Origin of the sequence: Enterobacter cloacae complex sp. IR5402 (genome assembly GCF_049238125.1) — a bacterium.
Lineage (GTDB): Bacteria > Pseudomonadota > Gammaproteobacteria > Enterobacterales > Enterobacteriaceae > Enterobacter > Enterobacter hormaechei_C.
Genome location: NZ_JBMKHO010000016.1, coordinates 1 through 57,671 on the forward strand (window position 1 = coordinate 1; position 57,671 = coordinate 57,671).

The 57,671-nt window shown below is 55.6% G+C and carries 51 protein-coding genes and 1 rRNA gene (1 of these 52 running past the window's edge); 37 read left to right on the forward strand and 15 right to left on the reverse strand.

What is annotated here, in order from left to right:
- The 5 genes from rrf to aceK all read left to right on the forward strand — a co-directional run.
- A 5S ribosomal RNA gene (rrf, locus tag ACOTXL_RS20010) occupies positions 1–83 on the forward strand; the annotation flags it as partial.
- A gap of 224 nt (positions 84–307) precedes the next feature.
- Positions 308–1,237 carry a homoserine O-acetyltransferase MetA gene (gene metA / locus ACOTXL_RS20015; protein ID WP_003860360.1) on the forward strand — a complete coding sequence of 310 codons (930 nt, stop codon included), beginning with the start codon at positions 308–310 and terminating at the stop codon, positions 1,235–1,237.
- A gap of 269 nt (positions 1,238–1,506) precedes the next feature.
- Positions 1,507–3,108 (forward strand): malate synthase A, encoded by a 1,602-nt coding sequence (aceB, locus tag ACOTXL_RS20020; RefSeq protein ID WP_045350771.1) that lies wholly within the window; start codon positions 1,507–1,509, stop codon positions 3,106–3,108.
- 31 nt (positions 3,109–3,139) lie between these two features.
- Positions 3,140–4,444: an isocitrate lyase gene (gene aceA, locus ACOTXL_RS20025; protein ID WP_045350770.1), complete on the forward strand. Its 1,305-nt coding sequence runs from the start codon at positions 3,140–3,142 to the stop codon at positions 4,442–4,444.
- A gap of 51 nt (positions 4,445–4,495) precedes the next feature.
- Positions 4,496–6,247, forward strand: a complete 1,752-nt coding sequence (gene aceK, locus ACOTXL_RS20030) for a bifunctional isocitrate dehydrogenase kinase/phosphatase (protein WP_045350769.1) — start codon at positions 4,496–4,498, stop codon at positions 6,245–6,247.
- A 23-nt stretch (positions 6,248–6,270) separates the two neighbouring features.
- Here aceK and iclR read toward each other — a convergent pair whose 3' ends face one another.
- A complete protein-coding gene (gene iclR / locus ACOTXL_RS20035) occupies positions 6,271–7,098 on the reverse strand; it encodes a glyoxylate bypass operon transcriptional repressor IclR (RefSeq protein WP_003860353.1) in 828 nt (275 codons plus the stop codon).
- 193 nt (positions 7,099–7,291) lie between these two features.
- Here iclR and metH point away from each other — a divergent pair, with 193 nt between their 5' ends.
- Both metH and ACOTXL_RS20045 read left to right on the forward strand, forming a co-directional pair.
- On the forward strand, positions 7,292–10,975 hold the full coding sequence (gene metH, locus ACOTXL_RS20040; RefSeq protein ID WP_045350768.1) for a methionine synthase: 3,684 nt from the start codon (positions 7,292–7,294) through the stop codon (positions 10,973–10,975).
- 116 nt (positions 10,976–11,091) lie between these two features.
- Complete coding sequence (locus ACOTXL_RS20045; protein WP_003860350.1) at positions 11,092–12,723, forward strand: Na/Pi cotransporter family protein; 1,632 nt, start codon at positions 11,092–11,094, stop codon at positions 12,721–12,723.
- Here ACOTXL_RS20045 and ACOTXL_RS20050 read toward each other — a convergent pair.
- Together ACOTXL_RS20050 and ACOTXL_RS20055 are read right to left on the reverse strand one after the other, a co-directional pair.
- Positions 12,720–13,007 carry an addiction module antidote protein gene (locus ACOTXL_RS20050; RefSeq protein ID WP_032610152.1) on the reverse strand — a complete coding sequence of 96 codons (288 nt, stop codon included), beginning with the start codon at positions 13,005–13,007 and terminating at the stop codon, positions 12,720–12,722. The two genes, ACOTXL_RS20045 and ACOTXL_RS20050, sit on opposite strands and share 4 nt — an antisense overlap.
- A gap of 6 nt (positions 13,008–13,013) precedes the next feature.
- Entirely contained in the window at positions 13,014–13,316 is a 303-nt protein-coding gene (locus ACOTXL_RS20055) for a type II toxin-antitoxin system RelE/ParE family toxin (RefSeq protein ID WP_045350767.1), read from the reverse strand.
- A gap of 197 nt (positions 13,317–13,513) precedes the next feature.
- On the opposite strand from ACOTXL_RS20055, the gene rluF reads away from it, so the two are divergent.
- Positions 13,514–14,386: a 23S rRNA pseudouridine(2604) synthase RluF gene (rluF, locus tag ACOTXL_RS20060; protein WP_045346556.1), complete on the forward strand. Its 873-nt coding sequence runs from the start codon at positions 13,514–13,516 to the stop codon at positions 14,384–14,386.
- Here the strand turns inward: rluF and ACOTXL_RS20065 are convergent, their stop codons facing one another.
- The 3 genes from ACOTXL_RS20065 to lysC all read right to left on the reverse strand — a co-directional run bounded on the left by ACOTXL_RS20065 (position 14,387) and on the right by lysC (position 17,097).
- Positions 14,387–14,659: a DUF3811 domain-containing protein gene (locus ACOTXL_RS20065; protein WP_003860346.1), complete on the reverse strand. Its 273-nt coding sequence runs from the start codon at positions 14,657–14,659 to the stop codon at positions 14,387–14,389. It abuts the gene before it with no gap.
- Positions 14,660–14,709: 50 nt separating this feature from the next.
- Positions 14,710–15,654: a ketopantoate/pantoate/pantothenate transporter PanS gene (panS, locus tag ACOTXL_RS20070; protein WP_045350764.1), complete on the reverse strand. Its 945-nt coding sequence runs from the start codon at positions 15,652–15,654 to the stop codon at positions 14,710–14,712.
- Between the two features lie 93 nt (positions 15,655–15,747).
- Positions 15,748–17,097 (reverse strand): lysine-sensitive aspartokinase 3, encoded by a 1,350-nt coding sequence (lysC, locus tag ACOTXL_RS20075; RefSeq protein ID WP_045337031.1) that lies wholly within the window; start codon positions 17,095–17,097, stop codon positions 15,748–15,750.
- A 374-nt stretch (positions 17,098–17,471) separates the two neighbouring features.
- On the opposite strand from lysC, the gene pgi reads away from it, so the two are divergent.
- From pgi to psiE, 6 genes are all read left to right on the forward strand, one after another.
- Positions 17,472–19,121 carry a glucose-6-phosphate isomerase gene (gene pgi / locus ACOTXL_RS20080; protein WP_003860343.1) on the forward strand — a complete coding sequence of 550 codons (1,650 nt, stop codon included), beginning with the start codon at positions 17,472–17,474 and terminating at the stop codon, positions 19,119–19,121.
- Positions 19,122–19,487: 366 nt separating this feature from the next.
- Positions 19,488–19,730, forward strand: a complete 243-nt coding sequence (gene yjbE, locus ACOTXL_RS20085; RefSeq protein ID WP_003860341.1) for an exopolysaccharide production protein YjbE — start codon at positions 19,488–19,490, stop codon at positions 19,728–19,730.
- Positions 19,731–19,793: 63 nt separating this feature from the next.
- Entirely contained in the window at positions 19,794–20,432 is a 639-nt protein-coding gene (locus ACOTXL_RS20090; RefSeq protein ID WP_003860339.1) for a YjbF family lipoprotein, read from the forward strand.
- Entirely contained in the window at positions 20,429–21,166 is a 738-nt protein-coding gene (locus tag ACOTXL_RS20095) for a capsule biosynthesis GfcC D2 domain-containing protein (protein ID WP_045350762.1), read from the forward strand. Before ACOTXL_RS20090 ends, ACOTXL_RS20095 begins: the two co-directional genes overlap by 4 nt.
- A complete protein-coding gene (locus tag ACOTXL_RS20100; RefSeq protein WP_003860333.1) occupies positions 21,166–23,262 on the forward strand; it encodes a YjbH domain-containing protein in 2,097 nt (698 codons plus the stop codon). The genes ACOTXL_RS20095 and ACOTXL_RS20100 overlap by 1 nt, the downstream gene beginning before the upstream one ends.
- Positions 23,263–23,424: 162 nt before the next feature.
- Positions 23,425–23,835: a phosphate-starvation-inducible protein PsiE gene (gene psiE / locus ACOTXL_RS20105; RefSeq protein ID WP_000202963.1), complete on the forward strand. Its 411-nt coding sequence runs from the start codon at positions 23,425–23,427 to the stop codon at positions 23,833–23,835.
- Between the two features lie 96 nt (positions 23,836–23,931).
- On the opposite strand, the gene malG is transcribed toward psiE, so the two are convergent.
- The 3 genes from malG to malE all read right to left on the reverse strand — a co-directional run bounded on the left by malG (position 23,932) and on the right by malE (position 27,693).
- Positions 23,932–24,822 (reverse strand): maltose ABC transporter permease MalG, encoded by an 891-nt coding sequence (malG, locus tag ACOTXL_RS20110; RefSeq protein ID WP_023324006.1) that lies wholly within the window; start codon positions 24,820–24,822, stop codon positions 23,932–23,934.
- A gap of 14 nt (positions 24,823–24,836) precedes the next feature.
- Positions 24,837–26,381: a maltose ABC transporter permease MalF gene (malF, locus tag ACOTXL_RS20115; RefSeq protein WP_003860331.1), complete on the reverse strand. Its 1,545-nt coding sequence runs from the start codon at positions 26,379–26,381 to the stop codon at positions 24,837–24,839.
- A gap of 121 nt (positions 26,382–26,502) precedes the next feature.
- Entirely contained in the window at positions 26,503–27,693 is a 1,191-nt protein-coding gene (malE, locus tag ACOTXL_RS20120) for a maltose/maltodextrin ABC transporter substrate-binding protein MalE (RefSeq protein ID WP_003860330.1), read from the reverse strand.
- A gap of 371 nt (positions 27,694–28,064) precedes the next feature.
- Between malE and malK the strand changes: the two genes are divergently transcribed.
- The 5 genes from malK (at position 28,065) to ubiA (ending at position 33,132) form a co-directional block, all read left to right on the forward strand.
- On the forward strand, positions 28,065–29,174 hold the full coding sequence (gene malK, locus ACOTXL_RS20125) for a maltose/maltodextrin ABC transporter ATP-binding protein MalK (RefSeq protein WP_023324007.1): 1,110 nt from the start codon (positions 28,065–28,067) through the stop codon (positions 29,172–29,174).
- 42 nt (positions 29,175–29,216) lie between these two features.
- The gene (locus ACOTXL_RS20130; RefSeq protein ID WP_026080558.1) at positions 29,217–30,527 is read left to right on the forward strand and encodes a maltoporin; all 1,311 of its coding nucleotides are present in this window, start codon (positions 29,217–29,219) and stop codon (positions 30,525–30,527) included.
- Positions 30,528–30,641: 114 nt separating this feature from the next.
- On the forward strand, positions 30,642–31,580 hold the full coding sequence (gene malM / locus ACOTXL_RS20135) for a maltose operon protein MalM (RefSeq protein WP_045350761.1): 939 nt from the start codon (positions 30,642–30,644) through the stop codon (positions 31,578–31,580).
- A gap of 172 nt (positions 31,581–31,752) precedes the next feature.
- A complete protein-coding gene (gene ubiC / locus ACOTXL_RS20140) occupies positions 31,753–32,250 on the forward strand; it encodes a chorismate lyase (protein WP_022646736.1) in 498 nt (165 codons plus the stop codon).
- A gap of 12 nt (positions 32,251–32,262) precedes the next feature.
- Positions 32,263–33,132, forward strand: coding sequence for a 4-hydroxybenzoate octaprenyltransferase (gene ubiA / locus ACOTXL_RS20145; protein WP_023315219.1), 870 nt, complete (start codon positions 32,263–32,265; stop codon positions 33,130–33,132).
- A gap of 89 nt (positions 33,133–33,221) precedes the next feature.
- Here the strand turns inward: ubiA and plsB are convergent, their stop codons facing one another.
- A complete protein-coding gene (plsB, locus tag ACOTXL_RS20150) occupies positions 33,222–35,642 on the reverse strand; it encodes a glycerol-3-phosphate 1-O-acyltransferase PlsB (protein WP_003860322.1) in 2,421 nt (806 codons plus the stop codon).
- Positions 35,643–35,796: 154 nt separating this feature from the next.
- Between plsB and ACOTXL_RS20155 the strand changes: the two genes are divergently transcribed.
- The 4 genes from ACOTXL_RS20155 to ACOTXL_RS20170 all read left to right on the forward strand — a co-directional run bounded on the left by ACOTXL_RS20155 (position 35,797) and on the right by ACOTXL_RS20170 (position 38,612).
- Positions 35,797–36,165, forward strand: coding sequence for a diacylglycerol kinase (locus tag ACOTXL_RS20155; protein WP_003860321.1), 369 nt, complete (start codon positions 35,797–35,799; stop codon positions 36,163–36,165).
- 108 nt (positions 36,166–36,273) lie between these two features.
- A complete protein-coding gene (gene lexA, locus ACOTXL_RS20160) occupies positions 36,274–36,882 on the forward strand; it encodes a transcriptional repressor LexA (RefSeq protein WP_003860318.1) in 609 nt (202 codons plus the stop codon).
- 63 nt (positions 36,883–36,945) lie between these two features.
- The gene (gene dinF, locus ACOTXL_RS20165; protein WP_045350760.1) at positions 36,946–38,283 is read left to right on the forward strand and encodes an MATE family efflux transporter DinF; all 1,338 of its coding nucleotides are present in this window, start codon (positions 36,946–36,948) and stop codon (positions 38,281–38,283) included.
- A gap of 119 nt (positions 38,284–38,402) precedes the next feature.
- Complete coding sequence (locus ACOTXL_RS20170) at positions 38,403–38,612, forward strand: CsbD family protein (protein ID WP_003860314.1); 210 nt, start codon at positions 38,403–38,405, stop codon at positions 38,610–38,612.
- A 47-nt stretch (positions 38,613–38,659) separates the two neighbouring features.
- Here ACOTXL_RS20170 and zur read toward each other — a convergent pair whose 3' ends face one another.
- Positions 38,660–39,172: a zinc uptake transcriptional repressor Zur gene (gene zur / locus ACOTXL_RS20175; RefSeq protein WP_003860309.1), complete on the reverse strand. Its 513-nt coding sequence runs from the start codon at positions 39,170–39,172 to the stop codon at positions 38,660–38,662.
- Between the two features lie 117 nt (positions 39,173–39,289).
- Between zur and ACOTXL_RS20180 the strand changes: the two genes are divergently transcribed.
- The 4 genes from ACOTXL_RS20180 to pspG all read left to right on the forward strand — a co-directional run bounded on the left by ACOTXL_RS20180 (position 39,290) and on the right by pspG (position 42,714).
- Positions 39,290–39,778 (forward strand): cupin domain-containing protein, encoded by a 489-nt coding sequence (locus tag ACOTXL_RS20180; RefSeq protein WP_045350759.1) that lies wholly within the window; start codon positions 39,290–39,292, stop codon positions 39,776–39,778.
- Between the two features lie 192 nt (positions 39,779–39,970).
- Complete coding sequence (traF, locus tag ACOTXL_RS20185) at positions 39,971–41,257, forward strand: conjugal transfer protein TraF (RefSeq protein ID WP_421625857.1); 1,287 nt, start codon at positions 39,971–39,973, stop codon at positions 41,255–41,257.
- A gap of 82 nt (positions 41,258–41,339) precedes the next feature.
- Positions 41,340–42,335, forward strand: a complete 996-nt coding sequence (dusA, locus tag ACOTXL_RS20190; protein WP_045350758.1) for a tRNA dihydrouridine(20/20a) synthase DusA — start codon at positions 41,340–41,342, stop codon at positions 42,333–42,335.
- A 136-nt stretch (positions 42,336–42,471) separates the two neighbouring features.
- Entirely contained in the window at positions 42,472–42,714 is a 243-nt protein-coding gene (pspG, locus tag ACOTXL_RS20195) for an envelope stress response protein PspG (protein ID WP_045350757.1), read from the forward strand.
- A gap of 184 nt (positions 42,715–42,898) precedes the next feature.
- Here pspG and ACOTXL_RS20200 read toward each other — a convergent pair whose 3' ends face one another.
- Positions 42,899–43,882, reverse strand: coding sequence for a quinone oxidoreductase (locus ACOTXL_RS20200; protein ID WP_003860300.1), 984 nt, complete (start codon positions 43,880–43,882; stop codon positions 42,899–42,901).
- 60 nt (positions 43,883–43,942) lie between these two features.
- Between ACOTXL_RS20200 and dnaB the strand changes: the two genes are divergently transcribed.
- The 6 genes from dnaB (at position 43,943) to ACOTXL_RS20230 (ending at position 49,612) form a co-directional block, all read left to right on the forward strand.
- Positions 43,943–45,355, forward strand: a complete 1,413-nt coding sequence (gene dnaB, locus ACOTXL_RS20205; protein WP_003860298.1) for a replicative DNA helicase — start codon at positions 43,943–43,945, stop codon at positions 45,353–45,355.
- A 16-nt stretch (positions 45,356–45,371) separates the two neighbouring features.
- Positions 45,372–46,451 (forward strand): alanine racemase, encoded by a 1,080-nt coding sequence (alr, locus tag ACOTXL_RS20210; RefSeq protein WP_003860296.1) that lies wholly within the window; start codon positions 45,372–45,374, stop codon positions 46,449–46,451.
- A gap of 109 nt (positions 46,452–46,560) precedes the next feature.
- Complete coding sequence (gene tyrB / locus ACOTXL_RS20215; protein WP_045346550.1) at positions 46,561–47,754, forward strand: aromatic amino acid transaminase; 1,194 nt, start codon at positions 46,561–46,563, stop codon at positions 47,752–47,754.
- Between the two features lie 259 nt (positions 47,755–48,013).
- Positions 48,014–48,727 carry an acid phosphatase AphA gene (gene aphA / locus ACOTXL_RS20220; RefSeq protein ID WP_045350756.1) on the forward strand — a complete coding sequence of 238 codons (714 nt, stop codon included), beginning with the start codon at positions 48,014–48,016 and terminating at the stop codon, positions 48,725–48,727.
- Between the two features lie 112 nt (positions 48,728–48,839).
- Positions 48,840–49,256 carry a secondary thiamine-phosphate synthase enzyme YjbQ gene (locus tag ACOTXL_RS20225; protein ID WP_022650227.1) on the forward strand — a complete coding sequence of 139 codons (417 nt, stop codon included), beginning with the start codon at positions 48,840–48,842 and terminating at the stop codon, positions 49,254–49,256.
- Between the two features lie 2 nt (positions 49,257–49,258).
- Entirely contained in the window at positions 49,259–49,612 is a 354-nt protein-coding gene (locus ACOTXL_RS20230) for an MmcQ/YjbR family DNA-binding protein (RefSeq protein ID WP_003860288.1), read from the forward strand.
- 3 nt (positions 49,613–49,615) lie between these two features.
- On the opposite strand, the gene uvrA is transcribed toward ACOTXL_RS20230, so the two are convergent.
- A complete protein-coding gene (gene uvrA, locus ACOTXL_RS20235; protein ID WP_003860287.1) occupies positions 49,616–52,438 on the reverse strand; it encodes an excinuclease ABC subunit UvrA in 2,823 nt (940 codons plus the stop codon).
- A gap of 251 nt (positions 52,439–52,689) precedes the next feature.
- On the opposite strand from uvrA, the gene ssb1 reads away from it, so the two are divergent.
- Positions 52,690–53,214, forward strand: coding sequence for a single-stranded DNA-binding protein SSB1 (gene ssb1, locus ACOTXL_RS20240; protein ID WP_003860284.1), 525 nt, complete (start codon positions 52,690–52,692; stop codon positions 53,212–53,214).
- Between the two features lie 61 nt (positions 53,215–53,275).
- Here ssb1 and ACOTXL_RS20245 read toward each other — a convergent pair whose 3' ends face one another.
- Positions 53,276–53,557: a YjcB family protein gene (locus ACOTXL_RS20245; protein WP_003860282.1), complete on the reverse strand. Its 282-nt coding sequence runs from the start codon at positions 53,555–53,557 to the stop codon at positions 53,276–53,278.
- Between the two features lie 443 nt (positions 53,558–54,000).
- On the opposite strand from ACOTXL_RS20245, the gene ACOTXL_RS20250 reads away from it, so the two are divergent.
- Together ACOTXL_RS20250 and ACOTXL_RS20255 are read left to right on the forward strand one after the other, a co-directional pair.
- Positions 54,001–55,401 (forward strand): sensor domain-containing diguanylate cyclase, encoded by a 1,401-nt coding sequence (locus ACOTXL_RS20250; RefSeq protein ID WP_003860281.1) that lies wholly within the window; start codon positions 54,001–54,003, stop codon positions 55,399–55,401.
- A gap of 265 nt (positions 55,402–55,666) precedes the next feature.
- Positions 55,667–57,232, forward strand: a complete 1,566-nt coding sequence (locus tag ACOTXL_RS20255; protein ID WP_003860279.1) for an EAL domain-containing protein — start codon at positions 55,667–55,669, stop codon at positions 57,230–57,232.
- A 6-nt stretch (positions 57,233–57,238) separates the two neighbouring features.
- On the opposite strand, the gene soxS is transcribed toward ACOTXL_RS20255, so the two are convergent.
- Positions 57,239–57,565 (reverse strand): superoxide response transcriptional regulator SoxS, encoded by a 327-nt coding sequence (gene soxS / locus ACOTXL_RS20260; RefSeq protein ID WP_003860277.1) that lies wholly within the window; start codon positions 57,563–57,565, stop codon positions 57,239–57,241.
- A 98-nt stretch (positions 57,566–57,663) separates the two neighbouring features.
- Here soxS and soxR point away from each other — a divergent pair, with 98 nt between their 5' ends.
- Positions 57,664–57,671, forward strand: the beginning of a protein-coding gene (soxR, locus tag ACOTXL_RS20265; protein WP_003860275.1) for a redox-sensitive transcriptional activator SoxR. It continues 451 nt past the right edge of the window; the window shows 8 of its 459 coding nt (coding positions 1–8); the start codon lies at positions 57,664–57,666; its stop codon lies off the right edge, out of view.

A 57,671-nucleotide genomic window follows, 5' to 3' on the forward strand; every position in this document is an offset into this window, starting at 1 on the left:
CCCATGCCGAACTCAGAAGTGAAACGCCGTAGCGCCGATGGTAGTGTGGGGTCTCCCCATGTGAGAGTAGGGAACTGCCAGGCATCAAACAAGAAGAACCCCGTACCGTAAGGTGCGGGGTTTTTTGCTTTTGTTTTTCTCCCTCTCCCTGTGGGAGAGGGCCGGGGTGAGGGCACCAAACCGCACCATCCCCTCCTTGAAACTTTCTCACCTTACGCTTGCAGGCTCGACATTAACCCCGTTTCTGGGTATCGTTAGCTGTCTGGATGTCTAAACGTTTATACGTATGCTGTGAGGATTTAAGGTTATGCCGATTCGGGTGCAGGACGAGCTACCAGCCGTCAATTTCTTGCGTGAAGAGAATGTCTTCGTAATGACAACTTCGCGTGCTTCTGGTCAGGAAATTCGCCCGCTGAAGGTGCTGATCCTTAATTTGATGCCAAAGAAGATCGAAACAGAGAACCAGTTCTTGCGTTTGCTCTCCAACTCTCCGCTTCAGGTTGATATCCAGTTGCTGCGCATTGACGCGCGTGAGTCACGCAACACGCCTGCTGAGCATCTGAATAACTTCTACTGTAATTTTGAAGATATTCGCGATGAGAACTTCGATGGATTGATCGTCACCGGCGCACCGCTGGGTCTGGTGGAATTTAATGACGTTGCCTACTGGCCACAGATCAGGCAGGTGCTGGAGTGGGCAAAAGATCACGTCACGTCCACCTTGTTTGTCTGTTGGGCGGTACAGGCCGCATTGAATATCCTGTATGGTATTCCCAAGCAAACCCGCAGCGACAAACTTTCTGGCGTATACGAACACCACATCCTTCACCCGCATGCGCTGCTGACGCGTGGTTTCGATGACACTTTCCTGGCCCCGCATTCTCGCTACGCCGATTTTCCGGCACAGCTGATCCGAGATTACACCGACCTGGAAATCCTGGCCGAAACGGAAGACGGCGATGCCTACCTGTTCGCCAGTAAAGACAAACGCATCGCGTTCGTTACCGGCCATCCTGAGTACGATCCGCATACCCTCGCGGCAGAGTATTTTCGTGACGTTGAAGCGGGTCTGAATCCGGATGTCCCGTACAACTATTTCCCGAAAAACGATCCACAAAACACGCCTCGGGCAACCTGGCGTAGTCATGGAAATTTGCTGTTTACCAACTGGCTCAACTATTACGTCTACCAGATTACGCCGTACGATCTTCGCCACATGAATCCGACGCTGGAGTAATCGTCTGCATTAAACGATCCTAAAGCGTTTCAGCTATTCAGATCAGGCACCTTCGGGTGCCTTTTTTATTTCCGAAATCCTGTTCAACATACCAGGAAACTTTAACTCTATAGTAATCATGAAGTTGCGTTGCAATTAAAATTAAAATGGAAATTGTTTTTGATTTTGGAAAAATTATAGATAGTCTTAATTCTGCTGAGCGAAAACTACACAACGATCTTTCGCTCGCGTCGGGGGCGTGATTTGGATCTTTGATGAGGAGCAGAACGATGACTCAACAGGCAACAACGGTCGATGAACTGACCTTTACCCAGCCGAATGGTGAGCAAGAACAGCAAGTTTTGACGGCAGAAGCGGTAGAGTTTCTGACTGAACTGGTGACTCGCTTTACGCCACAGCGTAATAAACTGCTGGCGGCGCGCATTCACCAACAGCAGGGGATCGATAACGGCAAGTTGCCAGGATTTATTTCGGAAACTGCTTCCATTCGTCATGGTGATTGGAAAATCCGCGGAATCCCTGAAGATTTACAGGATCGTCGTGTGGAGATCACCGGCCCGGTAGAGCGCAAAATGGTGATCAACGCCATGAATGCCAACGTCAAAGTCTTTATGGCCGATTTTGAAGACTCGCTGGCACCGGACTGGCAGAAAGTTATCGACGGGCAGATCAACCTGCGCGACGCCGTCAATGGCACCATCAGCTATACCAACGAAGCCGGTAAAATTTACCAGCTCAAACCGAATCCGGCGGTGCTGATCTGTCGCGTACGCGGTCTGCATTTGCCAGAAAAGCACGTCACCTGGCGCGGAGAAGCGATTCCGGGCAGCCTGTTCGACTTTGCGCTGTACTTCTTCCACAACCATAAAAACCTGCTGGCGAAAGGCAGCGGCCCCTATTTCTATCTGCCGAAAACCCAGTCCTGGCAGGAAGCGGCGTGGTGGAGTGAAGTTTTCAGCTACGCAGAAGACCGCTTCAGCCTGCCGCGCGGCACCATTAAAGCCACGCTGCTGATTGAAACCCTGCCTGCCGTATTCCAGATGCATGAGATCCTCCATGCGCTGCGTGACCATATTGTGGGCCTGAACTGCGGCCGCTGGGATTACATCTTCAGCTACATCAAAACGCTGAAAAACCATGCCGACCGGGTATTGCCGGATCGTCAGGTTGTGACTATGGATAAACCGTTCCTCAGCGCCTACTCGCGCCTGCTGATTAAGACCTGTCACAAACGCGGCGCCTTTGCGATGGGCGGCATGGCGGCCTTTATCCCGAGCAAAGATGCTGAGCGTAACAACCATGTGCTCAACAAGGTGAAAGCCGATAAAGAGCTGGAAGCCCGTAATGGCCACGACGGGACGTGGATTGCCCATCCCGGTCTGGCCGATACGGCGATGGAAGTCTTTAACCGCGTACTCGGCGACAACAAAAACCAGCTGTTTGTCACCCGTGAAGATGATGCGCCCATCGCAGAAGAACAGTTGCTCGCGCCGTGTGCGGGCGAGCGTACGGAAGAGGGCATGCGCGCCAATATTCGCGTCGCCGTGCAGTACATCGAGGCATGGATCTCCGGCAACGGCTGCGTGCCGATTTACGACCTGATGGAAGATGCCGCCACGGCGGAAATTTCACGTACCTCCATCTGGCAGTGGATCCACCATCAAAAAACGCTCAGCAACGGCAAACCGGTAACCAAAGCCCTGTTCCGTCAGATGCTGGCCGAAGAGATGCGGGTCATCCAGGACGAACTGGGCGAGCACCGCTTCAGCAGTGGGCGTTTTGACGATGCTGCACGTCTGATGGAGCAAATCACCACCTCTGATGACTTAATCGACTTCCTGACCCTGCCGGGCTACCGCTTCCTGGCGTAATTCACCACATAACAATATGGAGCATCTGCACATGAAAACCCGTACCCAACAGATCGAAGAGTTACAAAAAGAGTGGACCCAACCGCGCTGGGAAGGCATTCGCCGCCCGTACAGCGCAGAGGAAGTGGTGAAGTTACGTGGCTCGGTTAACCCGGAATGTACGCTGGCGCAGAACGGCGCGGCAAAAATGTGGGATCTGCTGCACGGGGGAGCTAAAAAAGGCTATATCAACAGCCTCGGCGCACTGACTGGCGGTCAGGCATTGCAGCAGGCGAAGGCCGGCATTGAAGCTATCTATCTTTCCGGCTGGCAGGTCGCGGCGGATGCTAACCTTGCCTCCAGCATGTATCCGGATCAATCTCTTTATCCGGCGAACTCGGTGCCGTCAGTGGTGGATCGGATCAACAATACCTTCCGCCGTGCGGATCAGATCCAGTGGGCCGCGGGTATCGAACCCCACGATCCGCGTTTTATAGACTATTTCCTGCCGATCGTCGCCGATGCGGAAGCCGGTTTCGGCGGCGTGCTGAACGCCTTTGAGCTGATGAAATCCATGATTGAGGCCGGTGCAGCGGCCGTTCACTTTGAAGATCAACTGGCGTCGGTCAAGAAGTGCGGGCATATGGGCGGGAAAGTGCTGGTACCAACCCAGGAAGCGATCAAAAAGCTGGTTGCCGCGCGTCTGGCTGCTGACGTGCTCGGCGTGCCGACGCTGGTGATTGCCCGTACCGATGCTGATGCGGCGGACCTGATCACCTCTGACTGCGATCCGTACGACAGCGAATTTATTACCGGCGAGCGCACCAGCGAGGGGTTCTATCGCACGCATGCCGGTATCGAACAGGCCATCAGCCGCGGTCTGGCCTATGCCCCTTACGCTGACCTGGTCTGGTGTGAAACCTCCACGCCGGATCTGGCGCTGGCGAAGCGTTTTGCCGATGCGATTCATGCGAAGTATCCGGGCAAGCTGCTGGCCTATAACTGTTCGCCGTCCTTCAACTGGCAAAAGAATCTGGACGATACCACCATCGCCAGCTTCCAGCAGCAGCTGTCGGATATGGGCTACAAGTACCAGTTCATCACCCTGGCGGGTATCCACAGCATGTGGTTCAACATGTTCGACCTGGCGCACGCCTACGCGCAGGGCGAAGGCATGAAGCACTATGTTGAGAAGGTGCAGCAGCCAGAATTTGCGGCAGGCAAAGAGGGATATACCTTCGTTTCGCACCAGCAGGAAGTGGGAACCGGCTACTTCGATAATGTGACCACGATTATTCAGGGCGGGGCCTCCTCCGTCACGGCATTAACGGGCTCAACGGAAGAAGCACAGTTCTAATCTTTTCCCCCTCTCCCCCCTCGGGGAGAGGGTTGGGGTGAGGGGGAATATATGTCGCGTGGTCTGGAATTACTGATTGCCCAAACTATTTTGCAGGGCTTCGATGCCCAATATGGCCGCTTTCTGGAAGTCACCTCCGGCGCGCAACAGCGTTTTGAGCACGCCGACTGGCATGCGGTTCAGCAGGCCATGAAGCAGCGTATCCATCTTTATGATCACCATGTAGGTCTGGTGGTGGAGCAACTGCGCTGTATCACCGACGGTAAAAGCCCGGATGCGGATTTTTTACTGCGCGTGAAAGAGCATTACACCCATCTGTTACCCGACTACCCGCGCTTCGAGATTGCGGAGAGCTTTTTCAACTCCGTCTATTGCCGGTTATTTGACCACCGCTCATTATCTCCTGAGCGGTTATTTATCTTCAGCTCCCAGCCGGAGCGCCGCTTCCGTACCATTCCGCGTCCGCTGGCGAAAGATTTCTTTCCCGATCGCGGCTGGGAAAAGCTCCTGCACCGCGTCTTAACGGATTTGCCGCTGCGCCTGCCGTGGGAGAATAAACCCCGGGATATCGGCTATATCCATGCGTATCTCAATGAAACCTTCGGCGAGGAGGTGCTCAGCCGCAGCCATTTGCAGGTTGCCAACGAGCTTTTCTACCGGAATAAGGCCGCCTGGCTGGTGGGCAAACTGGTTACGCCGACAGCCATCGTGCCGTTTCTGCTGCCCATTCACCGTACCGACGACGGCCAACTGTTTGTCGATACCTGCCTGACTACCAGCGCTGAGGCCAGTATCGTATTTGGCTTCGCCCGTTCCTATTTCATGGTCTATGCCCCACTGCCTGCCGCCCTGGTGGAGTGGCTGCGCGAGATCCTGCCGGGCAAAACCACCGCCGAGCTGTACATGGCGATTGGCTGTCAGAAGCATGCCAAAACGGAAAGTTATCGGGAATACCTGCGTTATGTCACCACGGCTGATGAGCAGTTTATCGAAGCGCCGGGGATCCGCGGCATGGTGATGCTGGTTTTCACACTGCCGGGCTTCGACCGCGTGTTTAAGGTGATTAAGGATAAATTCGCCCCGCAGAAGGAGATGAGCGCCGCGCACGTTCGCGCCTGCTATCAGCTGGTTAAAGAGCACGATCGTGTCGGGCGAATGGCCGATACCCAGGAGTTTGAAAACTTTGTGCTGGATAAGCAGCAGATCGATCCGTCGCTGATGTCGCTGCTAATGCAGGAAGCGCCGACGAAAATTACCGATCTTGGCGATAAGATTGCGATTAGCCATCTCTATATCGAACGCCGGATGGTGCCGTTAAATATCTGGCTGGAGCAGTCCGAAGGCCAGGCTTTACGAGACGCCATTGAAGAGTACGGCAATGCGATTCGCCAGCTCGCCGCCGCCAATATTTTCCCCGGCGACATGCTGTTTAAAAACTTCGGCGTCACCCGTCACGGGCGGGTGGTGTTCTACGATTACGATGAAATTTGCTACATGACCGAGGTGAACTTCCGCGATATCCCGCCGCCGCGCTATCCGGAAGATGAACTGTCCAGCGAGCCGTGGTACAGCGTATCGCCGGGCGATGTGTTTCCGGAGGAGTTTCGCCACTGGCTGTGTGCCGACCCGCGCATCGGGCCGCTATTCGAAGAGATGCATGCCGATCTGTTCCGCGCCAGCTACTGGCGCGGGCTGCAAACGCGGATCAAAAACGGACACGTGGAAGATGTCTACGCTTACCGCCGCAAGCAGCGGTTTTGCATCCGCTTTTCTCCCTCTCCCTGTGGGAGAGGGCCGGGGTGAGGGCATCAGGCGGCAATGCACGTTTAACGAATCCCACCATACGCCAGCGTCACCTCTTTCGCGGCCTTAATCACCATCGCGCCCAGCTCGGTGACGCGGTCGTCGGTCATGCGTGAAATCGGCCCGGAGATGGAGATGGCGGCAAACGGCTCGCGGTGCTCGTCAAAAATGCAGGACGCGAGGCAGCGCAGCCCGAGGGCATGTTCTTCGTCATCAAACGAATAGCCGCGCTTGCGGGTTAGAGCCAGATCTTCTTTCAGATGCACGGGCGACACCAGCGTGGCGTGGGTATAGGCGTGCAGCCCTTTACGGTGCAGCAGCCCCGTTACCTGCTCTTCGCTCAGCTGCGAGAGAAACGCTTTCCCTGCGCCAGAGGCGTGCATTGGCAGCTTGCCGCCAATCGGTGCGGACATGCGCATCAGCTGCGTACACTGCACCTGGTCGATAATAATCGCCTGGTGATCGCTCTGATCCAGTACGGCCAGGTTTACCGTCTCGCCGGACTCCTCCATCAGCTTGCGCAGAATCGGGTGGACAATCGCCAGCAGGTTGCGGCTTTGCAGGAAGCTGCTGCCGACAATAAACGCATGCGCCCCCACCGCCCAGTGTCCCAGCTCGCCCACCTGACGCACGAAGCCGAGCTGCTGCATGGTGGTCAGCAGACGGTGCGTGGTGGAGTTCGGCAGGCCAGCCTGCTGCGCCAGCTCCGTCAGGGCCACGCTGCCGTGCGATTCGGCTATCCATTCCAGCAGCTTCAGGCCGCGCGTCAGGGATTGAACCTGTCCGCCAGGTTGTGCAGCGGTGGTTGCAGCAGGTTTTCTGCCGCGTTTAGCGGGAACGGTCGTAACCATGACGAACTCCTTTTTCTGTATCGTGGAAATCATTTTCGTTTTATTTGGTGGTTTTGCAACCGCTTTCCTGACTGATCGGAGGAGTGATAGTGAACATGTCTCATGTTACCGCTGAGCGACTTTTCCACCCTGCGAGATTGTGCCAGTATGGAACGCAGCCTTTTGGCCTTGTTGAGCGTTGTCGGGAGCAAGTGTGAGCAGCAAAGTAGAGCAACTGCGTGCGCAGTTAAATGAACGAATTCTGGTGCTGGACGGCGGCATGGGCACCATGATCCAGGGCTATCGTCTGAGTGAAGACGATTTCCGCGGCGAGCGCTTTGCCGACTGGCCTTGTGACCTGAAAGGGAACAATGACCTGCTGGTGTTGAGCAAACCGTCAGTCATCATAGATATCCACAACGCTTACTTCGAAGCGGGTGCGGATATTGTAGAAACCAACACCTTCAACTCGACAACCATCGCCATGGCGGATTACCAGATGGAATCCCTGTCGGCGGAGATCAACTTTGAAGCGGCGAAGCTGGCGCGCGCCTGCGCCGACGAGTGGACGGCCCGCACGCCGGACAAGCCGCGCTACGTTGCCGGGGTGCTTGGCCCAACCAACCGCACCGCGTCGATTTCACCGGACGTCAACGACCCGGCGTTTCGTAATATCACCTTTGACCAGCTGGTTGTTGCCTACCGTGAATCGACCAGAGCGCTGGTGGAAGGCGGTTCCGATCTGATCCTGATTGAAACGGTATTCGACACTCTCAACGCCAAGGCCGCGGTTTACGCGGTGAAAGAGGAGTTCGAGGCGCTGGGCGTCGACCTGCCGATCATGATTTCCGGTACCATCACCGATGCCTCGGGGCGCACGCTTTCCGGCCAGACAACCGAAGCGTTTTATAACTCTCTGCGCCATGCCGAAGCGCTCTGCTTCGGCCTGAACTGCGCGCTGGGGCCGGACGAGCTGCGCCAGTACGTGCAGGAGCTTTCGCGCATCGCAGAGTGCTACGTCACCGCCCACCCGAACGCCGGTCTGCCGAACGCGTTCGGTGAGTATGATCTGGATGCCGACACCATGGCGGCGCAAATCCGCGAGTGGGCCGAATCTGGCTTCCTCAACATCGTCGGCGGCTGCTGCGGCACCACGCCGGAGCATATCGCCGCCATGAGCCGCGCCGTCGCCGGGCTTCCACCGCGCAAGCTACCCGAGCTTCCGGTAGCCTGTCGTCTGTCCGGCCTGGAGCCGTTGACCATCGGCGACGACAGCCTGTTTGTGAACGTGGGTGAGCGTACAAACGTCACCGGCTCCGCGAAGTTCAAGCGTCTGATCAAAGAAGAGAAGTACAGCGAAGCGCTGGACGTTGCCCGCCAGCAGGTGGAAAGCGGCGCGCAGATTATCGATATCAACATGGACGAGGGGATGCTCGACGCCGAAGCGGCGATGGTGCGTTTCCTCAACCTGATTGCCGGTGAGCCGGATATCGCCCGCGTGCCGATCATGATTGACTCTTCTAAATGGGACGTCATCGAAAAAGGGCTGAAATGCATTCAGGGCAAAGGCATCGTTAACTCCATCTCGATGAAAGAGGGGGTCGATACCTTTATCCACCACGCGAAGCTGGTGCGTCGCTACGGGGCCGCCGTGGTGGTGATGGCCTTCGATGAAGTGGGTCAGGCCGATACCCGCGAGCGCAAGATTGAGATTTGCCGCCGCGCGTACAAAATTTTGACCGAAGAGGTGGGCTTCCCGCCGGAAGACATCATCTTCGACCCGAACATCTTCGCCGTCGCGACCGGCATCGAAGAGCACAACAACTACGCCCAGGACTTCATCGGCGCGTGTGAAGACATTAAACGCGAACTGCCGCATGCGCTGATCTCCGGCGGCGTGTCAAACGTCTCGTTCTCGTTCCGCGGCAACGACCCGGTTCGTGAGGCGATCCACGCCGTGTTCCTCTACTATGCCATCCGCAACGGGATGGACATGGGGATCGTCAACGCCGGCCAGCTGGCAATTTACGACGATCTGCCAGCCGAGCTGCGCGACGCCGTAGAAGACGTGATCCTCAATCGTCGTGACGACGCCACCGAACGCATGCTGGATCTGGCGGAAAAATACCGCGGCAGTAAATCTGACGAATCAGCCAACGTTCAACAGGCCGAATGGCGCTCCTGGGATGTGAATAAGCGTCTGGAATACTCGCTGGTAAAAGGCATTACCGAGTTTATCGAGCAGGATACTGAGGAAGCGCGTCAGCAGGCCGCCCGTCCGATTGAAGTGATCGAAGGGCCGCTGATGGACGGCATGAACGTGGTCGGCGATCTGTTTGGCGAGGGCAAAATGTTCCTGCCGCAGGTGGTGAAATCCGCCCGCGTCATGAAACAGGCGGTGGCGTATCTGGAACCCTTTATCGAAGCCAGCAAAGAGAAGGGCTCCAGTAACGGTAAAATGGTCATCGCCACCGTGAAGGGCGACGTACACGACATCGGCAAAAACATCGTTGGCGTGGTGTTGCAGTGTAATAACTACGAAATTATCGATCTTGGCGTGATGGTCCCGGCGGATAAAATCCTCAGGACCGCGCGCGAAGTGAATGCGGATTTGATTGGTCTTTCCGGGCTGATTACGCCGTCGCTGGACGAAATGGTCAACGTGGCAAAAGAGATGGAGCGCCAGGGCTTCACCATTCCACTGCTGATTGGCGGGGCAACCACCTCGAAAGCCCACACGGCGGTGAAAATCGAGCAGAACTACAGCGGGCCGACGGTGTATGTCCAAAACGCCTCGCGCACCGTGGGCGTGGTCTCCGCGCTGCTGTCCGACACCCAGCGCGATGACTTTGTCGCCCGCACCCGCAAAGAGTATGAAACCGTCCGCATTCAGCATGGACGTAAGAAACCGCGCACGCCGCCGGTTTCGCTTCAGGCGGCGCGCGAAAACGATCTGGCGTTCGACTGGTCCAGCTATACGCCGCCGGTCGCACACCGTCTGGGCGTGCAGGACGTGACGGCCAGCATCGAAACGCTGCGTAACTACATCGACTGGACGCCGTTCTTCATGACCTGGTCGCTGGCGGGCAAATATCCGCGCATTCTTGAAGATGAGGTGGTGGGCGAAGAGGCGAAGCGCCTGTTTAAAGATGCTAACGACATGCTCGACAGGCTGAGCGCAGAGAAAGCCCTCAACCCGCGCGGCGTGGTGGGGCTGTTCCCGGCGAACCGCGTGGGCGACGACGTGGAAATCTACCGCGATGAAACCCGCACCCATGTGCTGGCCGTGAGCCACCATCTGCGCCAGCAAACCGAGAAAGTGGGCTTTGCCAACTACTGCCTGGCGGATTTCGTCGCACCGAAACTCTCCGGTAAAGCCGACTATATCGGCGCCTTTGCCGTAACCGGCGGTCTGGAAGAAGACGCGCTGGCGGATGCGTACGACGGGCAGCACGATGATTACAACAAAATCATGGTGAAAGCGATTGCCGATCGCCTGGCGGAAGCCTTTGCCGAGTATCTGCACGAGCGCGTACGTAAGGTGCACTGGGGCTACGCGGCCAATGAGAATCTCAGCAACGAGGAGCTGATCCGCGAAAATTACCAGGGCATTCGTCCGGCGCCGGGGTATCCGGCCTGCCCGGAACACACCGAGAAGGGCACTATCTGGAAACTGCTCGACGTGGAAGCGCATACGGGCATGAAACTTACCGAGTCGTTCGCCATGTGGCCGGGCGCGTCCGTTTCCGGCTGGTACTTCAGCCATCCGGACAGCAAGTACTTCGCCGTGGCACAGCTTCAGCGCGATCAGATTGAGGATTACGCTCTGCGTAAAGGCATGAGCGTGTCAGAGGTGGAACGCTGGCTGGCGCCGAATTTAGGCTACGACGCAGACTAACGTCACTTTTCCTTACAACAAACAGGGCACCGCTATGGTGCCTTGTCTCTTTCTTACGTTTAAACCCTTATACTGAACCTCAGGAAAGCGAATAACGATAAGGAGGAATGCCTACCGTGTTGACGTTGTTACACCTGCTCTCCGCAGTCGCACTGCTGGTATGGGGCACCCATATCGTTCGTACCGGCGTGATGCGTGTGTTTGGCGCACGTTTACGTACCGTTCTCAGCGGCAGCGTTGAGAAGAAGCCGCTCGCCTTCTGCGCGGGTATTGGCGTCACGGCGCTGGTGCAAAGCAGCAACGCCACCACCATGCTCGTCACCTCGTTCGTGGCGCAGGATCTGGTGGCGCTCGCCCCGGCGCTGGTGATTGTCCTGGGCGCCGACGTCGGTACCGCGCTGATGGCGCGTATCCTGACGTTCGATCTCTCCTGGCTGTCGCCGCTGCTGATTTTTATCGGCGTCATTTTCTTCCTCGGCCGTAAGCAAAGCCGTGCCGGGCAGCTTGGCCGCGTCGGTATTGGCCTCGGGCTGATCCTGCTGGCGCTGGAGTTGATTGTGCAGGCTGTCACGCCGATCACCCAGGCCAACGGTGTACAGGTCATCTTCGCCTCGTTAACCGGCGATATTATGCTGGATGCGCTGATCGGCGCAGTATTCGCCATCGTCAGCTACTCCAGCCTGGCAGCGGTCCTGCTGACGGCGACCTTAACCGCCGCAGGGGTCATTTCCTTCCCGGTGGCGCTGTGCCTGGTGATCGGTGCCAACCTCGGCTCTGGCCTGCTGGCGATGCTCAACAACAGCGCCGCCAACGCTGCCGCCCGCCGGGTGGCACTGGGGAGTTTGCTCTTTAAGCTGGTGGGCAGCCTGATTATTCTGCCGTTTGTGCACCCGCTGGCGAACCTGATGGACAATCTCTCTCTGCCGAAAGCGGAGCTGGTGATCTACTTCCACGTCTTCTACAACCTGGTACGCTGTCTGGCGATGGTGCCGTTTGCCGCGCCGATGGCCCGCTTCTGCGAGCGGCTAATTCGTGATGAACCGGAGCTGGACGCGCGCCTTAAACCGAAGCATTTGGACACCTCTGTGCTGGACACGCCCGCGCTGGCCATCGCCAATGCCGCCCGCGAAACGCTGCGCATGGGTGACGCGATGGAAACCATGCTGGAAGGGTTGCAAAAGGTGATGCACGGTGAGCCGCGTGAAGAAAAAGAGCTGCGCAGGCTGGCGGACGATATCAACGTGCTGTATACCGCCATCAAGCTCTATCTGGCGCGGATCCCCCAGGACGAGCTGGCGGAAGAGGAATCCCGCCGCTGGGCGGAAATCATTGAGATGTCGCTTAACCTGGAGCAGGCTTCGGATATTGTCGAGCGTATGGGCAGTGAAATCGCGGACAAATCCCTGGCAGCACGTCGGGCGTTTTCTGTGGAAGGGCTGAAGGAGCTGGAAGCGCTGCACGAACAGCTGGTCAGCAACCTGAAGCTGGCGATGTCGGTCTTCTTCTCCAGCGACGTGCCGAGCGCGCGCCGCCTGCGCCGCAACAAGCATCGTTTCCGCATCCTTAATCGCCGCTACTCGCACGCCCACGTTGAGCGTCTGCATCAGCAGAACGTGCAGAGTATCGAAACCAGCTCGCTCCATCTGGGGCTGCTGGGCGATATGAAACGTCTCAACTCGTTGTTCTGCGCGGTGGCGTACAGCGTGATGGAGCAACCGGATGAAGATGACGAGCGGGATGAGTATTAATCCCCAGAGGGTTTGATTGTTAACCCAAGGCCCAATGCTTTCATGACCGCCAGCGTGGTTTTGAGCGTTGGGTTCCCCTTATCACTGAATGATCGATACAGTTGTTCTCGTGACAGGCCCGTTTGCAGGGAAATGGTCGACATCCCTTTCGCTCGGGCGATGACGCCCAGCGCTTTAGCAATGTACGCTGAGTCACCCGTCTCTAATGCATCAGCCATAAACACAGCGATTTCCTCGTCATCCACCAGTGCGTTGGCTGGATCGTAGGGTGTTAATTTATGCATGCTCATTCACTCCTGCCATTGGGATACATTGCTCAGCATTTCTGCCATAAGTATGTCTCTGGCCTGGCTGCTTTTGTCACCACCACATAACAGCACGATGATGCAATTGCCCTGGTCCTTAAAATAGACTCTGTAGCCCGGGCCAAAGTGGATCCTCAGTTCACTGATACCTTCCCCCACGGGTCTAATGTCGCCCGCTAAGCCATTTGCCAGCCTAAAGAGGCGGGAAGCGATAATCGTCTTTGCCCGCCTGTCCTTTAAATTTTGCTCCCAGCGTCGGAAGGATTCTGTCTGAACGATCTCCTTCATATTACTCCCTGTGATTTATAAACTACAAGCAATTGTCTCTGGAGAGTAAAGCTAAAAGGAGTTAGCTCAAGGATAAATAGCCTGACGCTAAATCCTGAAAGCGTCTCGCAAACTAAAAAACCCGTCTCAGTAACCGTCGGCTAATCTTTTTTTCCAGCCCAAACCTAAGGTATATTTCGCCCTTCACAGGAGAAACTATGCTGCCAACTCAATCAACCCGATTAAACAAATACATTAGCGAGAGCGGGATCTGCTCACGTCGCGAGGCTGACCGTTACATTGAACAGGGTAACGTGTTTCTTAACGGCAAACGCGCCACCATTGGTGATCAGGTGGTACCTGGCGATGTGGTGAAAGTGAATGGTCAGGTCATCGAACCGCGTGATGCCGAAGACCTGGTGTTTATCGCGTTGAACAAACCGGTTGGGATTGTCAGCACCACGGAAGATGGCGAGCGGGACAACATTGTTGATTTCGTGAACCACAGCAGCCGCATTTTCCCGATTGGCCGTCTGGATAAGGACTCTCAGGGGTTGATTTTCCTTACCAACCACGGCGATCTGGTCAACAAAATTCTGCGTGCCGGTAACGACCACGAGAAAGAGTACATCGTGACGGTGAACAAGCCGGTGACGGACGAGTTCATTCGCGGGATGGGCGCAGGCGTGCCGATTCTGGGTACCGTGACGAAGAAGTGTAAAGTCAGAAAAGAGGCGCCGTTTGCGTTTCGTATCACGCTGGTGCAGGGCCTGAACCGCCAGATCCGCCGCATGTGCGAGTACTTCGGTTACGAAGTGACGAAGCTGGAACGCACGCGCATCATGAACGTCAGCCTGTCCGGGATCCCGTTGGGCGAGTGGCGTGACTTAACGGACGACGAGCTGATCGAGCTGTTCAAACTTATCGAAAACTCCTCGTCCGAGGCGAAGCCGAAAGCTAAAGCCAAACCGAAAACGCAGACGATTAAGCGTCCGGTGGTGAAGGCACCGCAGGCGGAAGAGAAAGGGCGGGGCAAGCCGGGCAACGGAAAACGCTTTACCCAGCCGGGGCGCAAAAAGAAAGGGCGCTAATTAGCGCCTTCCACGGGTTGATGTATTGGCGGACCAGGAAAAGGTCGCCTCTGCATCCGGCTTATAAGCCTGCTCTTTTTTCAGCTTGCGGGCTTTTTTCGCCGCAGCCTCACGTTGCGCCATCAGCTTGTCGATGTACTCTTTTTTAACCTGATTGGTTTCGGCGTTCGTCAGCGTGCGGCCATGCGCGATGCGGGCGCGGTCGAGAAGCGTTTTAAGTTCGCGCTGCTCGGCTTCGGTCATGTCTTTCTGGGTCAAACGTGGTGTAGCCATTGCTGAAGCCTCCTGATGGGGAGGCTTCAGTGTAAAGCAAGCCGGGACAATTAACCCTGTTTCACCGCATCTTTTTTCGGTTGGTCATCAATCGGCTTACCGGACCAGTACCCTGCTAACAGCGAACCGGACAGGTTATGCCAGACGGAGAACAGCGCCCCCGGTAGCGCTGCCAGCGGTGAGAAGTAAATTTTACCCAGCGCCGCCGCCAGGCCGGAGTTCTGCATCCCCACTTCGATCGCCAGCGTGCGGCAGGTGGATTCGTCAAAGCCAAACAGCTTCCCGCCCCAGTAACCGCCCAGCAGACCAATAGTGTTATGCAGCACAACCGCGACGATCACCACAAAGCCCACCGAAGCAATGTGCGATGCGGAACCGGCTACCACGGCGCTGATAATGGCCAGTATGCAGATCATCGAAAACGCGGGCAGATACGGCTCAACCGCTTTTACCACCCGCGGGAAGAGATGGTGGATCACCAGCCCCAGCGCAATCGGGATCACCACGATTTGCAGGATGCTGAGCAGCATGCCCATCACGTCCACCTGGATATGTGCGTCCACGTACAGGCGGGTTAACAGCGGCGTGGCAATCACGCCCACCAGCGTGGAAACGGACGAGATAGTGACGGAAAGCGCCACGTCGCCTTTCGCCAGATAGATCATGACGTTAGATGCCGTGCCGCTGGCGACGCTCCCCACCAGCACCATCCCGGCGGAAAGGTCGGGCGGCATATTAAAGGCCATCGCCAGCAGCCAGGCCGCGAGCGGCATCACCAGGTAGTGCAGGAAAATCCCTGCGGCAACCGGCGCCGGGCGAGACAGCACGCGTTTGAAATCGTCAATTTTCAGATGCACGCCCATGCCGAACATAATCAGCATCAGTAGCGTGGTGACCCACGGACCAATGCCCGTGAACGTGGCAGGAGTGTAATACGCGAGTACGGAGAGCAGCAGCGCCCATAACGGGAACAGCCGGGTGATAGCGGAGAGCATAGTGAATTCCTTGCAGTATTGTCGTGTTGTTTTGTTATAAAAAAGCCGGGTCTGTGCCCGGCTTATCGATATTGTTTAACGTGCTAACGAATTTTATTCAAACAAATTCTGATGAAGTTTCTGCACGACCTGCTCGGCCTGATCGGCAGGGACCAGGAAGCAGAGGTTGTAGCTGGATGCACCGTAGCAGATCATGCGGATATTGAACGGGTCGAGCACGCCGAACACCTCTTTACCCACGCCACAGGCGCGCGACAGCTTGTTGCCGATGATGGCCACCAGCGCCAGGTCTTCTTCCACTTCCACACGGCACAACTCGGAAAGCTCAATCAGCAGCGACTGCGTCAGCAGGGTATCACCCGTTGAGGTTGAACCGGTGGTGTCCAGCGTCAGCGCAATACTCACTTCAGAAGTGGTAATCAAATCTACAGAGATATTGTGGCGCGCCAGGATGCCAAACACTTCTGCCAGGAAGCCGCGGGAATGCAGCATATTATGGCTGTGCAGGGTAACCAGCGTCTGCTTACGACGCAGGGCCAGCGCGCGGAACAGCGGCGGGTTCTCGGTTTTCTTGCAGACCAGCGTCCCGCCCGCCTTTGGATCTTTACTTGAGCCAACGAAGACCGGAATGTCGCTGCGCACGGCGGGCAGCAGCGTGGCCGGGTGCAGCACTTTCGCGCCGAAGGTGGCCATTTCAGCCGCCTCTTCAAAGGCGATCACGTCAATACGTTTTGCCGCAGAGACCACGCGCGGGTCGGTGGTGTAGATTCCCGGCACGTCCGTCCAGATATCCACGCGGGTGGCGTGCAGGGCTTCACCCAGCAGGGCGGCGGTGTAGTCGCTACCGCCACGGCCCAGCGTGGTTGTGCGCCCTTTGGCTTCGCTGCCGATAAAGCCCTGGGTGATCACTATGCCTTCATCCAGGCGCGGGGCAAGCTGCTGGTTAGTCAGTTCAGCCAACGCTTCCACGTCCGGCTCGGCGCGGCCAAAGCGGTCGCTGGTGCGCATGACTTTACGCACGTCGAACCACTGCGCCTGAATATTGCGCTCGCGCATGATCTCAACGAACAGCAGGGTAGACATTAATTCACCGTGGCTGACCAGCTCATCGGTCAGGGCGGTAGAGGTTGCCAGCGACGCGGCTTCGGCCAGAGTGGTGATATTTTCCAGCAGGCGTTCCACTTCCTCACGAATGACGTTCGGGTTTTGCAGACGCTCGAGAATGTCGAACTGAATTTTGCGCAGTGCATCCAGCTTCACGAAACGCTCGGTCGCTTCCAGTCCTTCAGACAGAGAAACCAGCAGGTTCGTCACGCCGGCTGAGGCGGAAAGTACCACCAGGCGGGTATTCGGATCGGCCAGCACCACATCGGCGCTGCGGTTCATGGCATCGTAGTCTGCCACACTGGTGCCGCCAAACTTGGCGACCACAAAACTCGTCATAACAACCTCGTGTCAGGGAATGAATAGAGCGACCTTGGCACAAGAATGAAGCGAGAACAGGTGCAGGCGCAAAATACGGCCCTATAAATAAAATGCGGGGGAGGTCCTGTCAATGCTGGGATTATGCGGATTTTTCATGGGGGGGTACCCCTCAGAAACAGGACTTATAACAGGCCCATATTTTATGCTCCTTTTCACCCCTTTTTGACCAACATTTCGCCACGCCGGAAGGGCGCGACAGCAGCTATACTTTTCGGGTCTTTTCACCTGCGTTTGATGCAGACCAGGGCAATGGCATAAAAACCATCACAATTTTTATTTGCAGGCGCTACAATCGACCGCAGTCACAATTCTCAAATCAGAAGAGTATTGCTATGAAAAACATCAACCCAACGCAGACCGCTGCATGGCAGGCACTACAGAAACATTTTGATGAAATGAAAGACGTCACCATCGCGGATCTGTTCGCGAAAGATGCCGATCGTTTCAGCAAGTTTTCCGCCACCTTCGATGACCTGATGCTGGTGGATTTCTCCAAGAACCGTATCACCGAAGAGACGCTGGCGAAGCTGCAAGATCTGGCGAAAGAGACTGAACTGGCAGATGCCATCAAATCCATGTTCTCCGGTGAGAAGATCAACCGCACCGAAGACCGTGCCGTGCTGCACGTGGCGCTGCGCAACCGTAGCAATACCCCAATCATCGTTGACGGCAAAGATGTGATGCCGGAAGTGAACGCGGTGCTGGAAAAGATGAAAACCTTCTCCGAAGCGATCATCTCAGGTAGCTGGAAAGGCTACACCGGCAAAGCGATCACCGACGTCGTAAACATCGGTATCGGCGGCTCTGACCTCGGCCCGTTCATGGTGACCGAGGCGCTGCGCCCGTACAAAAACCACCTCAACATGCACTTCGTGTCCAACGTCGATGGGACCCACATCGCTGAAGTGCTGAAAAAGGTGAACCCGGAAACCACGCTGTTCCTGGTGGCGTCTAAAACCTTCACCACTCAGGAAACCATGACCAACGCCCACAGCGCGCGCGACTGGTTCCTGAAAACCGCGGGCGACGAAAAGCACGTGGCGAAACACTTTGCGGCGCTGTCCACCAACGGTAAAGCGGTAGGCGAGTTCGGCATTGATACGGCGAACATGTTCGAGTTCTGGGACTGGGTTGGCGGCCGCTACTCTCTGTGGTCTGCAATCGGCCTGTCCATCATTCTGTCCGTCGGCTTCGACAATTTCGTTGAGCTGCTCTCCGGCGCGCACGCGATGGACAAACACTTCTCCACCACCGCGCCTGAGAAAAACCTGCCGGTACTGCTGGCGCTGATCGGGATCTGGTACAACAACTTCTTCGGCGCTGAAACCGAAGCGATTCTGCCGTACGACCAGTACATGCACCGCTTTGCGGCCTACTTCCAGCAGGGCAACATGGAATCCAACGGCAAGTACGTTGACCGTAACGGCAACGCGGTGGATTACCAGACTGGCCCAATCATCTGGGGCGAGCCGGGCACCAACGGTCAGCACGCGTTCTACCAGCTGATCCACCAGGGCACCAAAATGGTACCGTGCGATTTCATCGCCCCGGCGATTACGCACAACCCACTGTCCGACCACCATCCGAAGCTGCTGTCTAACTTCTTCGCCCAGACCGAAGCGCTGGCGTTCGGTAAATCCCGCGAGGTGGTTGAGCAGGAGTACCGTGATCAGGGTAAAGATCCGGCAACGCTGGAGCACGTGGTGCCGTTTAAAGTGTTCGAAGGCAACCGTCCAACTAACTCCATCCTGCTGCGCGAAATCACGCCGTTCAGCCTGGGGGCGCTGATTGCCCTCTACGAGCACAAAATCTTCACTCAGGGCGCTATTCTGAACATCTTCACCTTTGACCAGTGGGGCGTTGAGCTGGGCAAACAGCTGGCAAACCGCATTCTGCCAGAGCTGGGTGACGATAAAGCGATCGACAGCCACGACAGCTCCACCAATGGTCTGATTAACCGTTATAAAGCCTGGCGTGCGTAATAAATATGTCATGAACAATGCCGGCGATATGCCGGCATTTTTTTATCGGATAATTCCTGATGTCTGTTAGTTATCTCAAATTCTGAATCTGAGTTTAATCCGAAAAAGACAGTAACCCCGTTAATTGCTGAGGTTTATTTTAAGAAAATACGGAGTGATGCTTTAATGTTCTTATATTATAAATTATTGATTTATATTGATTATATATTTGCTTGATTCTTTTTTCCTTCCATTTTTAACCATTAGTCTGAAAACCTCATCCCTATTTACCCCCACGGTAAACCCACTGCTTTAGTTGTGTATACTCGAATCCGCCTGAATTTCTTTTCGGGCAAATCTCCATTCATTCATTGAAGGGAAATTGTTATGAAGAAAGTACTGTATGGCATTTTTGCCATATCTGCGCTTGCGGCGACGTCTGTCTATGCAGCTCCGGTCCAGGTCGGGGAAGCAGCAGGGTCGGCAGCGACGTCTGCGTCTGCGGGGAGTTCTACCGCAGCCAGCACCAGCGCCGTAAGTTCAGCCGTGGGTGTCGCGCTGGCGGCAACCGGTGGCGGTGATGGCTCCAATACCGGAACCACGACCACTACGACGACCAGCACCCAGTAATACCGGGTGTTTTAATCATAACCACACTTCGGTGTGGTTATTTCGCCCCTTCGGAGAAGAGTCGTGAAGCGACCTGCAATCATCCTGATTTGCCTGCTGTTGCAGGCGTGCTCAGCTACCACCAAAGGGCTGGGCCACTCACTGTGGGACAGCATGTTCGGCACGCCGGGCGTGCATCTGACCGATGACGAACTTCAGAACATGCCGTATGCCAGCCAGTACATGCAGCTAAACGATGGTCCGCAACTGTTTGTGGTGCTCGCTTTCGATGAAAACGGGCAGCAGAAATGGGTGACGCAGGATCAGGCCACCATCGTGACGCAGCATTCCCGCATCGTGAAAACGTTGCTCGGCGGCGACAACCTGCTTGAGGTGAACAACCTGGCTGAAGATCCGCTCATCAAGCCGAATCAGATTGTCGATGGTGCAAGCTGGACGCGCACGATGGGCTGGACCGAGCACAAACAGGTGCGCTACGCCACGGCCCGCTCCACCTTCCGCTGGGACGGTACGGACAGTGTCAAAGTGGGCAGCGACGAAACGCAGGTGCGCGTGCTGGATGAAGAGGTGACAACCGATCAGGCCACCTGGCATAACCGCTTCTGGGTGGACGAAGAGGGGCAAATCCGCCAGTCCTTACAGTATCTCGGTGCCGGATTCTTCCCGGTGAAGACCACCCTGATCAAGGCGGCGAAATCATGAAAATGTTCATCCACATTGCGTTTCTCGCCAGCCTGGCCTCGCCGCTGGCGTGGTCTGCGGGAACGGTACAGGTCTACACCCCGGACAGCGAAAAACCTAAAACCTTAACCAATGCCGGGCATCTGCTCGATCTGGTGGGGCAGCCGAGGCTGGCGAAAAGCTGGTGGACCGGGGCGGTTATCAGCGAGCGTCAGGCGACGATTGTAGCGGAACAAAAACATCAGGCGCTGCTCGCCCGACTGAGCGGGCTGGCACAACAGGAAGATGCCGACGATGCCGCGGCTATTACTAGCCTGCGTCAGCAGCTTCAGGCGGTTAAGGTGACGGGGCGCCAGAAGGTGAATCTCGATCCCGACGAAGTGCGTGTCGCGGAAAACGGCAATCCGTCGCTGGAAGGGGACTATACCTTGTGGCTTCCGGCTCAGCCTTCCACCGTCACCGTGATGGGGCTTCTCAGCAGCCCTGGCAAAAAGCCGTTTACGCCGGGCCGGGACGTGGCGAGCTATCTCGACGAGCAAAGTCTGCTCAGCGGAGCGGATAAAAGCTATGCCTGGGTGGTCTATCCGGACGGGCATACGCAGAAAGCGTCGGTGGCTTACTGGAATAAACGCCATATCGAACCTATGCCGGGCAGCATCATTTTTGTCGGTTTTGCCGACCATTTCTGGACGAAAGCGTATGACGGGCTTAATGCCGATATCCTTCGCTCCCTGATACAGCGGATACCGGAATAATGAAAAAAACCTATCTCTACAGCATGCTTGCACTGTGCGTGAGTGCCGCCTGTCATGCAGAAACGTATCCGGCACCCATCGGCCCGTCGCAGTCCGATTTTGGCGGCGTGGGCTTACTGCAAACCCCAACCGCGCGTATGGCCCGCGAGGGGGAAATCAGCCTTAACTATCGCGATAACGATCAGTACCGTTACTACTCTGCGTCCGTGCAGCTGTTCCCCTGGCTGGAGACCACGCTGCGCTACACCGACGTGCGTACAAAACAGTACAGCAGCGTAGACGCTTTCTCCGGCGATCAGACCTACAAAGACAAAGCCTTCGACGTGAAGCTGCGCCTGTGGGAAGAGAGCTACTGGATGCCGCAGGTCTCCGTTGGTGCGAAAGACATTGGCGGGACCGGCCTGTTTGACGCGGAATACATCGTGGCCAGCAAAGCCTGGGGACCGTTTGATTTCTCACTCGGTCTGGGATGGGGCTATCTGGGTACCAGCGGCAACGTCAAAAATCCGTTCTGCTCCTACAGTGATAAATACTGCTACCGTGATAACAGCTACCAGAAAGCGGGCTCCATCAACGGCGACCAGATGTTCCACGGCCCGGCCTCGCTGTTTGGTGGTGTAGAGTATCAAACGCCATGGCAGCCGCTGCGCCTGAAGCTGGAGTACGAAGGTAATAACTACAGCGAAGATTTTGCCGGCAAAATTGAGCAGAAGAGCAAGTTTAACGTCGGCGCTATTTACCGCGTCACCGACTGGGCCGACGTTAACCTCAGCTATGAGCGCGGTAATACCCTGATGTTTGGCTTTACCCTGCGCACTAACTTTAACGACATGCGGCCGCACTATAATGACAACCCGCGGCCAAAATATCAGCCGGAGCCGCAGGATGCGATCATTCAGCACTCCGTGGTAGCGAACCAGCTGACGCTGCTGAAATATAACGCGGGCCTGGCGGATCCGAAGATCCAGACCAAAGGCGATACGCTGTATGTTACCGGCGAGCAGGTGAAATACCGCGACTCCCGCGAAGGGATCGAGCGCGCCAACCGGATCGTCATGAACGATCTGCCGGAGGGGATCCGCACGATCCGCGTGACGGAGAACCGCCTGAATCTGCCGCAGGTCACCACCGAAACCGATGTTGCCAGCCTTAAGCGTCATCTTGAAGGCGAACCGCTCGGGCATGAAACCGAGCTGGTGCAAAAACGCGTTGAGCCGGTGGTGCCGGAAACCACCGAGCAGGGCTGGTATATCGATAAATCGCGCTTCGATTTCCATATCGATCCGGTGCTGAACCAGTCCGTGGGGGGGCCGGAAAACTTCTACATGTATCAGCTGGGCGCGATGGCGACGGCGGATCTGTGGGTGACCGACCACCTGTTGACCACCGGTAGTCTGTTCGGCAACATTGCCAACAACTACGACAAATTTAACTACACCAACCCGCCGAACGATTCAAAACTGCCGCGCGTGCGTACCCGCGTTCGCGAATATGTGCAGAACGATATCTACGTGAATAACCTCCAGGCCAACTACTTCCAGTATTTCGGCAATGGCTTCTACGGCCAGGTTTACGGTGGCTATCTGGAAACCATGTTCGGCGGCGCCGGGGCAGAAGTGCTTTATCGTCCTGTCGACAGCAACTGGGCGTTTGGGGTTGATGCCAACTACGTGAAACAGCGTGACTGGCGCAGCGCGCAGGACATGATGAAGTTCACCGACTACAGCGTCAAAACCGGCCACCTGACCGCCTACTGGACGCCGTCATTCGCGCAGGACGTGCTGGTAAAAGCCAGCGTCGGCCAGTATCTGGCGGGCGATAAGGGCGGCACGCTGGATATCTCCAAACACTTTGACAGCGGCGTTGTGGTGGGCGGCTATGCCACCATCACCAACGTTTCGCCAGACGAGTACGGGGAAGGGGACTTCACCAAAGGGGTGTACGTGTCGATTCCGCTGGATCTGTTCTCATCAGGCCCAACCCGCAGCCGTGCGGCAGTGGGCTGGACGCCGCTGACGCGCGACGGTGGTCAGCAGCTTGGACGTAAATTCCAGCTGTATGATATGACCAGCGATAAGAACATTAACTTCCGCTGATGCTTCACGCCGGGCGGCACTGCGTTTGCCCGGCCTACGGTTTTTGTAGGCCCGGTAAGCGCAGCGCCACCGGGCGAATGCGCCAAACATAAACAAAAAATATAGATCCCCGTCACATTTTTGCGTTATACAGGAACCTCGCCCTGGAGAATGAGGTGCTGTATGACATCCCTGACTCGTCCGCGCGTTGAGTTTATCTCAACGATACTCCAGACCGTACTGAACCTCGGTCTGCTGAGCCTTGGCCTGATCCTGGTCGTTTTTCTGGGTAAAGAGACGGTGCATCTGGCGGATGTGCTCTTTGCTCCTGAGCAAACCAGCAAATACGCACTGGTGGAAGGCCTGGTGGTCTACTTTCTCTACTTTGAATTTATCGCCCTGATTGTGAAGTACTTTCAGTCCGGCTTTCACTTCCCGCTGCGCTATTTTGTCTACATTGGCATCACCGCCATTGTGCGGCTGATCATCGTCGATCATAAATCCCCGCTCGACGTGCTGATCTACTCGGCGGCGATCCTGCTGCTGGTGATCACCCTCTGGCTGTGCAACTCAAAGCGGCTAAAACGCGAATAAAAAAAGGGCGCTCCGAAGAGCGCCTAACAACAGTCACAAGTTGGTTCAATACAATACGTCTAAAGTTGAGGGTTGCAGAGGCATAACAAATGAAACTTAACCTTTCACACCGCCCGCCGTCAGGCCGTTGACCAGCCAGCGCTGGGCCAGCAGGAACACCACGGTAATCGGGATGGCAGAGAGGACGGCCGCCGCGGCAAAGTCGCCCCACAGGTAGTTTTGCGGGTTGAGATACTGCTGCATACCGACGGCCAGGGTGTAGCTGTTTACATCGCGCAGTAACAGAGAGGCGACCGGTACTTCGGTGATCGCCGCGATAAACGACAGAATAAACACCACCGCCAGAATCGGCACCGACAACGGCAGCAGCACCAGGCGGAACGCCTGCCACGGTGTCGCGCCATCCAGTGCCGCCGCTTCTTCCAGCGAGCCGTCGATGGTTTCGAAATAGCCTTTAATGGTCCACACGTGCAGGGCGATACCGCCGAGATAGGCGAAGATCACGCCGCCGTGAGTGTTCAGGCCGATGAACGGCACGTACTGGCCCAGACGGTCAAACAAGGCATATAACGCCACCAGCGACAGTACGGCCGGGAACATCTGGAAAATCAGCATCCCTTTCAGCAGGGTCGCTTTGCCCGGAAAACGCATACGGGCGAAGGCGTAAGCACAGGTGGTGGAGAGCGTCACGATGCCGATGGCTGTGATGGTTGCCACCTTCACCGAGTTCCACAGCCACAGCAGCACCGGGAACGGCGGCGGCGTGACGCGGCCATCCGCGTGTTCCACGCTGAAGCCCAGCGCGAGCTTCCAGTGCTCCCAGGAGATTTCGTCCGGGATCAGGCTCCCGGTGGCGAAGTTCCCCGAACGCAGGGAGATGGCGATAACCATCAGCAGCGGGAACATGATCGCCGCGATGAAAATCAGCAGGCCTAAGTGCGTCACGAGGAGGCGCAGTTTCTGAGATTTGGGTTGTACCATTGCCATGTTCAGTGCCCTCCTTAGTCAAATTTCATACGTGTGGCTTTCAGGTTCACAATCGCCAGGGCGCCCACCAGCAGGAAGATCAGGGTGGCAATCGCCGCCGCCAGGCCGAAGTCCTGACCGCCGCCGCCCTCGAAGGCGATGCGGTAGGTGTAGCTCACGAGCAGGTCGGTATAGCCTGCCGGCGTGGTGGTGCCGAGACGGTCCGGACCGCCGTTGGTCAACAGCTGAATCAGCACGAAGTTGTTAAAGTTAAAGGCGAAGCTGGCAATCATCAGCGGCGTCAGCGGCTTAATGAGCAGCGGCAGGGTAATTTTGAAGAAGTTCTGGAACGGACCCGCGCCGTCCATCGCCGAGGCTTCGTAAAGGTCGTCCGGGATGGCCTTCAGCAGCCCCATGCACAGGATCATCATGTACGGATAGCCCAGCCAGGTGTTCACGATGATAATCATCGAGCGGGCGGTGGTCGGGTCGCTGAACCAGGCCGGTTTGATACCGAACAGCGCGCTCAGCATCATGTTGATTTCACCGAAGCTCTGGTTAAACAGCCCTTTGAAAATCAGAATCGAGATGAACGACGGCACGGCGTACGGCAGAATCAGCAGCACGCGGTAAATCGCTTTGCCCTTCAGGGACTCCCACTGCACGAGGCAGGCCAGCACCATGCCCACGGCCACGGTCAGGATCACGGTCAACACCGAGAAGACCACCGTCCAGACGAAGATGGCGAAGAACGGTTTCTGGATGCCTTCGTCGGTAAACACGCGGGTAAAGTTGTCCCAGCCGATGGTGACGGTATAGCCCGGGCTGAGTTTGTCATCCCCCCAGCTGCCGTCGGCATTCACAGACTGATAGAAACCAATATCGTTGTTCGGGCGGTACTTCACGCCGCTCTGGTTGTTGGTCAGCGTGCCGTCATCCGCCAGGGTATAGAGCGGTTGGGTGCCGGAGAACTGGCGCAGCGAGCTCATGATCACTTTGCTTTCGTCTGGCAGTACGGCGGTGAGCTGGGTCAGTGCCTGGCGATTCTGGGTGATGATACGCAGGTTGGCACGTTCACCTTCCGGCAGGGCCGCAGCCTCTTTTAAGGTCAGCTTCTGCTCACCGCCAAATTTGAACGCGTCGGAAAGATAGGTTTTGCCGCTCTCACCGTCAGTGAGCGCTAACTTCCACTCATCACCCGCAGGATACAGGCCGAAGTTAAAGGTTTTACCCGCCTGATAAGAACGGTCCAGAAGCACCTGGGTGGCACGCTCCTGCGCGAGCTGGTTGGTGCTGCTGTAGTTGGTAAAGGCAATCGCGATGGTGCAGATCAACGGAAAGAGGACAAACAGCCCCATCCCGGCAACGCCCGGGTAAACATAGCGCCAGGCATACGCTTTACGGTTGGCGAAAATATACAGGCCAACCGAGCTTAAAATCAGCGTCATGATGGCGAATAGGTATTCCCCTTGCACGTACATTAAAACAACAAGGTAACCCACCAGCAGACACAGCAGACCTATCACTGACCACTTCAGTGCGTCGCTTTGCCACCAGTGTTTCTTTTTAATGACATCCATGGGGTTCTTCCTCTACAACGGTGGAAACTTATCGTCAGGTGGCGCTGCGCTTACCTGACCTACGGATCGTGCCGTAGTCGTAGGGCGGGTAAGCGCATGCGCCACCCGCCGTTTTTCAGACTTACTTAGTAATACGACCCTGAGCATCTTTCAGCGCGGCATCGACAGTCTGGCGACCGCTTGCAGCGTTAATGACGGCGGTACGGGTGGCGTACCAGAATGCAGCCATCTGAGGGATGTTCGGCATGATTTCGCCTTTCTGGGCGTTATCCATGGTGGCCGCAATACGTGGATCTTTCGCCAGCTGATCCTGGAAGGATTTCAGCGCAACGGCGCCCAGCGGTTTGTCCTTGTTCACTTCATCCAGACCCTGATCGGTCAGCAGGTAGTTTTCGAGGAACTCTTTCGCCAGCTCTTTGTTCGGGCTGGCGGCGTTGATGCCTGCGCTCAGCACGCCCACGAACGGTTTAGACGGTTTGCCGTTGAAGGTTGGCAGCAGGGTCACGCCGTAGTTGATTTTGCTCTTGTCGATGTTGGTCCAGGCCCACGGACCGTTGATGGTCATCGCGGTTTCGCCTTTGTTGAACGCCGCTTCCGCGATGGAGTAGTCAGTATCCGCGTTCATGTGTTTGTTCTTAATCAGGTCAACCAGGAAGGTCAGACCTTTTTTCGCGCCCGCACTGTCCACGCCCACGTCTTTCACGTCATATTTGCCGTTTTCAAACTTGAACGCGTAGCCGCCGTCGGCAGCAATCAGCGGCCAGGTGAAGTACGGTTCTTGCAGGTTGAACATCAGAGCGGATTTACCCTTCGCCTTCAGCTCTTTATCCAGAGCAGGGATCTCTTCCCAGGTTTTCGGTGGGTTTGGCACCAGGTCTTTGTTGTAAATCAGTGACAGGGCTTCAACCGCGATTGGGTATGCGATCAGCTTGCCGTTATAGCGAACGGCGTCCCAGGTGAACGGGAACAGTTTGTCCTGGAAGGCTTTGTCTGGCGTAACTTCTGCCAGCAGGCCAGACTGCGCGTAGCCCCCGAAACGGTCATGCGCCCAGAAGATAATGTCCGGACCATCGCCCGTTGCCGCAACCTGCGGGAACTTCTCTTCCAGTTTGTCCGGGTGCTCTACGGTAACTTTGATACCGGTGTCTTTCTCGAATTTTTTGCCCACTTCGGCCAGACCGTTATAGCCCTTGTCGCCGTTAATCCAGATAACCAGCTTACCTTCTTCAATTTTGGCGAGAGCCGGTGCGGAAATCATCATTGCTGCGAGGGCGGACAATGCGAAAACGCGTGCGCCAGTCTTGATCTTCATATCTGCCATCCTTTATTGGTGATGTGCTCGTGGATACATAAGGTGGTTCAACGTGACTCAGTCTCCTTATTTGACATCCTCTTTCCATCCTCCCAGTCCCTACGCCCCACCCCCTGTTTGTGTGATCCCTGTAACATAAATTTAAGTTATGAGTGCTGGCGCACATAAAAACCCACTGAATTTTGCAGGCCGCTTCACGATTTTCGCCTCGGCCCCTCAGCTGCGGTCGCAGAGCCTGCTCTCTCATCCTCCCGCCTCCTCCCCCATAAAAAAGCCGGGGGGTGGAGGATTCACGAAAGTAATGGAACACGCATAGTGAACTTATCTTGAATGTTTCTGTCGGTGACAGGTTGTAACGAAGGGAGAAGGGCATGGCGAGCGTACAGCTGCGTAATGTAACGAAAGCCTGGGGCGACGTAGTGGTGTCAAAAGACATCAATCTGGACATCCACGAAGGTGAATTTGTGGTGTTCGTGGGTCCATCAGGCTGTGGTAAATCGACTCTGCTGCGTATGATTGCCGGTCTTGAAACCATCACCAGGGGCGATTTATTTATTGGTGATACCCGAATGAACGACATCCCGCCAGCTGAACGCGGCGTGGGCATGGTGTTCCAGTCTTATGCGCTTTATCCGCATCTTTCCGTTGCCGAGAACATGTCCTTTGGCCTGAAGCTGGCCGGCGCGAAAAAAGAGACCATTAACCAGCGCGTCACCCAGGTGGCGGAAGTGCTTCAGCTGGCACATCTGCTGGAGCGTAAACCGAAGGCGCTCTCCGGCGGTCAGCGTCAGCGTGTGGCGATCGGCCGTACGCTGGTGGCCGAGCCGCGCGTGTTCCTGCTCGATGAACCTCTCTCTAACCTGGATGCCGCCCTGCGCGTCCAGATGCGTATCGAAATCTCCCGTCTGCACAAACGCCTTGGACGCACGATGATTTACGTCACCCACGATCAGGTCGAAGCGATGACGCTGGCCGACAAAATCGTGGTGCTGGATGCCGGTCGCGTGGCGCAGGTGGGCAAACCGCTGGAGCTGTATCACTACCCGGCAGACCGCTTTGTTGCGGGCTTTATTGGCTCGCCAAAGATGAACTTCCTGCCCGTAAAAGTGACCGCGACGGCAATCGAACAGGTACAGGTGGAGCTGCCAAACCGTCAGCAAGTCTGGCTGCCGGTCGACAGCGCCAACGTACAGGTGGGGGCCAATATGTCCCTCGGTATCCGCCCTGAGCATTTACTGCCGAGCCACATCGCTGATGTGACGCTGGAAGGTGAAGTTCAGGTCGTCGAACAGCTTGGTCACGAAACACAGATTCATATCCAGATCCCCGCCATCCGTCAGAACCTGGTCTACCGCCAGAATGACGTGGTGTTGGTAGAAGAGGGTGCCACATTCGCTATCGGTTTGCCGCCAGAGCGTTGCCATCTGTTCCGTGAGGATGGCACTGCATGTCGTCGGTTGCACAAAGAGCCAGGCGTTTAAGCATTCCAATTATAAAGAAAAGCAATGATCTCAGGAGATAGAATAATGATTACTCTGCGCAAAGTCCCTCTGGCTGTCGCCATTGCGGCAGGCATCCTGTCTGCCCAGGCGGGCGCCGTAGACTTTAAAGGTTATGCTCGTTCCGGCATTGGCTGGACCGGAAGTGGCGGTGAACAACAATGTTTCCAGGCAACAGGCGCACAAAGTAAATACCGTCTCGGTAACGAATGTGAAACCTACGCCGAACTGAAACTGGGCCAGGAAGTGTGGAAAGAAGGCGACAAGAGCTTCTATTTCGACACCAACGTAGCGTACTCCGTTTCTCAACAGAATGACTGGGAATCCACCAGCCCGGCCTTCCGTGAAGCTAACGTGCAGGGTAAAAACCTGATTGAATGGCTGCCAGGCTCTACCATCTGGGCCGGTAAGCGCTTCTATCAGCGTCATGACGTACACATGATCGACTTCTACTACTGGGATATCTCTGGTCCTGGTGCCGGTATTGAAAACATCGATCTGGGCTTTGGTAAACTCTCTCTGGCAGCGACCCGTTCTTCTGAGTCCGGCGGTTCTGCAACCTTCGCCGATCGTGATGCGAACGGCGACCGTATTTATGACAACGTGGTACCAAACGATGTCTTCGACGTCCGTTTAGCCGGTCTGGAAACCAACCCGGGCGGTACGCTGGAGCTGGGCGTTGACTACGGTCATACCAACATTCCTGACGACTACTATCTGCAACCTGGCGCCTCTAAAGATGGCTGGCTGTTCACCGCTGAACACACCCAGAGCATGATGAAAGGCTTCAACAAGTTCGTACTGCAATACGGTACGGATTCCATGACCTCTAACGGTAAAGGTATTCCACAGGGTGGCAGCATCGATAACGACGGCTCTATGTGGCGCGTGCTGGACCACGGTGCAATCACCCTGGCAGACCGTTGGGACCTGATGTACGTCGGTATGTACCAGAACATCGATCGTGACAACAACAACGGTACCGAGTGGTGGACCGTGGGTGTTCGTCCAATGTTCAAATGGACGCCGATCATGAGCACCTTGCTGGAAGTGGGCTACGACAACGTTAAGTCTCAGAAAACTGACGACAAAAACAGCCAGTACAAAATCACCCTGGCACAGCAATGGCAGGCAGGCGACAGCATCTGGTCCCGTCCGGCTATCCGTGTCTTCGCAACCTACGCGAAGTGGGATGAGAAATGGGGCTATGCAAACAACGACTCAGGTGCAGGTTACACCTCTGGCGTAGCGTATAGCGACACCTCCGCGAAAACCTTCAGCCGTGGCGACAACGATGAGTGGACCTTCGGCGCCCAGATGGAAATCTGGTGGTAATTCGTCGAGCCTGACGTAATGACCTGAAAAGAGGGGCGTAAGCCCCTCTCTCCTTAGGGTGCTGCGCGCTATTGCCTGGCCACCGCAGTGCTCACGCTATCAGAGGTAATAACAATGAAAATGAAGAAAAGTCTCGTCGCGCTGTGCCTCTCTGCGGGGCTGTTGGCCTGTGCGCCTGCGCTCACCTATGCAGATGTGAATTTTGTTCCTCAAAATATCAGTGCTGCGCCAGCTATTCCGGCTGCGGCACTTCAGCAACTGGTGTGGACGCCAGTTGATCAGTCGAAAACGCAAACCACCCAGCTTGCCGCTGGCGGTCAGTCGCTGAACGTGCCGGGTATCAGCGGTCCGGTTGCGGCTTTCAGCGTGCCGGCGAATATCGGCGAGCTGACCCTGACGTTAACCAGTGAAGTCAATAAACAGACCAGCGTCTTCGCGCCTAACGTGCTGATCCTCGATCAGAGCATGACGCCATCCGCATTCTTCCCAAGCGACTATTTCAGCTATCAGGAGCCTGGCGTCATGAGTGCCGATCGGCTGGAAGGCGTTATGCGCCTGACGCCAGCCCTGGGTCAGCAGAAGATTTATGTCCTGGTGTTCACGACTGAAAAAGATCTGCAACAGACAACGAAGCTGGTTGATCCGGCGAAAGCCTACGCAAAAGGCACCGGTAACGCTGTCCCGGATATCCCGGATCCGCATGCTCGCCATACTACCGACGGCCTGATCAAGCTGAAAGTCTCCACCAACAGCGCCTCCAGCGTACTCGTAGGCCCGCTGTTTGGCTCATCTGGCCCGGGGCCGGTAACGGTGGGTAATACTGCCGCGCCTGTGTATGCCGCGCCAGCCGCAACACCGGCCGCGGCTCCGGCCCCGGCGAAAAAAGCCGAGCCGGTGCTTAACGATACTGAAACGTACTTTAACAACGCCATCAAGCAGGCAGTTAAAAACGGCGATGTCGATAAAGCGCTGAAACTGCTTGATGAAGCCGAGCGTTTAGGTTCAACCACTGCCCGTTCCACCTTTATCAGCAGTGTAAAAGGCAAGGGGTAACCGTCTCCCCACAGTGCTGATTTTGTTAGTCGTTTGGTGCGCCTTCGCGGGCGCACTTTTTTTGGCTAAGTTGCACCATTGTTGCGATAGTGATCGTTAAATTCTGTTTGTCCGTCCTCATTTTGCCAATCTGCGATACAATGCTTTTACGTTATGTATCGGAGAGTCTGGCATGTCACACCCCGCGCTCACGCAGCTGCGTGCGCTACGCTATTTCGACCACATCCCTGCGCTTGACCCGGAACAGCTGGACTGGCTGCTGCTGGAAGATTCCATGACAAAACGTTTTGAGCAACAGGGTAAAACGGTCACGGTGACGATGATTCAGGAAGGGTTTGTCTCGCCTGCGGAGATTGCCAGCGAGCTGCCGCTGCTGCCGCAGGAAGAACGCTACTGGCTGCGTGAAATTTTACTCTGTGCGGATGGCGAGCCGTGGCTTGCCGGGCGGACGGTGGTTCCTGAGTCTACACTTTCCGGGCCGGAGCTGGCATTGCAACGCCTCGGCAAAACGCCCCTGGGGCGCTATCTGTTCACCTCGTCTGAACTGACCCGTGATTTTATTGAAATTGGTTGCGATGCCGATTTGTGGGGGCGCCGTTCCCGCCTTCGTTTGAGTGGCAAGCCGTTAATACTGACGGAACTCTTTTTGCCTGCATCGCCGTTGTACTAAGAGGGAGAGAAAATGGAGTGGAGTCTGACGCAGAATAAGCTGCTGGCCTATCACCGCCTGATGCGTACTGATAAACCCATTGGCGCGCTGCTGCTGCTGTGGCCGACCTTATGGGCGCTGTGGGTTGCCACGCCGGGCGTGCCGCCGCTGTGGATCCTGGCGGTGTTTGTGGCGGGTGTCTGGCTGATGCGCGCTGCGGGTTGTGTGGTCAACGACTATGCTGACCGGAAATTTGATGGACATGTTAAGCGCACCGCGAATCGTCCTCTGCCGAGCGGTCAGGTGACCGGGAAAGAGGCGCGCATTCTGTTTGTGGTGCTGGTGCTTCTCTCTTTCATGCTGGTGTTAACCCTTAACACCATGACCATTCTACTGTCCGTTGCGGCTCTGGCGCTGGCCTGGGTTTACCCGTTCATGAAGCGATACACCCATCTGCCGCAGGTGGTATTGGGTGCGGCATTTGGCTGGTCGATTCCCATGGCGTTTGCCGCGGTCAGCGAGTCCGTTCCGCTCAGCTGCTGGCTGATGTTCCTGGCGAATATTCTCTGGGCCGTTGCGTACGATACCCAATACGCGATGGTCGATCGCGATGACGATCTCAAGATTGGCATCAAATCGACGGCGATCCTGTTTGGTCGTCACGACAAGCTGATCATCGGCATATTACAGGTGGCGGTGCTGGCGCTGATGGTGGCGATTGGTCGCCTGAACGGGCTGAACTGGGAGTTTTACTGGTCCGTACTGGTGGCGGGGCTGCTGTTTGCGTATCAGCAGAAGCTGATCGCGAAGCGCGAGCGTGAAGCCTGCTTTAAAGCGTTTCTGAATAATAACTACGTCGGGCTGGTGCTGTTTCTGGGCCTGGCGATGAGTTACTGGTCATAAAAAAGCCGGGTGGCGGCTTCGCCTTACCCGGCCTACGATTTAGCGGAACATGTAGGCCGGGTAAGCGTTAGCGTCACCCGGCTTTAGCATCATTCGCCCTGCGTCGAACTCTCAATCGTTAAACGCACATCCGCGGTAATCAGCTCTGCCAGCATCTGGTAAACCTTCATCGTCTCTTCCGGCTCGGCATCGCCCGTATCGCTAATGTACCCTTCGTCGCGCAGCGTCAGCACCAGGGAGCTGAATACCGCTTTGTCGAAGAATTCCGGGGCGTTAATGCCATGCAGAACGGAGAGGCGCTGGGCCAGCGTCCGGCTCTCTTTTTCCAGCGTACCGCGGTTGATGGACGGATTTGCACTCAGCAACCAGAAGGTAATGGCGTAGCGCTGCAACGTCTCACGCGCACCGGAAGCCAGGAGCTGCAAGGTACGTGAACGTGACGGATTGATATGCAGTTCATCATCACTGATGGTAATCAGCCCCTGACGATGCATCTCTGCCGTCATTTTATCGAGCTCTGCCGCCAGTTCATCCTTACTCCAGCGCAGGAACAGCTCCGCTTTCAGCATCGGGTAGATGGCCTGAATATGGCGCAGCAGCTCCTGACGCGAAATACGGCGGTGCTGGGTAATAATGGCCGCCATCAGCGACGGCAGCATCAGCATGTGCGTGATGTTATTACGGTAGTAGGTCATCAGCACGGCCTGCTCGCGCGGCAGAATGATGATGTCACCAATCGTATCTTTCTCGACTTCGAACTTGTTCATCTGCAACGCGTGATCGATCAGCTCGCTGGCGGTGGCAGACGGCACGGTCGAATCCACGGAATACGGCACGTTGCGCATGATATCCAGGTAGCAGTCAATCTGCTCGGTCAGCTGTTCGCGGGTCAGTGAACGCTGGCGAGAGGCCAGAAGCGCAGTACAACACAGGTTCATGGCGTTTGCCGCACCAGCATTGTTGATGCGTACCATCAGCTCGGATGCAATGCCGTTGACCGTTGGCGTCAGCCAGGCCGGACGTACCGCTTCGATAGGATCGATAGACTCGCGCCACTCCGGAACATGATGGTTCAGATATGTCATCAGCGGCAGGGGCTCGCCAAAGTTCACGTATCCCTGGCCGAGGTTGCGCAATTTACTCAGCCCACGCAGCATCTGCGGCAGACTCTCTTTCTCTTTAGTCGCACCGCGCAGCTCTTTCGCGTAGGTGCCCACTTCCATCACGTGTTCATAACCGATGTAAATCGGCACCAGCGTGATAGGACGGGTACCGCCACGCAGCATGGCCTGAATGGTCATCGACAGCGTGCCGGTCTTTGGATCGAGCAGACGACCGGTACGCGAGCGACCGCCTTCAACAAAGTACTCCACAGAATAACCGCGGCTGAACAGCTCGCCCAGATACTCCCTGAAGACGGTGGAGTAAAGCTTGTTACCTTTAAAGGTACGACGAATGAAGAACGCACCCAGACGGCGGAAAATCGGGCCTGCTGGCCAGAAGTTCAGGTTGATACCGGCAGCAATATGCGGTGGCACCAACCCCTGGTGATAGAGCACGTAAGAGAGCAACAAGTAGTCCATGTGGCTGCGGTGGCAGGGCACATAGACAATCTCGTGGCCGTCGTGCGCTAACTGACGCACGCGTTCGGCGTTGTGGACGTTAATCCCCTGATAGAGGCGGTTCCACGTGAAGCCGAGGATACGGTCAGAGAGGCGAATCATCTCGTAGGAGAAGTTCGCGGCGATCTCTTCCATCAGCGCGATTGCGTTCTGCTGCGCTTTCTCGTGCGAAATTTTCTTGCTGCGCGCTTCGTCTTCTACGGCACGGGCAATCGCTTTGGAAGCCAGCAGCTTGTTGAACAGATCCTGACGTGCCGGGAGACGTGGTCCAACGGCCGCCAGACGCTGACGTGCAAAGTGCATACGCGCAACGCGCGCCAGCTTTTGCGCAATGATTTTGTCAGTGCCGTGTTCATCCGCCATGCGGCGCAGTGAAACGGAAGGTGAGAAGCGGACAAAACTGTCGCGTCCCAGCCAGGAGACGGCGAAAAACTTCTGAATGCCGTTGAGCATACGCAGCGGCGGGTTCTCTTCCCCTTTTTCGCGCCCCGGACGACGGCCAAACATCACCGACACCGGCACCATCTGCACGTCCAGATCGGGGTTGCTGCGGTGCAGATCGAGGTAATCATGGAACAGCTTAATGGACTCTTCTTTCGGCGTGTAATAGGTGAACACGCGCGGCCCGCCATGGATGAACACGTAGCGTGGCAGCAGCGTACCGTCGACTTCCAGCGGTTCAAGTGGGTCAGGTAAATCGTGCGCCAGACATTGAGCGCGAAGCGTCAGCAGGTCTGCCTTCGAGTTATAAGGCAAAACGTACATAATAGGGCGCGACGTATCGAGCCCTAATTCCAGCGCAGGTTCTGCTGGGATAGACTTACTTTTTACCAGGACGCTTAATGGTAAATTAAGTAATTTGTAGTAAATTCGTGGCCAGCCGGACATAAACGATGTAAAGCCTCTGGTTAATAATGCAATTGCGGCGCAAGGATAACAGAAAGCGCGCAAAATTTCTGTTGTTACCCGTCATACTTCAGGTTGCAGCAAAACGCGCTGCGGCTTTAGTTACAGACGCTATTTATCATAAAAGGTTCTTTTAATGGCCAATAATACCACTGGGTTAACTCGAATCATTAAAGCTGCCGGTTATTCATGGAAAGGTTTCCGCGCTGCATGGGTTAATGAAGCCGCTTTCCGCCAGGAGGCGGTTGCTGCAATCGTTGCCGTTGTCATCGCCTGCTTCCTTGATGTTGATGCTATCACCCGCGTACTGCTCATCGGATCTGTCTTTCTGGTGATGATAGTGGAAATTCTTAATAGCGCTATTGAGGCCGTTGTTGACCGAATCGGGTCGGAATTCCATGAATTGTCTGGCCGGGCGAAAGACATGGGTTCCGCTGCCGTACTGCTGGCGATTATCACTGCGGCGATCACCTGGGTCACGCTGCTTTGGTCGCATTTCCGATGAGCCTCGAGGAATAATTAAGTCCCTGGTTTTTTGTGCAGTTTTTGGTTCCAAAATCGCCTTTGACTGTATATACTCACAGCATAACTGTATATACACCCAGGGGGCGGTATGAAAGCGTTAACGACCAGGCAGCAAGAGGTGTTTGATCTCATTCGGGATCATATCGGCCAGACGGGTATGCCACCCACGCGTGCAGAAATTGCGCAGCGTCTGGGCTTCCGTTCTCCTAATGCTGCCGAAGAGCACCTTAAAGCGCTGGCGCGTAAGGGCGTGATTGAGATTGTTTCCGGCGCCTCACGCGGTATTCGTCTGCTGGTGGAAGAAGAGAGCGGTATTCCGCTGGTGGGTCGCGTAGCGGCAGGTGAACCTCTGCTGGCGCAGCAGCACATCGAAGGGCACTATCAGGTTGATCCAGGCATGTTCAAGCCGAGCGCCGATTTCCTGCTGCGCGTTAGCGGAATGTCCATGAAAGATATCGGTATTCTGGATGGCGATCTGCTGGCGGTACACAAAACGCAGGACGTGCGTAACGGGCAAGTCGTGGTGGCGCGCATTGATGATGAAGTGACGGTTAAACGCCTGAAGAAACAAGGCAATACCGTGCAGCTTCTGCCTGAAAACAATGAATTCTCCCCGATTGTGGTGGATCTCCGCGAGCAGAGCTTCTCTATTGAAGGACTGGCGGTCGGCGTTATCCGCAACGGTGAATGGCTGTAATCTCTTCCTGACAGGCTGTAGTTCCTCTACAGCCTGGCCTGTTTTCTGATTCCGGTAATTTCCATGGCATTGCTAACTTCTGCCGATAAGGCGTTGTGGCGTCTTGCGCTACCGATGATTTTTTCCAATATTACCGTTCCTCTGCTTGGGCTGGTGGATACGGCGGTTATCGGGCATCTCGATTCGCCGATTTATCTCGGCGGCGTCGCGATCGGCGCAACGGCGACCAGCTTTCTCTTTATGCTGCTGCTTTTTCTGCGCATGAGTACGACGGGCCTGACGGCCCAGGCGTATGGTGCAAAAGATCCCCTGCGTCTGGCGCGTGCGCTGGTTCAGCCGCTCATTCTGGCATTCGGTGCCGGCGCGTTAATCGTTCTGTTGCGTACGCCGCTGATTGATCTTGCGCTCCATATTGTAGGCGGCAGCGATGCCGTACTGGAACAGGCCCGGCGGTTCCTCGAAATTCGCTGGCTCAGCGCGCCCGCTTCACTGGCAAACCTGGTCCTGCTGGGCTGGCTGCTGGGCGTGCAGTACGCCCGCGCGCCGGTGATCCTGCTGGTGGTGGGCAACCTGCTTAACATTGTGCTCGATCTGTGGCTGGTGATGGGGCTGCACATGAACGTCCGGGGCGCGGCGCTGGCCACGGCAATTGCCGAGTACGGTACGCTGCTGATCGGTTTGGGGATGGTCTGGCGCGTGCTGGCGATGCGCGGTATCACCCTGGATCTGCTGAAATCGGCCTGGCGCGGCAACATTCGTAAGCTGCTGGCGCTTAATCGCGACATCATGCTCCGTTCTCTCCTGCTGCAACTCTGCTTTGGCGCCTTAACCGTTTTTGGTGCGCGTCTTGGGCCTGAGATCGTTGCCGTCAACGCAGTGCTCATGACGTTACTGACCTTTACCGCTTACGCGCTGGATGGTTTTGCTTACGCCGTCGAGGCGCATTCAGGGCAGGCCTATGGCGCGCGTGAAAGCGGCCAGTTACGTGAAGTCTGGCGTGCTGCCTGTCGTCAGGCGGGTCTGGTGGCGCTGGCCTTTGCTCTGGTATACGCCTGTTTTGGTGGGCATATTGTCGCACTACTCACCTCGTTGCCCGCGCTACGTGAGCTGGCCGATCGCTACATCCTCTGGCAGGTAGTATTACCGGTGGTGGGTGTGTGGTGCTATTTGCTGGACGGCATGTTTATTGGTGCGACGCGAGGGGCGGAGATGCGCAACAGCATGGCCGTCGCGGCGGCGGGGTTTGGCCTGACGCTGCTGACCCTGCCGTATCTCGGCAATCATGGTCTGTGGCTGGCGCTGGCGGTGTTTCTCTCACTGCGTGGCCTTTCGCTGGCCGTTATCTGGCATCGTCACTGGCGAAACAATACCTGGTTTCCAGCCCCGCACGATATATCGTAACGGTTAAAGATTCCGAATATAAAAACAACTACCGAATCCTTAACTACAATAATAATCACGTCCAGCAGAAAAGAACGTAGCGGGCGATACTCATAGACGCTTAACACGAGGACACGATTATGAATAAAGACGAAATCGGCGGCAACTGGAAGCAATTCAAAGGTAAAGCGAAAGAACAGTGGGGTAAGCTGACAGATGACGATATGACCGTCATTGAAGGTAAGCGCGATCAGCTGGTAGGTAAAATCCAGGAGCGCTACGGTTACGAAAAAGATCAGGCGGAAAACGAAGTCAAAGACTGGGAAACCCGTAACGACTACCGCTGGTAACCGGTACTATCCCCAAGGGCGGCCCTGAGCCGCCTTTTTCTTTGGCTTTAACGCGGCTTTTTCTTCACCAGGATAGAGTGATCGTGCTGACAGTCATCCTGATGACGGCATGACTCCACCTCCACGCAGGCAGAACATAAGCCGTGGGCTTCAATCACGTTATGGCGCAGCGCAAAGCCCATTCTGGCTGCCAGCGTATGCATAATATCTTCCACACCTTCCGCACACTCTTCCTTCACCACACCACAGCGATCGCAGATAAACATGGCGGACGTGTGAGTTGGCTGGTCAAAAAGATGGCACAGCACATAGCTGTTTGTTGATTCCACTTTATGCACAAACCCTTGCTCCAGCAGAAAATCCAGCGCCCGATAAACGGTCGGCGGTTTTGCCTGCGGCTCGCTTTCACGCAGCAGATCGAGCAGATCGTAGGCGCTGATGGCGCCCTGTTGCAGGCTCATCAGACGCAGTACCTCAAGGCGCTGCGGGGTCAGGCGCACATTGCGTTGCGCGCACAGCTTTTCAGCTTGCGCTAACAGCTCTTTTGTGGACTTGTCCATCGGGCACCTCGGATGTGGTAAGGGGTGAAAACTCTCACTTTATCATGTTCTGCTAAAAACACCGAGATCCGCCAGGCTGTGCTATACCTGACGCATCGCAAATCAGGAGATCGCAAAATGAAAAGACCTGACTGTATTCGGCACTGGCGGGACGTGGAAGGCGTTGATGACGCAACGTATCCTGACAGCAACGAACGTTTTTCTATTGGCGCGCCGCTGGCCCGCAAACTGGGTCTCGGCCGCATTGGTATTCACCATGAACGGCTGCCGCCCGGACGCCGCACATCTTATCCGCATGCGGAAAGCGACGAAGAGGAGTTTGTTTACGTTCTGGAGGGTTACCCTGAGGCCTGGATCAATGGCTATTTATGGAAGCTCGAACCCGGAGACAGCGTGGGATTTCCAGCCGGGACGGGCGTGTGTCACACCTTTATCAACAATACCGATGAAGAGGTGCGCTTACTGGTGGTGGGTGAGGCCAATAAAAAACATAACCGTATCTACTATCCGCTCAATCCGGTGTATGCCGCGACGCGCGAAGACCGCTGGGTCGACCATCCGCCTCAGTTTTTTAGGCCGCACGATGGAAAACCTGGGCGAAAATAATTTCCTCTTCTATAAATATTGATGGTCGTCACATATTACAACAGGCCGGGATGGAATTTAACTTAAGGAAATAGCGGGTCTTTTTGCACTTATTCACAGCAATAGTTCGTTCCTGTTTGGGTGATAACAGACAGGGTTAACTAATAACAAACTATTTACGAGCACACTGTGAAAAAACATTTTAAATTTTCGATGGTTAGCATCGCTGTCTCCTTTTTTATGGCAAATCAGGCGGGAGCAGCCAATACCTGGACGGAAGCGCGTAGCGACGCAATGGGCGGAACGGGTGTCGCGGCAGGGAGCTATGGCAGCGGGGCGTTAATCAACCCCGCGTTGCTGGCAAAATCTAAGCCCGAGGATGATGTGACGGTTATTTTGCCGTCCGTTGGCGTGCAGGTGACCGATGAAGACAATCTTCAGGACGAGATTGATACCATTAACGACAAAATCAATCATTACAAGGATGTGGTTGATAGTCTGACCCCCATTGAAGTTATCACCAATCCATTAGGTTCGATCAATCAGTTCCAGGGCGCAGCGAAAGATCTCGCTGATGAACTGGACTACCTGAAAGGCAAGACCGCACACGCCACCGCAGGGGCGGGGATTGCCGTCAGTATCCCTAACGATGTTCTTTCCGTGGCCTTTATGGCAAAAGGCTATGCCCATGGCCGGGTCAGCTCTTCAATCGATCAGCAGGACATTGATTATCTGCGCGGTATACAACGAAGCGATGCGGTGGCTGCCGGTGTGGCGCTGGATGCCGCGCTAAACGGTACCGATCAGATCACCAAAAACCTTAACTCTACGGCGTCTGGTCGGGCGGCGATTGTGTCCGACTACGGTATTGCGGTGGCCCGTCAGTTCGATCTTGGCGGCGTTCCGGTTTCCGTTGGCGTCACGCCGAAGTTGCAAAAAACCTGGCTCTATAACTACACCACCTCTATCTACGATTACGACAGTAATAAGTGGAACGACAGCCGCTACCGTACCGACGACACTGGCTCCAACGTCGATGCCGGTATTGCGGCTGATTTCGGTGAAAACTGGACGGTCGGTGTGAGCGGACAAAACCTGATGTCGCGCGATATCGATACCAAAGATATCCGCATTCGCAACGGACGCACGGGAGAGGTAGTGAGTTATAAAGACACCTATCAGATCCGTCCGCTGGTCACTGCCGGGGCCGCCTGGCATAACGATCTGGTCACGCTTACCGCAGACGGCGATCTGACCGAAACCAAGGGCTTTAAAAGCGAAGACACCTCCCAGTACGTTGGCGTCGGTGCCGAAGTCACGCCGCTGAGCTGGCTGGCAGTACGCGCCGGTTATCGTGCGGATATGAAAGGGAACGACAGCAACGTCTTTACCGGCGGTGTCGGTTTCGCGCCGTTCAACGCCGTCCACGTTGACCTGATGGGGCTTTATGGCGAAGACGAGACCTGGGGCGCAGGGGCACAGTTGAGCATGACGTTCTAAAGTCCACCGGAGGCGCTGCGCCTCCGGCTTTTCTTTATGCTATAGTAGCGCCCCTTTTCCACCAGATGCTTAAAACTTCGCCATGTCGTCAGAATTCCAGACCGCTTTCCCTGCACACCGTTTCTCCATTGCGCCAATGCTCGACTGGACGGACAGACACTGCCGCTATTTCCTGCGCCAGCTCTCCCGCCATACGCTGCTGTACACCGAAATGGTCACTACCGGCGCAATTATTCATGGCAAGGGCGATTATCTGGCGTACAGCGAAGAGGAGCATCCGGTTGCGCTGCAACTGGGTGGCAGCGATCCGGCTGCGCTGGCGCAGTGCGCGAAGCTGGCTGAAGAACGCGGCTATGACGAGATTAACCTCAACGTCGGTTGCCCGTCCGACCGTGTGCAAAACGGTATGTTCGGCGCGTGTCTGATGGGTAATGCACACCTGGTGGCGGACTGCATCAAAGCGATGCGCGACGTCGTCTCTATCCCGGTCACGGTCAAAACCCGTATCGGCATAGACGACCAGGACAGCTATGAGTTTCTGTGTGATTTCATCAACACCGTATCAGGGAAGGGTGAATGCGAGATGTTTATCATCCACGCCCGTAAAGCCTGGCTCTCTGGCCTCAGCCCGAAAGAAAACCGCGAGATCCCGCCGCTGGACTACCCGCGCGTGTACCAGCTGAAACGCGACTTCCCACACCTGACCATGTCGATCAATGGCGGTATTAAGTCGCTGGACGAGGCCAAAGCGCACCTCGAACATATGGATGGCGTGATGGTCGGACGCGAGGCGTATCAGAATCCGGGCATTCTGGCGACGGTTGAACGGGAAATCTTTGGCGTTGAGGGTGCTGACACCGATCCCGTGGCCGTAGTGCGCGCCATGTATCCGTACATTGAGCGCGAGCTGAGTCATGGTACGTATCTGGGCCACATTACCCGCCATATGCTTGGCCTGTTCCAGGGCATTCCTGGTGCGCGCCAGTGGCGTCGTTATCTCAGCGAGAACGCGCATAAAGCCGGTGCGGATATTGAGGTACTGGAACACGCGCTGCGTCTGGTTGCGGATAAACGTTAAATTTCGCTAAAAGATGGTCAAATACGCCACGCCCTGCAACACATTGCGGGGCGTTTTGCTTTCAGAACAACAACTTATTTTTGGCATGATTCTTGTAACGATCGCAGCATCATTCGGGAACTCGTGGGAGAGCACCATGCTTGAACTACTTTTTGTGATTGGTTTCTTTATCATGCTGATGGTCACGGGCGTGTCGCTGTTCGGTATCCTGGCCGCGCTCGTTGTGGCCACGGTGGTGATGTTTGTCGGCGGTTTATTTGCCCTGACGATTAAACTCTTGCCGTGGTTACTTCTGGCGATTGCGGTGGTATGGGCGATACGGGCGATTAAATCGCCAAAACTGCCCAGTTATCAGCGTAATAACCGCTTCCGTTACTAAGGTATTGAGGGGTACGTCACATACCTGCAACTTTTCCGGCAGCAATCCTTAGAACAGAATAGGATTTACTTATCGAATCTGTCACTATGGCTGCCGCTAAAGAATTCATCGAGCTGTACCCTACATACAGCCGAACTAAAAAAAGAAAGGGCTTCCCACGGGAAGCCCAATTTCTTTTTATGGCTCAGGGAATTAACAGACTCGACCCCTGCGTTGCCCGGCTCTCCAGCACCTCATGCGCACGTTGCGCATCGGTCAGCGGATATTTCTGCGCCTCTGCCACATCCACTTTAATCACCCCGCTGGCGATCAGCGAGAACAGCTCGTTGCTGGCTTCCTCGAGTTCTTCCCGGTTGGTGATGTAACCTTGCAGGGAAGGGCGAGTGACGTACAGTGATCCTTTCTGATTCAGAATGCCCAGGTTCACCCCGGTGACAGCCCCGGAGGCGTTACCGAAGCTCACCATCAGCCCGCGACGTTGCAGGCAGTCCAGCGAAGATTCCCAGGTGTCTTTCCCCACCGAGTCATACACCACGCGGACCTTTTTGCCGCCAGTGATCTCTTTTAGCCGCTCAACGATGCTCTCTTCCCGGTAGTTGATCACCTGCCATGCGCCCGCGTCCAGCGCACGCTGCGCTTTTTGCGCGCTGCCTGTGGTGCCGATCAGCTTCGCGCCCAGGGCTTTCGCCCACTGGCAGGCAATCAGCCCCACGCCACCTGCGGCTGCGTGAAACAGGAATTGCTCGTCAGGCTTAATTTCGTAGGTTTTACGCAGCAGATAATAGACCGTCAGCCCTTTCAGGAATGAGGCGGCAGCCTGCTCGAAGCCGATCGCATTTGGCAGAAGCGCCGCTTTCTCGGCCGGAACGTTATGGATGGAGCTGTAAGCGCCCAGCGCCGACTGCGCGTACACCACGCGATCGCCTTCCTTAATGTGCTTAACCGCGCTGCCCACTTTGCTGACGATGCCGGCCGCCTCTGTGCCCAGCCCGCTCGGCATCGACGGAGGCGGATAGAGGCCGCCGCGAATATAGGTATCGATGTAGTTAATGCCGATAGCTTTGTTTTCCACCTGGATTTCGTTCTCGCCAGGCGCAGCGGGGGTAAATTCCACCGCTTTGAGTACGTCAGGGCCACCATGCTTGTGAAATTCAATACGTGTTGCCATGCTTCCTCCAGAATGTGGTAATCTTTCGACCCACTCTTTATCTCGGTAACTCCATTCACTATGGCAGGAAACAAACCCTTCAACAAACAGACTGAACCTCGTGAGCGTGATTATCAGGTCGCCGGGTTAAAAGTCCCGCCGCACTCGATTGAAGCGGAACAGTCGGTGTTGGGCGGTTTAATGCTGGATAACGAACGCTGGGACGACGTCGCCGAGCGCGTTGTCGCGGAAGACTTCTATACCCGCCCGCACCGCCACATCTTTACGGAAATGGCGCGTTTGCAGGAGTCGGGCAGCCCGATCGACCTGATTACGCTCGCAGAATCGCTGGAGCGTCTGGGACAGCTCGACAGCGTCGGCGGATTTGCCTATCTGGCAGAACTGTCAAAAAACACGCCAAGTGCCGCGAACATCAGCGCTTACGCTGATATCGTTCGTGAACGTGCCGTTGTCCGCGAGATGATCTCGGTGGCGAATGAGATCGCCGAGGCCGGTTTCGATCCCCAGGGGCGCACCAGCGAAGATCTGCTCGACCTGGCGGAATCCCGCGTCTTTAAAATCGCCGAAAGCCGTGCGAATAAAGACGAAGGCCCGAAAAACATCGCCGATGTGCTCGACGCCACCGTTGCACGTATTGAGCAGCTTTTCCAGCAGCCGCACGATGGCGTGACGGGGGTGAACACCGGTTATGACGATCTCAACAAGAAAACGGCAGGTCTTCAGCCGTCGGATTTGATTATCGTGGCCGCACGTCCGTCGATGGGTAAAACGACATTTGCAATGAACCTCGTCGAAAACGCGGCGATGTTGCAGGATAAGCCGGTGCTTATCTTCAGTCTGGAGATGCCCTCTGAACAGATCATGATGCGTTCTCTGGCGTCCCTGTCGCGCGTGGATCAGACCCGCATCCGTACCGGTCAGCTGGACGATGAGGACTGGGCGCGGATCTCCGGCACCATGGGGATTTTGCTGGAAAAACGGAACATCTATATTGATGACTCCTCCGGCCTGACGCCGACGGAAGTGCGCTCCCGCGCGCGCCGTATCGCCCGTGAACACGGTGGCATCGGTCTCATCATGATCGACTACCTTCAGCTGATGCGCGTTCCGTCGCTTTCCGACAACCGTACGCTGGAGATTGCCGAGATTTCGCGCTCGCTCAAGGCGTTAGCCAAAGAGCTGCACGTGCCGGTGGTGGCGCTGTCGCAGCTTAACCGCTCTCTGGAACAACGTGCAGACAAGCGCCCGGTCAACTCCGACCTGCGTGAATCCGGCTCCATCGAGCAGGATGCCGACTTAATCATGTTCATCTACCGTGATGAGGTTTATCACGAGAACAGCGACCTGAAAGGGATCGCCGAAATTATTATTGGTAAGCAACGTAACGGCCCCATCGGTACGGTACGTCTGACCTTTAACGGCCAGTGGTCGCGTTTCGACAACTATGCCGGTCCTCAATATGATGATGAGTAATTTCTAAGGAATTCAAATGCAAGCGGCAACTGTTGTTATTAACCGCCGCGCTCTGCGACACAACCTGCAACGTCTGCGAGAACTGGCGCCCGCCAGTAAGCTCGTTGCAGTCGTGAAAGCGAACGCTTACGGACACGGTCTTCTTGAGACCGCGCGAACGCTCCCCGATGCCGACGCTTTTGGCGTCGCCCGTCTCGAAGAAGCTCTCCGCCTGCGCGCAGGTGGAATTACGCAACCGATTCTGCTCCTCGAAGGCTTTTTTGAAGCCTCGGACCTGCCGACCATTGCCGATCAGCACCTGCACACGGCGGTGCATAACGAAGAACAGCTGGCCGCGCTGGAAACGGCCGAACTGAGCGAGCCGGTCACCGTCTGGATGAAGCTCGACACGGGCATGCACCGTCTGGGCGTGCGGCCGGAAAGCGCGGAGGCGTTTTATCAGCGTCTGTGTCAGTGCAAAAATGTGCGTCAGCCGGTGAACATCGTCAGCCACTTTGCCCGCGCCGATGAGCCTGAATGCGGCGCAACGGAACAGCAGCTTGATATCTTCAACACCTTCTGCGAAGGCAAACCGGGGATGCGCTCGATCGCGGCATCCGGCGGTATTCTGCTGTGGCCGCAGTCGCACTTCGACTGGGCGCGTCCGGGCATCATTCTTTACGGCGTATCGCCACTGGAGAACAAACCCTGGGGGCCGGACTTTGGCTTTAAGCCGGTGATGTCGCTGGTTTCAAAGCTGATTGCCGTGCGTGAGCACAAAGCGGGAGAGCCGGTAGGTTACGGCGGCACCTGGATCAGCGAGCGCGATACCCGTCTTGGCGTGGTGGCGATGGGCTACGGTGACGGCTATCCCCGCGCCGCACCAACGGGCACGCCGGTGCTGGTCAACGGTCGTGAAGTGAAGATTGTCGGCCGCGTGGCGATGGACATGATTTGTGTTGATCTGGGGCCCGACGCGCAGGATAAAGCGGGGGACGATGCGGTGATGTGGGGCGAAGGCCTGCCGGTAGAACGTATTGCTGAAATAACAAAAGTGAGTGCTTACGAACTTATCACGCGTCTTACCTCAAGGGTCGCGATGAAATATGTCGACTAAGCATGAGCGGGATGCGGTGCATCCCGCTTCTGTTAACATCCCCTCGATCTTCTTCCGCTTCCGGTTTATTGTTGAATTCCCTGCCTCATAATAATCCGGAGAACATCGCGTGTTTCAGAAAGTAGACGCCTACGCCGGCGACCCTATCCTCTCCTTGATGGAGCGTTTCAAAGAAGATCCTCGCAGCGACAAAGTGAACCTCAGCATTGGTCTTTACTACAACGAAGACGGCATCATTCCTCAGTTGAAAGCCGTTGCCGAAGCTGAAGCGCGTCTTAACGCAACCCCGCACGGTGCTTCGCTTTATCTGCCGATGGAAGGATTAAACACCTACCGCAACACTATCGCGCCGCTGCTGTTTGGTGCCGACCACGCGGTGCTCGCGCAAAAGCGCGTGGCGACTATCCAGACGCTGGGTGGCTCGGGTGCGCTGAAGGTAGGCGCAGATTTCCTGAAAAAGTACTTCCCGGATTCCGGCGTGTGGGTCAGCGACCCGACGTGGGAAAACCACGTTGCGATCTTCGAGGGCGCGGGCTTTAAGGTTGAAACCTATCCGTGGTTCGACAGCGAAACGAACGGCGTGCGCGTTGATGCGCTGCTGGAAAAACTGAACACCCTGCCGGAGCGCAGTATCGTATTGCTGCATCCGTGCTGCCATAACCCGACGGGTGCGGACCTCACCAATGCCCAGTGGGATGCGGTGATCGAGATACTGAAGGCGCGTAACCTGATCCCGTTCCTCGACATCGCCTATCAGGGCTTTGGCGCGGGCATGGAGGAAGACGCCTACGCCATTCGCGCGATTGCCAGCGCGGGGCTTCCCGCTCTGGTCAGCAACTCCTTCTCAAAAATCTTCTCCCTGTACGGCGAGCGCGTTGGCGGTCTGTCCGTGGTGTGTGAAGACGCTGAAGCGGCGGGCCGCGTACTCGGCCAGCTGAAAGCGACGGTCCGCCGTATCTACTCCAGCCCGCCGAACTTTGGTGCGCAGGTGGTGGCGACAGTTCTCGGTGACGAAAGACTGAAAGCCACCTGGCTTGCGGAAGTGGAAGCGATGCGTAAGCGCATCCTGTCGATGCGTCAGGAGCTGGTTAACGTCCTGAAAGAGGCCGTGCCTGGGCATAACTTTGATTATCTTCTCAAGCAGCGCGGGATGTTCAGCTACACCGGACTGAGCGCAGCGCAGGTCGATCGCCTGCGTGAAGAGTTCGGTGTCTACCTGATCGCCAGCGGCCGTATGTGCGTGGCGGGTCTGAATGCCAGCAACGTCCAGCGCGTGGCGCAGGCGTTTGCAGCTGTGATGTAAGTACTCACTACTTATTATCTCCCTCTCCCTGTGGGAGAGGGCTGGGGTGAGGGCATCAGGCCGCAGAAAATCTTGCCCGGTGGCGGCTGCGCCTTACCGGGCCTACATCACTCATCCACACTTTGTGATCGTCTTCTTTTTATTCCGCTTAATAAGTAAAAACTCCTTTCCTTCCCCTCCCGCTGGGGTTATGGTCGGATAGTTTTTTGACCATCCGCTCAAAATAAAAAGATAACAAACTGAATATTCAGGGGAAAATATGCGCAAGATCACACTGGCGCTCAGCGCCGCCTGCTTATTGTTCTCGCTTAATAGTACCGTTGTTGCGCGGGCTTCTGCACCCACGCCGCTTTACACCGGCACCACCGCCGCCATTCTTGCCGAACAGGCCCCCATTCACTGGGTTTCAGTGGCACAAATTGAAAACAGCCTGACGGGTCGCCCGCCGATAGCCGTGGGCTTCGATATTGACGATACCGTTCTCTTCTCCAGCCCCGGTTTCTGGCGCGGCAAAAAAACGTACTCCCTTGACAGCGAAGCCTATCTGAAAAACCCGGAATTCTGGGAAAAGATGAACAACGGCTGGGATGAGTTCAGTATCCCGAAAGAGGTTGCCCGCGCGCTGATCGCCATGCACGTAAAGCGCGGCGACAGCATTTACTTCGTGACCGGACGTAGCCAGACCAAAACCGAAACCGTCTCGAAAACGCTACAGGATGATTTTCTGATCCCGGCGGCCAGCATGAATCCGGTCATTTTTGCCGGGGACCAGGAAGGGCAAAACACCAAAACCCAGTGGCTGGAAAAGAAAAATATCAAAGTGTTCTACGGGGATTCAGATAACGACATCACCGCGGCGCACGACGTGGGAGCCAGAGGCATCAGGGTGTTACGCGCCTCGAACTCCACCTACCGACCGCTGCCGATGGCCGGAAAATTTGGTGAAGAGGTGATCGTTAACTCTGAATACTGATGTATTAACGGCGGGGTGAATGCTTTTTTAAGCAAATCTCGCCGCGCGGGTTTTACCTTTCGCTTTCTTGCTGCACACTTAGAAAGATTCACCTTTCATAATGGAGCAGCACATGTGGTATCAACAGACCCTGACCTTAAGCGCAAAACCACGCGGATTTCACCTTGTGACGGACGAAGTCATCGGGCAAATCCGCGACCTGTCGCGCGTCAAAACGGGTTTGCTGCATCTGCTGCTTCAGCACACGTCTGCTTCTCTCACGCTCAATGAAAATTGCGATCCCACCGTCCGGTCTGACATGGAGCGGCATTTTCTGAAAACCGTCCCGGATAACGCCCCGTATGAGCATGATTACGAGGGGGCGGACGATATGCCTTCGCACATCAAATCCTCTTTGCTGGGCGTCTCGCTGATGCTGCCGGTCCACAACGGACGGTTACTGCTGGGAACGTGGCAGGGGATCTGGCTGGGAGAACATCGCATTCACGGTGGTTCGCGTAAAATTATCGCAACGCTACAAGGGGAATAAAGATGACAATTTCGGAGATACTTCAGTACTGCATGAGCAAGCCGGGGGCGGAACAAAGCGTTCACAGCGACTGGAAAGCCACGCAGATCAAAGTGGGGGATGTGTTGTTCGCGATGGTGAAAGAGGTGGATGCGCGGCCAGCGGCATCACTGAAAACCAGTCCTGAACTGGCCGACTTACTGCGCCAGCAGCACGATGATGTCAGGCCTAGCAAGCATCTGAATAAAGCACACTGGAGTACGGTGTTTCTCGACGGCTCGCTGCCAGATTCGCAAATTTACTACCTGGTGGATGCGTCGTATCAACAGGCGGTTGAACTGCTGCCGGAAACGATCCGACAGCAGCTCTCCGTGTGACGATTACAGCAACGGTTTGAGGAAGCGCGCGGTGTGCGAGGCTTCGCACTCTGCAACGGTCTCTGGCGTACCGGAGACGAGGATTTCACCGCCGCCGCTGCCGCCTTCCGGGCCGAGATCGACAATCCAGTCCGCGGTTTTAATCACGTCCAGGTTGTGCTCAATCACCACGATGGTGTTGCCCTGATCGCGCAGCTGGTGCAGCACGTCCAGCAGCTGCTGGATATCCGCAAAATGCAGGCCGGTGGTCGGCTCGTCCAGAATGTACAGCGTCTGACCGGTACCGCGTTTGGACAGCTCACGCGCCAGCTTCACGCGCTGCGCTTCACCGCCGGACAGCGTTGTCGCTGACTGCCCCAGACGGATATAGGTCAGACCCACATCCATCAGGGTTTGCAGCTTACGCGCCAGCGCAGGGACGGCGTCAAAGAACTCGCGCGCCTCTTCGATGGTCATATCCAGCACTTCGTGGATGGTCTTGCCTTTGTACTTAATCTCCAGCGTTTCGCGGTTATAGCGCTTGCCTTTGCACTGGTCGCACGGCACGTAGATATCCGGCAGGAAGTGCATCTCAACCTTGATTACGCCGTCGCCCTGGCACGCTTCACAGCGGCCGCCGCGCACGTTAAAGCTGAAACGGCCTGGCGTGTAGCCGCGCGAACGCGCTTCCGGTACACCCGCGAAGAGTTCACGAACGGGCGTAAAGACGCCGGTATAGGTCGCCGGGTTGGAACGCGGGGTGCGGCCAATCGGGCTCTGATCGATATCGATAACCTTGTCGAAATGCTCCAGCCCCTGAATGTCGCGGTACGGTGCAGGTTCAGCCAGCGTCGCGCCGTTCAGCGCCGTCTGCGCAATCGGGAACAGCGTATCGTTGATCAGCGTCGATTTACCGGAACCGGACACGCCGGTGATGCAGGTGAACAGCCCGACAGGCAGCGTCAGGGTCACGTCCTTCAGGTTGTTGCCGCGCGCCCCGGTTAGCTTCAGCACTTTTTCCGGGTTCGCCGCCACGCGCTGTTTTGGTACTTCAATTTTGCGCTTGCCGCTCATGTACTGGCCGGTCAGCGACTCGGGCACCGCCATAATGTCTTTCAGCGTCCCTTCTGCCACCACCTGTCCGCCGTGCACGCCAGCGCCCGGGCCGATGTCGATCACGTGGTCAGCGGCGCGAATGGCGTCTTCGTCGTGCTCAACCACAATCACAGTGTTGCCAAGGTTACGCAGGTGAACCAGCGTGCCGAGCAGGCGTTCGTTGTCGCGCTGGTGTAGGCCGATAGACGGCTCATCCAGCACATACATCACGCCGACTAAGCCTGCGCCAATCTGGCTCGCCAGACGGATACGCTGGGCTTCACCGCCGGAGAGCGTTTCAGCCGAGCGGGAAAGCGTCAGGTAGTTCAGGCCAACGTTCACGAGGAACTTGAGGCGATCGCCGATCTCTTTCAGCACTTTTTCAGCGATTTTCGCGCGCTGGCCGGAGAGCTTCAGGTTGTTGAAGAAGTCCATCGCGTGGCCGATGCTCATGTCTGAGATGGTCGGCAGCGCCGTGTTTTCGACAAACACGTGACGCGCTTCGCGACGCAGGCGCGTGCCCTCGCAGGTGGCGCAGGAGCGGTTGCTGATGAACTTCGCCAGCTCCTCACGCACCGCGCTGGATTCGGTCTCTTTGTAGCGGCGCTCCATGTTGTGCAGCACCCCTTCGAACGGGTGGCGACGCACGGAAGTGTCACCGCGATCGTTCATGTACTTGAACTCAATGTTCTCTTTGCCGGAACCGAACAGGATCACTTTATGTACGTTCGCGCTCAGGCTGGCCCACGGGGCTTCAACGTCGAACTTGTAGTGCTCCGCCAGCGACTTCAGCATCTGGAAGTAATAGAAGTTACGCTTGTCCCAGCCGCGAATGGCGCCACCCGCCAGCGACAGCTCCGGATTCTGGATCACGCGATCAGGGTCGAAATACTGCTGAACGCCCAAGCCGTCACAGGTCGGGCACGCGCCCGCCGGGTTGTTGAACGAGAACAGGCGCGGTTCCAGCTCGCGCATGCTGTAGCCGCAAATCGGGCAGGCAAAGTTGGCGGAGAAGAGCAGCTCTTCCGCTTTTGCATCGTCCATGTCTGACACCACCGCCGTGCCGCCCGACAGTTCCAGCGCCGTTTCAAAGGATTCCGCCAGACGCGTCGCCAGATCTTCACGTACCTTAAACCGGTCAATCACCACTTCGATGGTGTGTTTCTTTTGCAGCTCCAGCTTTGGCGGATCGGACAGGTCACACACTTCGCCGTCGATACGGGCGCGGATATAGCCCTGGCTTGCCAGATTTTCCAGCGTTTTAGTGTGTTCGCCCTTACGCTCTTTAATGATTGGCGCCAGCAGCATCAGGCGTTTGCCTTCCGGCTGCGACAGCACGTTATCCACCATCTGGCTGACGGTCTGGGCCGCCAGCGGAACGTCGTGATCCGGGCAGCGCGGCTCGCCCACGCGCGCATACAGCAGACGCAGGTAGTCATGGATTTCGGTAATGGTACCGACCGTGGATCGCGGGTTATGCGACGTGGATTTCTGCTCAATGGAGATAGCAGGAGACAACCCTTCAATGTGGTCGACATCCGGTTTTTCCATCAGCGACAGGAACTGACGCGCGTACGCCGAGAGCGATTCAACGTAACGACGCTGTCCTTCGGCATACAAAGTGTCGAAAGCCAGTGAGGATTTGCCAGACCCCGAAAGCCCGGTCACGACGATGAGTTTGTCGCGAGGGATTATGAGGTTGATATTCTTGAGATTGTGGGTGCGGGCGCCCCGAACTTCGATCTTATCCATTCACCTTTCCCGGTTGGAACACGGATTGCCTGATTTGTTTGAAGGACAAACGGCTGTCAGAAACGGCTAATTATGACACAAAATGACCTGTTTGAATATACAGTATTGGAATGCATTTTCTGATTCACTGTGTAACAATGTCGAGTCCGCGAGAGAACTCTGGAACATGCTACGCAACTATCAAAGTGTCGCATGGAAATGGTACACTCGCGCGTTTACACTATTAAGAAACGTATTCAGGAGACACGAACATGGCCAGCAGAGGCGTAAACAAGGTGATTCTCGTCGGTAATCTGGGCCAGGACCCGGAAGTACGCTACATGCCGAGTGGTGGCGCAGTTGCCAACATTACGCTGGCTACTTCCGAATCCTGGCGTGATAAAGCGACCGGTGAAATGAAAGAGCAGACCGAATGGCACCGTGTTGTGCTGTTTGGCAAATTGGCTGAAGTGGCCGGTGAGTATCTGCGTAAAGGCTCTCAGGTTTACATTGAAGGCCAACTGCGTACCCGCAAATGGACCGATCAATCCGGTCAGGAAAAATACACCACGGAAGTGGTGGTGAATGTTGGCGGCACCATGCAGATGCTGGGTGGCCGTCAGGGCGGCGGCGCACCGGCAGGTGGCGGCCAGCAGCAGGGCGGTTGGGGCCAGCCTCAGCAGCCGCAGGGTGGCAATCAGTTTAGCGGCGGCGCGCAGTCCCGTCCGCAGCAGCAGTCTGCTCCGGCACCGTCTAACGAACCGCCAATGGACTTCGACGACGATATCCCGTTCTGATATCCAGACGCGTGAAACACAAAAAACCCAGACAATGTCTGGGTTTTTTTATAACAGGCTATCAGGTAATCACCATCGGCCAGTCTGGTGGGGTGTGGCTCATGGCTTCAACCATCACCACTTTAATGTTTTCCCAGACAGCGGCTATATCCACCAGCGTAATACCGAGCAAACCTGTTGCGAACCAGCATGCGGCGCCTAACCCTAACAGGGTGCTAATCACAGCAAGACCTGCGTAGTCGGACTTTCGGAACTGAATGTTTAACGTGCTGGCCAGGAACATCAAAACCGCGCTCAACAACGGCCAGCGCAGGAGCACCATGCTGGTGGTAATGGTTGCCATAAAACTCATCCTCGACAAAACAGACGAACTGGAATGAAACAATGTTTCTCGTTACATAAGATGTGTGAACTATATCACATTTGCTGTTTTATTAGCCAGTATCCGCGTGAGGTAAAAGTGGGTTTATTACCAGGGAAAATATATCGTCGTCGCTCGTATCCGCGTCTGGTCGGAATTTTTATTTTTAATTCATTCAGATAGCAAAACCTTTGCAAAACACCTTCGGCTGTATAGCGTTTACAGCAGTATGTCTATGGATTATGCTTGTGTGGAACAATAAATGTACCCGCAGAAATAATTCATCGCATTGAATTAATTGCCTTTTTTGGATTTTATATTCTTTGTTTTACACTCAGCATGCTCTTTGATTTCGTGGTCTTATTCTTTTATTCAGATATGAGTTATTGCGGTTGCTCTCTCGATTAATGACCTGCGAAAAGATAATGAAAGAACAAAGACGCGAGATTATTAACGACAGCATGCAGGCGCTGCACGCCCTGGCGAAGCTGATGCCGCAACTCAACGCGCAGTGTTCGCCGGTGGAAATGCTGGAAACCATCAACAGCGCTCTGGGGGCAAATCTCTCGTGGGTCAGTGTCGAATCCGCAGACGGGCCGCGCGTGGTTTGTGCCGGCGACGTGACGTGTCACGCCTTCAACGTGGCGGATTTTCTTGCCAGCACCCTGTTGCAGCGGCATCACCGCGCCTGGCGGGTTATCTACTGGAAAGCGCATATTGGCCGGGCGGTATTTTCCCCTCAGCACCCGGGCTATGCGCGGCTGCAAAGCGGCGTCCTGTGTAAACTCTCAGCGCATGGCAGACAGTGCAGTGGTTATTTCTTTTTGGCTTTTAATGGAAAACTTACCTCGTTGCCGATACTGAAAAATATCGTGGTGGTATTGGTTGAGAAGCTAAAAGATTATTTTGATGACATCATCGTGCGGGAAAAAACGGCGCAAGAAATGCAGCGCGTCGTCACGCAATATAAAACCTTATTTGAGCGTGCGCCGGTATTAATGAACGCCTTTGACAGGCATAACCGGTGTGTATTGTGGAATGCCGAATGCGAAAAAGTCTTTGGCTGGAGTATGACTGAAATCGACGAGCACCCCGATCCGCTGGCCCTGTTTTATCCGGATCCCGAGGAGCGACAGCGCGTGCAGGAGTCGGTTCGTTTCGCACCACTTAAGGATATGTACGAATGGCACCCGGTGCGTAAAGACGGGACGCAGTTAACGATTCTCTGGTCAAACATCCTTTTGCCGGATAACTCCATTCTCAATATTGGCCTGGATATCACCGAACGTAAAAAAGCAGAACAGCAGCTGACCGTCAAAGCCACCACGGACGATCTGACGGGCTGTCTGAATCGCTCGACAATCTTACAGCAGCTCAAAATGGCGCTGGCAGCCAGTTCGCCGCAGGATGTCAGTAGCCACTTCTGTCTCCTGATGTTCGATCTCGATTATTTCAAGCAGATTAACGATCGGTGGGGACATCAGGTTGGCGATGCGGCATTGATTCACTTTTGCGACCGTATTCGCGAGGTGAGCCCGGCCGGGTCAGCGCTGGGACGGGTGGGGGGCGAAGAGTTTGTTCTTCTGCTGGCGCGTACGGATGGTATGGCCGCTACGTTGCTCTCTTCTCGCCTGCGTGCCGCGCTGATCTCAAAACCGCTGCGTGTGGGCGATAAAACGCTGGTACTCTCCTTCAGCGCCGGGGTGGTTGAAGTCTGTCAGGGGCAACGAGATACTTCTGCCATACTGATGCGTGCCGATAAGGCATTATATGACGCCAAGCGTACGGGAAGAGGAAAAACGGTCCTGGCGTCTGATTATTTATAAATCAGCATAAGAACAAAGAGCAGGCTATTTCAGCCAGCGAATTTTCCACACCTGTCGCGGGTAATTATTTTCCTTATCAGAAACGAAATGAATACTTTTAGTTTGGCTTACGGGAAAATATTATCGGCATCACGAATTTTAGGATTTTTAATACCAAAAGTCAGTTGCTAACTTCCTATGATTCATGCAACGTAATCACCTGTTTATCAAAGCAGCCGGTCTTCATTGCTACAGGCGTACAACATGCAGGGATACAGAGCGGGAAATGAATCGTAGCGCGCGGCGCAAAATGCTCAAAGTGGTCGGGATTATCATGGTAGTTATGCTGCCGGTGATGCTTGCGCTATGGTTTGCCCAGCTTAGTGCAGTGTCGGAAATCAGCGCCCAGCTGCGCACGTTTGCTGAACTTGCTTTAAATAAAACTGAACGGGTTATTCAACAGGTTGACCTGGCCCGGAAAGACGCGGAAAAATATCAGGGCAAAGTGTGTACGCCGGAGCATCGTCAATATATGTTGAACGTTTCCCGCGGTCGCCTTTTTGTTGCCGATTTAATTTATGCTGATGGCCAGGACTTTCTCTGCTCGACCCTTTTTACGCCGGAGCATCCTTACATCATCCCCGCTGCCAATTACACACGTAAACCCGACGTTGCTATCTATTATTTTCGCGATACACCATTTTTTAATGGTTATAAAATGATATATATGCAGCGCGGAAATTATGTCGCAGTGGTCAACCCGCTTTCGTACAGTGAGGTGATGTCAGACGATCGTTCCCTGTCGTGGGGAGTGTATGACACCGTCAGCAATGCATTCTTTTCTGTGAGCCAGAAAGCCAATATTTCTTTATTGCATTCGATGCTTCGACATCAGGAAACGACTTTTCAGAAAGATGACCGTTTTTATACGATCGTAAAATCAGAGCAGCGGCCCATTGCGGCCATCGTTTCAACCTCCAGTGCCCGTTTTTATAAAACGCTTTATCATCAGGCTACCCTGACGCTACCGCTAGGGATAATTTGCAGCATTATTATTCTGCTGGTGTGGTCGCGTACACACCGTGAATTCAATTCGCCTGGCCGACTTCTGCACCGGGCGCTGAATAAACGCCAGCTGTGCGTCCATTATCAGCCCATCATTGATATTAAAAATAACCAGTGCGTGGGGGCAGAGGCGTTGTTGCGCTGGCCTGGATTCAACGGTCAGGTTATGAGCCCGGCGGAATTTATTCCCCTGGCAGAAAAAGAGGGGATGATTGAGCGCATTACGGATTACGTCGTGGAGGAGGTGTTCAGCGATCTGGGGCATTTTCTTGCCGCTCATCCCGATCTGTATGTCTCGATTAACCTGTCGGCGTCAGATTTCCACTCTTCACGTCTTATCGCCCTGATCTCCGACAAAGCCCGCTTTTACTCGGTTCGCGCGCAGCAGATCAAAATTGAGGTGACGGAGCGGGGGTTTATTGACGTGCCGAAAACCACGCCGGTCATTCAGGCGTTTCGTCAGGCGGGGTATGAAGTGGCGATTGATGATTTCGGAACCGGCTACTCTAACCTGCATAACCTCTATTCGCTGAACGTCGATATCCTGAAAATCGACAAATCCTTTATCGATACCTTAACCACCAACAGCACCAGCCACCTGATTGCCGAGCACATCATTGAGATGGCGCAAAGCCTGCGGCTGAAAACCATTGCGGAAGGGGTCGAGACGGGGGAGCAGGTGAGCTGGCTGCTGAAGCGTGGCGTACAGTATTGTCAGGGATGGCACTTCGCGAAAGCGATGCCGCCCCAGGCATTTATGGCCTGGCAGCAGCAACCCTTGCGTTAACACGCATTAATTGAGCTGATGGCGGTAGTCGCTCGGCGTACGGTCAAACTCGCGGCGGAAGACGCGGGAAAAGGTCTGCTGCGACACATAGCCCAGATCCATTGCGATATCAAAAATGGGCCGCTGCGTTGAGCGTAACGCCTGCGCCGCCAGCAGGAGCCTGCGCTGGCGAATGTAATCACCCAGCGTTTGATGCATTACAGTGCGGAACATTCTCTGTAAATACCATTTCGAATAGCCCGACTTCTTAGCGACCACATCAATGTTCAACGGCTGGTCGATATGTTCATCAATCCATTCAATAAGCGTCTGAATAATTTGCTGATGCGACATAAGGTTACCCCTCTGTGGAGACATCTGTCCTGGTTGATTCGTCATTTTCTCTGCGGGGGAGTATAATTCCTCAAGTTAACTTGAGGTAAAGAGGTTTTATGGAAAA

Excerpts from the sequence above, each read along its gene's own strand:
- aceA (WP_045350770.1), top strand. The coding sequence starts at position 3,140 with ATGAAAACCCGTACCCAACAGATCGAAGAGTTACAAAAAGAGTGGACC.
- ACOTXL_RS20250 (WP_003860281.1), top strand. The coding sequence starts at position 54,001 with ATGAAAGAACAAAGACGCGAGATTATTAACGACAGCATGCAGGCGCTG.
- yjbE (WP_003860341.1), top strand. The coding sequence starts at position 19,488 with ATGAAGAAAGTACTGTATGGCATTTTTGCCATATCTGCGCTTGCGGCG.
- ubiC (WP_022646736.1), top strand. The coding sequence starts at position 31,753 with ATGTCACACCCCGCGCTCACGCAGCTGCGTGCGCTACGCTATTTCGAC.
- lysC (WP_045337031.1), bottom strand. The coding sequence starts at position 17,097 with ATGACGAGTTTTGTGGTCGCCAAGTTTGGCGGCACCAGTGTGGCAGAC.
- alr (WP_003860296.1), top strand. The coding sequence starts at position 45,372 with ATGCAAGCGGCAACTGTTGTTATTAACCGCCGCGCTCTGCGACACAAC.
- ACOTXL_RS20180 (WP_045350759.1), top strand. The coding sequence starts at position 39,290 with ATGAAAAGACCTGACTGTATTCGGCACTGGCGGGACGTGGAAGGCGTT.
- iclR (WP_003860353.1), bottom strand. The coding sequence starts at position 7,098 with ATGGTTACGACCGTTCCCGCTAAACGCGGCAGAAAACCTGCTGCAACC.
- aceK (WP_045350769.1), top strand. The coding sequence starts at position 4,496 with ATGTCGCGTGGTCTGGAATTACTGATTGCCCAAACTATTTTGCAGGGC.
- metA (WP_003860360.1), top strand. The coding sequence starts at position 308 with ATGCCGATTCGGGTGCAGGACGAGCTACCAGCCGTCAATTTCTTGCGT.
- ACOTXL_RS20170 (WP_003860314.1), top strand. The coding sequence starts at position 38,403 with ATGAATAAAGACGAAATCGGCGGCAACTGGAAGCAATTCAAAGGTAAA.
- ACOTXL_RS20200 (WP_003860300.1), bottom strand. The coding sequence starts at position 43,882 with ATGGCAACACGTATTGAATTTCACAAGCATGGTGGCCCTGACGTACTC.
- malG (WP_023324006.1), bottom strand. The coding sequence starts at position 24,822 with ATGGCAATGGTACAACCCAAATCTCAGAAACTGCGCCTCCTCGTGACG.
- uvrA (WP_003860287.1), bottom strand. The coding sequence starts at position 52,438 with ATGGATAAGATCGAAGTTCGGGGCGCCCGCACCCACAATCTCAAGAAT.
- malF (WP_003860331.1), bottom strand. The coding sequence starts at position 26,381 with ATGGATGTCATTAAAAAGAAACACTGGTGGCAAAGCGACGCACTGAAG.
- ACOTXL_RS20055 (WP_045350767.1), bottom strand. The coding sequence starts at position 13,316 with ATGAAGGAGATCGTTCAGACAGAATCCTTCCGACGCTGGGAGCAAAAT.
- aphA (WP_045350756.1), top strand. The coding sequence starts at position 48,014 with ATGCGCAAGATCACACTGGCGCTCAGCGCCGCCTGCTTATTGTTCTCG.
- dnaB (WP_003860298.1), top strand. The coding sequence starts at position 43,943 with ATGGCAGGAAACAAACCCTTCAACAAACAGACTGAACCTCGTGAGCGT.
- ACOTXL_RS20155 (WP_003860321.1), top strand. The coding sequence starts at position 35,797 with ATGGCCAATAATACCACTGGGTTAACTCGAATCATTAAAGCTGCCGGT.
- dusA (WP_045350758.1), top strand. The coding sequence starts at position 41,340 with ATGTCGTCAGAATTCCAGACCGCTTTCCCTGCACACCGTTTCTCCATT.
- malK (WP_023324007.1), top strand. The coding sequence starts at position 28,065 with ATGGCGAGCGTACAGCTGCGTAATGTAACGAAAGCCTGGGGCGACGTA.
- ACOTXL_RS20065 (WP_003860346.1), bottom strand. The coding sequence starts at position 14,659 with ATGGCTACACCACGTTTGACCCAGAAAGACATGACCGAAGCCGAGCAG.
- ubiA (WP_023315219.1), top strand. The coding sequence starts at position 32,263 with ATGGAGTGGAGTCTGACGCAGAATAAGCTGCTGGCCTATCACCGCCTG.
- pspG (WP_045350757.1), top strand. The coding sequence starts at position 42,472 with ATGCTTGAACTACTTTTTGTGATTGGTTTCTTTATCATGCTGATGGTC.
- aceB (WP_045350771.1), top strand. The coding sequence starts at position 1,507 with ATGACTCAACAGGCAACAACGGTCGATGAACTGACCTTTACCCAGCCG.
- malE (WP_003860330.1), bottom strand. The coding sequence starts at position 27,693 with ATGAAGATCAAGACTGGCGCACGCGTTTTCGCATTGTCCGCCCTCGCA.
- psiE (WP_000202963.1), top strand. The coding sequence starts at position 23,425 with ATGACATCCCTGACTCGTCCGCGCGTTGAGTTTATCTCAACGATACTC.
- ACOTXL_RS20255 (WP_003860279.1), top strand. The coding sequence starts at position 55,667 with ATGAATCGTAGCGCGCGGCGCAAAATGCTCAAAGTGGTCGGGATTATC.
- dinF (WP_045350760.1), top strand. The coding sequence starts at position 36,946 with ATGGCATTGCTAACTTCTGCCGATAAGGCGTTGTGGCGTCTTGCGCTA.
- malM (WP_045350761.1), top strand. The coding sequence starts at position 30,642 with ATGAAAATGAAGAAAAGTCTCGTCGCGCTGTGCCTCTCTGCGGGGCTG.
- pgi (WP_003860343.1), top strand. The coding sequence starts at position 17,472 with ATGAAAAACATCAACCCAACGCAGACCGCTGCATGGCAGGCACTACAG.
- plsB (WP_003860322.1), bottom strand. The coding sequence starts at position 35,642 with ATGTCCGGCTGGCCACGAATTTACTACAAATTACTTAATTTACCATTA.
- ACOTXL_RS20100 (WP_003860333.1), top strand. The coding sequence starts at position 21,166 with ATGAAAAAAACCTATCTCTACAGCATGCTTGCACTGTGCGTGAGTGCC.
- panS (WP_045350764.1), bottom strand. The coding sequence starts at position 15,654 with ATGCTCTCCGCTATCACCCGGCTGTTCCCGTTATGGGCGCTGCTGCTC.
- zur (WP_003860309.1), bottom strand. The coding sequence starts at position 39,172 with ATGGACAAGTCCACAAAAGAGCTGTTAGCGCAAGCTGAAAAGCTGTGC.
- ACOTXL_RS20230 (WP_003860288.1), top strand. The coding sequence starts at position 49,259 with ATGACAATTTCGGAGATACTTCAGTACTGCATGAGCAAGCCGGGGGCG.
- ssb1 (WP_003860284.1), top strand. The coding sequence starts at position 52,690 with ATGGCCAGCAGAGGCGTAAACAAGGTGATTCTCGTCGGTAATCTGGGC.
- soxS (WP_003860277.1), bottom strand. The coding sequence starts at position 57,565 with ATGTCGCATCAGCAAATTATTCAGACGCTTATTGAATGGATTGATGAA.
- lexA (WP_003860318.1), top strand. The coding sequence starts at position 36,274 with ATGAAAGCGTTAACGACCAGGCAGCAAGAGGTGTTTGATCTCATTCGG.
- traF (WP_421625857.1), top strand. The coding sequence starts at position 39,971 with ATGGTTAGCATCGCTGTCTCCTTTTTTATGGCAAATCAGGCGGGAGCA.
- ACOTXL_RS20225 (WP_022650227.1), top strand. The coding sequence starts at position 48,840 with ATGTGGTATCAACAGACCCTGACCTTAAGCGCAAAACCACGCGGATTT.
- ACOTXL_RS20245 (WP_003860282.1), bottom strand. The coding sequence starts at position 53,557 with ATGGCAACCATTACCACCAGCATGGTGCTCCTGCGCTGGCCGTTGTTG.
- ACOTXL_RS20095 (WP_045350762.1), top strand. The coding sequence starts at position 20,429 with ATGAAAATGTTCATCCACATTGCGTTTCTCGCCAGCCTGGCCTCGCCG.
- rluF (WP_045346556.1), top strand. The coding sequence starts at position 13,514 with ATGCTGCCAACTCAATCAACCCGATTAAACAAATACATTAGCGAGAGC.
- ACOTXL_RS20050 (WP_032610152.1), bottom strand. The coding sequence starts at position 13,007 with ATGCATAAATTAACACCCTACGATCCAGCCAACGCACTGGTGGATGAC.